The organism is Christensenella timonensis, assembly GCF_900087015.1.
GTDB classification, from domain to species: domain Bacteria; phylum Bacillota; class Clostridia; order Christensenellales; family Christensenellaceae; genus Christensenella; species Christensenella timonensis.
In genome coordinates this window covers 1,953,823-2,011,493 of record NZ_FLKP01000002.1, presented here as the reverse complement: position 1 = coordinate 2,011,493, position 57,671 = coordinate 1,953,823, and the positions used below count along the sequence as shown (strand labels likewise).

The 57,671-nt window shown below is 54.1% G+C and carries 49 protein-coding genes and 1 tRNA gene (2 of these 50 only partly in view); 39 read left to right on the top strand and 11 right to left on the bottom strand.

What is annotated here, in order from left to right; translation table 11 throughout:
• Together uvrA and BN6471_RS10970 are read left to right on the top strand one after the other, a co-directional pair.
• Positions 1–490, top strand: partial view of an excinuclease ABC subunit UvrA gene (uvrA, locus tag BN6471_RS10975; protein ID WP_066648928.1) — the final stretch only. Its footprint begins 2,372 nt before the window's first position; the window shows 490 of its 2,862 coding nt (coding positions 2,373–2,862); the start codon falls outside the window, past its left edge; the stop codon is at positions 488–490.
• Positions 491–500: 10 nt separating this feature from the next.
• Positions 501–1,286, top strand: coding sequence for a nitroreductase family protein (locus BN6471_RS10970; RefSeq protein ID WP_066648926.1), 786 nt, complete (start codon positions 501–503; stop codon positions 1,284–1,286).
• An 8-nt stretch (positions 1,287–1,294) separates the two neighbouring features.
• On the opposite strand, the gene BN6471_RS10965 is transcribed toward BN6471_RS10970, so the two are convergent.
• Both BN6471_RS10965 and BN6471_RS10960 read right to left on the bottom strand, forming a co-directional pair.
• The gene (locus BN6471_RS10965) at positions 1,295–1,609 is read right to left on the bottom strand and encodes a type II toxin-antitoxin system HicB family antitoxin (RefSeq protein ID WP_066648923.1); all 315 of its coding nucleotides are present in this window, start codon (positions 1,607–1,609) and stop codon (positions 1,295–1,297) included.
• Positions 1,609–1,806 (bottom strand): type II toxin-antitoxin system HicA family toxin, encoded by a 198-nt coding sequence (locus tag BN6471_RS10960; RefSeq protein WP_066648920.1) that lies wholly within the window; start codon positions 1,804–1,806, stop codon positions 1,609–1,611. The genes BN6471_RS10965 and BN6471_RS10960 overlap by 1 nt, the downstream gene beginning before the upstream one ends.
• A 182-nt stretch (positions 1,807–1,988) precedes the next feature.
• On the opposite strand from BN6471_RS10960, the gene BN6471_RS10955 reads away from it, so the two are divergent.
• The 3 genes from BN6471_RS10955 to BN6471_RS10945 all read left to right on the top strand — a co-directional run bounded on the left by BN6471_RS10955 (position 1,989) and on the right by BN6471_RS10945 (position 3,832).
• Positions 1,989–2,558: a biotin transporter BioY gene (locus tag BN6471_RS10955; protein WP_066648917.1), complete on the top strand. Its 570-nt coding sequence runs from the start codon at positions 1,989–1,991 to the stop codon at positions 2,556–2,558.
• Positions 2,558–3,526 (top strand): biotin synthase BioB, encoded by a 969-nt coding sequence (gene bioB, locus BN6471_RS10950; protein WP_066648914.1) that lies wholly within the window; start codon positions 2,558–2,560, stop codon positions 3,524–3,526. Before BN6471_RS10955 ends, bioB begins: the two co-directional genes overlap by 1 nt.
• A 102-nt stretch (positions 3,527–3,628) precedes the next feature.
• Positions 3,629–3,832: a hypothetical protein gene (locus BN6471_RS10945; protein WP_066648911.1), complete on the top strand. Its 204-nt coding sequence runs from the start codon at positions 3,629–3,631 to the stop codon at positions 3,830–3,832.
• A gap of 57 nt (positions 3,833–3,889) precedes the next feature.
• Here the strand turns inward: BN6471_RS10945 and BN6471_RS10940 are convergent, their stop codons facing one another.
• The gene (locus tag BN6471_RS10940) at positions 3,890–5,368 is read right to left on the bottom strand and encodes a methyltransferase (RefSeq protein ID WP_066648909.1); all 1,479 of its coding nucleotides are present in this window, start codon (positions 5,366–5,368) and stop codon (positions 3,890–3,892) included.
• A complete protein-coding gene (locus BN6471_RS10935; protein ID WP_066650102.1) occupies positions 5,365–6,435 on the bottom strand; it encodes an undecaprenyldiphospho-muramoylpentapeptide beta-N-acetylglucosaminyltransferase in 1,071 nt (356 codons plus the stop codon). Before BN6471_RS10935 ends, BN6471_RS10940 begins: the two co-directional genes overlap by 4 nt.
• Before the next feature lie 212 nt (positions 6,436–6,647).
• Here BN6471_RS10935 and BN6471_RS10930 point away from each other — a divergent pair, with 212 nt between their 5' ends.
• Positions 6,648–7,760: an MGDG synthase family glycosyltransferase gene (locus BN6471_RS10930; protein ID WP_066648907.1), complete on the top strand. Its 1,113-nt coding sequence runs from the start codon at positions 6,648–6,650 to the stop codon at positions 7,758–7,760.
• A 49-nt stretch (positions 7,761–7,809) separates the two neighbouring features.
• Here the strand turns inward: BN6471_RS10930 and BN6471_RS10925 are convergent, their stop codons facing one another.
• Positions 7,810–9,294, bottom strand: a complete 1,485-nt coding sequence (locus BN6471_RS10925) for a radical SAM/SPASM domain-containing protein (protein WP_066648904.1) — start codon at positions 9,292–9,294, stop codon at positions 7,810–7,812.
• Between the two features lie 355 nt (positions 9,295–9,649).
• On the opposite strand from BN6471_RS10925, the gene BN6471_RS10920 reads away from it, so the two are divergent.
• The 14 genes from BN6471_RS10920 to BN6471_RS10855 all read left to right on the top strand — a co-directional run bounded on the left by BN6471_RS10920 (position 9,650) and on the right by BN6471_RS10855 (position 29,314).
• A complete protein-coding gene (locus tag BN6471_RS10920; RefSeq protein ID WP_066650100.1) occupies positions 9,650–10,402 on the top strand; it encodes a DeoR/GlpR family DNA-binding transcription regulator in 753 nt (250 codons plus the stop codon).
• A gap of 139 nt (positions 10,403–10,541) precedes the next feature.
• Entirely contained in the window at positions 10,542–12,734 is a 2,193-nt protein-coding gene (locus BN6471_RS10915) for a hypothetical protein (protein WP_147554019.1), read from the top strand.
• Between the two features lie 15 nt (positions 12,735–12,749).
• Complete coding sequence (locus BN6471_RS10910; protein ID WP_066648900.1) at positions 12,750–13,463, top strand: hypothetical protein; 714 nt, start codon at positions 12,750–12,752, stop codon at positions 13,461–13,463.
• Between the two features lie 216 nt (positions 13,464–13,679).
• Positions 13,680–14,129, top strand: a complete 450-nt coding sequence (locus BN6471_RS10905) for an NADH-quinone oxidoreductase subunit NuoE family protein (RefSeq protein WP_066650098.1) — start codon at positions 13,680–13,682, stop codon at positions 14,127–14,129.
• Positions 14,130–14,155: 26 nt separating this feature from the next.
• Positions 14,156–16,030, top strand: coding sequence for an NADH-quinone oxidoreductase subunit NuoF (locus tag BN6471_RS10900; RefSeq protein WP_066648899.1), 1,875 nt, complete (start codon positions 14,156–14,158; stop codon positions 16,028–16,030).
• 12 nt (positions 16,031–16,042) lie between these two features.
• The gene (locus BN6471_RS10895; protein ID WP_066648896.1) at positions 16,043–17,764 is read left to right on the top strand and encodes a [FeFe] hydrogenase, group A; all 1,722 of its coding nucleotides are present in this window, start codon (positions 16,043–16,045) and stop codon (positions 17,762–17,764) included.
• Positions 17,761–18,003, top strand: a complete 243-nt coding sequence (locus BN6471_RS10890) for a (2Fe-2S) ferredoxin domain-containing protein (RefSeq protein ID WP_066648893.1) — start codon at positions 17,761–17,763, stop codon at positions 18,001–18,003. The genes BN6471_RS10895 and BN6471_RS10890 overlap by 4 nt, the downstream gene beginning before the upstream one ends.
• 158 nt (positions 18,004–18,161) lie before the next feature.
• Complete coding sequence (locus BN6471_RS10885) at positions 18,162–19,880, top strand: [Fe-Fe] hydrogenase large subunit C-terminal domain-containing protein (protein ID WP_066648890.1); 1,719 nt, start codon at positions 18,162–18,164, stop codon at positions 19,878–19,880.
• Positions 19,864–21,036, top strand: a complete 1,173-nt coding sequence (locus BN6471_RS10880) for a SpoIIE family protein phosphatase (RefSeq protein ID WP_066648887.1) — start codon at positions 19,864–19,866, stop codon at positions 21,034–21,036. Before BN6471_RS10885 ends, BN6471_RS10880 begins: the two co-directional genes overlap by 17 nt.
• The gene (locus BN6471_RS10875) at positions 21,037–22,605 is read left to right on the top strand and encodes a zinc ribbon domain-containing protein (RefSeq protein WP_066648883.1); all 1,569 of its coding nucleotides are present in this window, start codon (positions 21,037–21,039) and stop codon (positions 22,603–22,605) included.
• A gap of 354 nt (positions 22,606–22,959) precedes the next feature.
• Positions 22,960–25,578: a response regulator gene (locus BN6471_RS10870; protein ID WP_066648880.1), complete on the top strand. Its 2,619-nt coding sequence runs from the start codon at positions 22,960–22,962 to the stop codon at positions 25,576–25,578.
• 33 nt (positions 25,579–25,611) lie between these two features.
• The gene (locus BN6471_RS10865; protein WP_066648878.1) at positions 25,612–25,968 is read left to right on the top strand and encodes an Hpt domain-containing protein; all 357 of its coding nucleotides are present in this window, start codon (positions 25,612–25,614) and stop codon (positions 25,966–25,968) included.
• 10 nt (positions 25,969–25,978) lie between these two features.
• Positions 25,979–27,025, top strand: a complete 1,047-nt coding sequence (locus tag BN6471_RS10860; protein WP_066648876.1) for a response regulator — start codon at positions 25,979–25,981, stop codon at positions 27,023–27,025.
• Between the two features lie 183 nt (positions 27,026–27,208).
• A complete protein-coding gene (locus BN6471_RS10855; RefSeq protein WP_242861861.1) occupies positions 27,209–29,314 on the top strand; it encodes a sensor domain-containing diguanylate cyclase in 2,106 nt (701 codons plus the stop codon).
• 71 nt (positions 29,315–29,385) lie between these two features.
• Here the strand turns inward: BN6471_RS10855 and BN6471_RS10850 are convergent, their stop codons facing one another.
• On the bottom strand, positions 29,386–30,798 hold the full coding sequence (locus BN6471_RS10850; protein WP_066648871.1) for an amino acid permease: 1,413 nt from the start codon (positions 30,796–30,798) through the stop codon (positions 29,386–29,388).
• 160 nt (positions 30,799–30,958) lie between these two features.
• Between BN6471_RS10850 and BN6471_RS10845 the strand changes: the two genes are divergently transcribed.
• The 5 genes from BN6471_RS10845 to arcC all read left to right on the top strand — a co-directional run bounded on the left by BN6471_RS10845 (position 30,959) and on the right by arcC (position 36,552).
• Complete coding sequence (locus tag BN6471_RS10845; protein ID WP_066648870.1) at positions 30,959–31,429, top strand: acyl-CoA thioesterase; 471 nt, start codon at positions 30,959–30,961, stop codon at positions 31,427–31,429.
• Between the two features lie 274 nt (positions 31,430–31,703).
• Entirely contained in the window at positions 31,704–32,726 is a 1,023-nt protein-coding gene (gene ptcA / locus BN6471_RS10840; RefSeq protein WP_066648869.1) for a putrescine carbamoyltransferase, read from the top strand.
• Positions 32,727–32,820: 94 nt separating this feature from the next.
• Complete coding sequence (locus tag BN6471_RS10835; protein WP_066650096.1) at positions 32,821–34,215, top strand: APC family permease; 1,395 nt, start codon at positions 32,821–32,823, stop codon at positions 34,213–34,215.
• 54 nt (positions 34,216–34,269) lie between these two features.
• Entirely contained in the window at positions 34,270–35,370 is a 1,101-nt protein-coding gene (gene aguA / locus BN6471_RS10830) for an agmatine deiminase (RefSeq protein ID WP_066648867.1), read from the top strand.
• Positions 35,371–35,616: 246 nt separating this feature from the next.
• Positions 35,617–36,552, top strand: a complete 936-nt coding sequence (gene arcC, locus BN6471_RS10825; RefSeq protein ID WP_066648866.1) for a carbamate kinase — start codon at positions 35,617–35,619, stop codon at positions 36,550–36,552.
• Between the two features lie 82 nt (positions 36,553–36,634).
• Here arcC and BN6471_RS10820 read toward each other — a convergent pair whose 3' ends face one another.
• The gene (locus tag BN6471_RS10820; RefSeq protein WP_066648864.1) at positions 36,635–37,375 is read right to left on the bottom strand and encodes a YdcF family protein; all 741 of its coding nucleotides are present in this window, start codon (positions 37,373–37,375) and stop codon (positions 36,635–36,637) included.
• A gap of 129 nt (positions 37,376–37,504) precedes the next feature.
• On the opposite strand from BN6471_RS10820, the gene BN6471_RS10815 reads away from it, so the two are divergent.
• The 7 genes from BN6471_RS10815 to BN6471_RS10785 all read left to right on the top strand — a co-directional run bounded on the left by BN6471_RS10815 (position 37,505) and on the right by BN6471_RS10785 (position 43,770).
• Entirely contained in the window at positions 37,505–39,406 is a 1,902-nt protein-coding gene (locus tag BN6471_RS10815) for an ABC-F family ATP-binding cassette domain-containing protein (RefSeq protein ID WP_066648863.1), read from the top strand.
• Positions 39,407–39,537: 131 nt separating this feature from the next.
• Positions 39,538–40,089 carry a DUF3793 family protein gene (locus BN6471_RS10810; protein WP_066648860.1) on the top strand — a complete coding sequence of 184 codons (552 nt, stop codon included), beginning with the start codon at positions 39,538–39,540 and terminating at the stop codon, positions 40,087–40,089.
• Between the two features lie 168 nt (positions 40,090–40,257).
• On the top strand, positions 40,258–41,637 hold the full coding sequence (gene cysS, locus BN6471_RS10805; RefSeq protein WP_066650094.1) for a cysteine--tRNA ligase: 1,380 nt from the start codon (positions 40,258–40,260) through the stop codon (positions 41,635–41,637).
• A 15-nt stretch (positions 41,638–41,652) separates the two neighbouring features.
• Complete coding sequence (locus BN6471_RS10800) at positions 41,653–41,994, top strand: hypothetical protein (RefSeq protein ID WP_066648858.1); 342 nt, start codon at positions 41,653–41,655, stop codon at positions 41,992–41,994.
• Between the two features lie 94 nt (positions 41,995–42,088).
• Positions 42,089–42,448, top strand: coding sequence for a DUF1622 domain-containing protein (locus tag BN6471_RS10795; protein ID WP_066648856.1), 360 nt, complete (start codon positions 42,089–42,091; stop codon positions 42,446–42,448).
• 36 nt (positions 42,449–42,484) lie between these two features.
• Positions 42,485–43,333 carry an Mrp/NBP35 family ATP-binding protein gene (locus BN6471_RS10790; RefSeq protein WP_066648853.1) on the top strand — a complete coding sequence of 283 codons (849 nt, stop codon included), beginning with the start codon at positions 42,485–42,487 and terminating at the stop codon, positions 43,331–43,333.
• Entirely contained in the window at positions 43,330–43,770 is a 441-nt protein-coding gene (locus BN6471_RS10785) for a C-GCAxxG-C-C family protein (RefSeq protein ID WP_066648850.1), read from the top strand. Before BN6471_RS10790 ends, BN6471_RS10785 begins: the two co-directional genes overlap by 4 nt.
• Positions 43,771–43,822: 52 nt before the next feature.
• Here the strand turns inward: BN6471_RS10785 and BN6471_RS10780 are convergent, their stop codons facing one another.
• The 3 genes from BN6471_RS10780 to ppk1 form a co-directional block, all read right to left on the bottom strand.
• The gene (locus tag BN6471_RS10780; RefSeq protein ID WP_066648847.1) at positions 43,823–45,217 is read right to left on the bottom strand and encodes an MATE family efflux transporter; all 1,395 of its coding nucleotides are present in this window, start codon (positions 45,215–45,217) and stop codon (positions 43,823–43,825) included.
• A 3-nt stretch (positions 45,218–45,220) separates the two neighbouring features.
• Positions 45,221–45,667 (bottom strand): MarR family winged helix-turn-helix transcriptional regulator, encoded by a 447-nt coding sequence (locus tag BN6471_RS10775; RefSeq protein ID WP_066648843.1) that lies wholly within the window; start codon positions 45,665–45,667, stop codon positions 45,221–45,223.
• A gap of 126 nt (positions 45,668–45,793) precedes the next feature.
• Positions 45,794–47,902 (bottom strand): polyphosphate kinase 1, encoded by a 2,109-nt coding sequence (gene ppk1 / locus BN6471_RS10770; RefSeq protein WP_066650093.1) that lies wholly within the window; start codon positions 47,900–47,902, stop codon positions 45,794–45,796.
• A gap of 179 nt (positions 47,903–48,081) precedes the next feature.
• Between ppk1 and BN6471_RS10765 the strand changes: the two genes are divergently transcribed.
• From BN6471_RS10765 to BN6471_RS10755, 3 genes are read left to right on the top strand one after another with little or no spacing between them, the layout of a single operon-like run.
• Positions 48,082–48,267 (top strand): hypothetical protein, encoded by a 186-nt coding sequence (locus BN6471_RS10765; protein ID WP_162270205.1) that lies wholly within the window; start codon positions 48,082–48,084, stop codon positions 48,265–48,267.
• A 21-nt stretch (positions 48,268–48,288) separates the two neighbouring features.
• Positions 48,289–50,922: a valine--tRNA ligase gene (locus BN6471_RS10760; protein WP_066648840.1), complete on the top strand. Its 2,634-nt coding sequence runs from the start codon at positions 48,289–48,291 to the stop codon at positions 50,920–50,922.
• Positions 50,923–52,038: a bifunctional folylpolyglutamate synthase/dihydrofolate synthase gene (locus BN6471_RS10755; protein WP_066648837.1), complete on the top strand. Its 1,116-nt coding sequence runs from the start codon at positions 50,923–50,925 to the stop codon at positions 52,036–52,038. It begins immediately after the preceding gene.
• Here the strand turns inward: BN6471_RS10755 and BN6471_RS10750 are convergent.
• Entirely contained in the window at positions 52,022–52,546 is a 525-nt protein-coding gene (locus BN6471_RS10750) for a DUF4364 family protein (protein ID WP_066648835.1), read from the bottom strand. The two genes, BN6471_RS10755 and BN6471_RS10750, sit on opposite strands and share 17 nt — an antisense overlap.
• Positions 52,547–52,699: 153 nt before the next feature.
• Here BN6471_RS10750 and BN6471_RS10745 point away from each other — a divergent pair.
• From BN6471_RS10745 to BN6471_RS10725, 4 genes are all read left to right on the top strand, one after another.
• Positions 52,700–52,776 (top strand) — tRNA-Val (locus tag BN6471_RS10745).
• Between the two features lie 249 nt (positions 52,777–53,025).
• Positions 53,026–54,765, top strand: a complete 1,740-nt coding sequence (locus BN6471_RS10735; RefSeq protein ID WP_066648830.1) for a sensor histidine kinase — start codon at positions 53,026–53,028, stop codon at positions 54,763–54,765.
• A gap of 21 nt (positions 54,766–54,786) precedes the next feature.
• A complete protein-coding gene (locus tag BN6471_RS10730) occupies positions 54,787–56,364 on the top strand; it encodes a response regulator transcription factor (protein WP_066648828.1) in 1,578 nt (525 codons plus the stop codon).
• 135 nt (positions 56,365–56,499) lie between these two features.
• Positions 56,500–57,671, top strand: the 5' portion of a protein-coding gene (locus BN6471_RS10725; RefSeq protein WP_066648826.1) for a helix-turn-helix domain-containing protein. Its footprint extends 439 nt past the window's final position; 1,172 of the gene's 1,611 nt are visible here — the first part of the coding sequence; its start codon is at positions 56,500–56,502; its stop codon lies beyond the right edge, outside the window.

The window sequence follows — 57,671 nt, the reverse complement described above, 5'->3', positions numbered from 1 at the left end:
GGAAGAAGCGTACAAGTTCTTTGAGAACATCCCGCGCATCGAAAGCAAGCTCAAGGTGCTGATGGACGTGGGCCTTTCGTATATCAAGCTGGGGCAGCCCTCGACGACGCTGTCGGGCGGCGAGGCGCAGCGCGTCAAGCTGGCGACGCACCTTTCCAAAAAACAGACGGGCAATACGCTGTTCATCCTCGACGAGCCGACGACGGGCCTGCACATGGACGACGTCAAAAAACTGGTCAAGGTCTTAAACCGCCTGGCGGACAAGGGAAACACGGTGGTGGTCATCGAGCATAACCTCGACGTGGTCAAAAGCGCGGACTACATCATCGACATGGGGCCGGACGGGGGAGACAAGGGCGGCACGGTGATCGCCAAGGGCACGCCCAAAGAGGTCGCGGCCAATAAAAAGAGCTATACGGGGCAGTACCTGAAGCGTATTTTCGACAACGCCACACCCGAGCACTATTTGCAGCCGAAAAAGAAGAAATAGGGGAACGGCCATGCGTCAACATACGATTACCATAGATACAGGAAAATGCATCGGGTGCGGGCTGTGCAAACAGGATTGCCCGGCAGATAATATAGAAATAACGAACGCAAAAGCCCTTGTCAGGAAACAGGACTGCCTCATGTGCGGGCACTGCGTCGCGGTTTGTCCCAAAGCCGCAGTATCCATAAGCGGCTTTGACGAACCGCCGGAGGAATTTGCAAAGCAAACGATACTTTCACCAAAAGAGCTCCTGGCAGCGATCAAGACGAGACGGAGCATCCGCCGCTTCAAGCAGGAGGATATCCCGGATGAAGTGATCCGGCAGATCATCGAGGCGGGGCGGTTTACACCCAGCGCAGTCAATGCGCAGGATGTTTCGTACCTTGTGCTCAAAGATGGAAGAGAAAAGGCGGAGAAAATGGCAGTCGGGCTTTTCAGGCGTTTGCTGCCGGTCGCCTCCCTTTTCAGCAAAGAAGCAAGGGACAGGAGGGATATCGCCATAGACGATCATTTTTTCTTTAAAAAAGCGCCGGCAGCCATTGTGATCGTATCAAAAACGAAGGTCAACGGCGCGCTGGCCGCAGCCAATATGGCGCTGATGGCCGAGGCAAACGGCTTGGGCGTGCTCTACAGCGGGCTTTTTACGATAGCGGTAAATGTTTCCGGCAAGCTGCGCAGGACGCTGGGCCTGGGCCGTAAACAAAAGGCCGTGACCACGCTGGTGCTCGGCTATCCGGATATCAACTATCGCCGCACGGCGCAGCGCGAGAGCGCAAACGTCCGCTGCCAGCACTAAATTCTTCTTCATTCATTTCCTCCTTCGTGCGTGTCCCTGCAGCGGCAATACTGCCTTTCATATTCGTCCGTATCCACACAAATGGGGACGATGCGTATGCAAAAACCATCGCAGAGGACATTTTCTATGGGGGTAGGGTCGGGGATCGGCGCGCCTTCCTGTTCCATATCATATAAAATGAGGGACAGCGCGTCCTCCGCCATCTCCAGTGCCTGCGCAAGCGTAGCGCCGCAGGAGACGCAGCTCTCGATGTCGGGAAAACAGACGGCATAAAGACCGTCCGCCTCTTGCTTTAAAACAGCCGGGTATTGATAGGTTGCCATCAGGACACCTCCTGTTTTAGGCCCGCCTGCCTGAGGATCGCCGCGAGGGTTCCTGCGGGCATCTCTTCGGTGCGGTGGCGGGACACGGGAAACGTATTGCGCGTCAGCGGGCTGTAATATAGGTCGTGCCGTCCGCCCTCGCGCTTTAATGTGATACCGTTTTTCAAAAGAAGTTTGGTGAGCTCGCTTACTTTCATGAATCGTTCCCCTGGCCTGCTCCCAGTATACCACGTTTTCAAAAAATGTAAATGTCGACGCGGAGAGGTGGGTTTGCCGGCAAAGGGCATATTGTATACTGCAATAAATATTTTGGTTTACAATTAAATTATACTGTGCTATACTGGGGTTCGTATCCACAAATGACGGGGGAAAACAAGCAATGGAAACAATACCCAAAAAACAGGCGGCGACGAGGGACATCATCCTGTGCGCGCTGTTTGCCGCACTCATCGCCATCGGCGCGTTCATCCGTATTCCCATTCCCTATGTGCCCATTACCTTCCAGGGATTTTTTGTCCTGCTGGCAGGTTTTTTACTGGGGCCGAAATACGGCAGCATCTCCATGCTGGTGTATATCGCGCTCGGCCTGGTGGGGCTGCCCATTTTCACGGAGGGCGGCGGCGTGATGTATGTATTAAAGCCGACGTTTGGCTTTTTGATCGGTTTTGCGGTATGCGCGCTGATCGCGGGCTGGCGCGTACGAAAACTCAAAAAGCTGACGGTAGGGAAACTGTTCCTGACGGGAATGCTCGCCATGGTTCCCGTATACCTGATCGGCGTCGTTTATTTCTATCTCATCATGAACTACGTCATGCAGACACCCATCGGCGTATGGGCCGCGGTCTGGTCGTGCATCATCATGGTGCTGCCCGCGGATGTCCTGCGCTGCCTGCTCGCTTCGTGGCTGGCCAAGCGGCTGCTTCCCGTGCTCAAAAAGGGGGCGGCCTGATGGGCTTTGTGGAAAGCATGGCGCATAAGGCGATCGCAGGACAGGCGGTCACCAAAAAAGAGGCGGTTTTGCTGGCGCGGGAGGATACAAGCAGCCTTTGCGCCGCCGCCAGCCGGATACGCAAGGAACGCTGCGGCGATACCTTTGACCTGTGCTCCATCGTCAACGGGAAAAGTGGGAGGTGCCCGGAGGACTGCAGGTATTGCGCGCAGTCTGCGCATTATGAAACAGCGACGGAATTTTACGGCCTGCTCAGTAGGGAGGAGATCGTCACCGCCGCGCAGAGGAGCCTTGCGGGCGGCGCACAGCGTTTTTCCATCGTGACCTCCGGCAGGAAGCTGACGCGGGAAGAGGTCACGGCGCTGTGCGAAACCTACCGCGCGCTCAAAAGGGCGTGCCCGCAGCTTCGCCTGTGCGCGTCGCACGGCCTGCTGGACGAACAGGAATTCGCGATGTTAAAAGAGGCCGGGGTGGAGCGCTACCACAACAACCTGGAAACGTCGCGCGGCTTTTTTGGGAAAATCTGCACCACCCATTCCTATGACGATAAGCTGGAAACGATACGCCGCGCAAAAAACGCAGGATTGGCTGTTTGCAGCGGCGGGATCATCGGCATGGGCGAGGGTATGGCCGAGCGCATTGACCTCGCGATTGAGCTGCGCGGATTGGAAGTGCGTTCCGTACCGCTCAACATCTTAAACCCGATCAAAGGCACGCCCCTTGGAGGCATGCCGGCATTGCCGCAGGAAGAGCTGCGGCGGAGCGCGGCAATTTTCCGCTTCCTGCTCCCGGATGCGGCGATCCGCCTTGCCGGGGGAAGGAACCGCTTGCGCGCGGGCGGCAGGGAGATGCTGGAGGCGGGCGTGAATGCCGCCATCACGGGCGATATGCTCACCACGTCGGGCGCAGCCTTCCAAAGCGACCGGGAAATGATCGCCGCGTGCGGATTCCGGGCAGGGCTGCTCTAAGATACAAATGTTAAATTTGTATAAAAACTCGAAAAAGCTGGTTGTATCTTAAAATTTGTGGTGATATAATGAACATACTAACATGAAAAAGGCGGCACGGAGATGAAAATACGTCCGAACTTATACCTGATCGTAGGGATTTTAGCGATTGCTATCAATATTATTTTAGGGCAGTTTATCATGATGCAAAACAGTTTTATTGATTTTGCGCAGGGCTTTTTGTGTGCGATCGGTATTTTCTTCTGTGTCATCGGCCTTTTCGACCAGCACAACAAGATGACGAAGGGAAACCCCGAAAACAAATAACATGGGATAATAAAAGGACAGGCAAGTCGCCTGTCCTTTTTTGATGCCTGCTTATTTTTATTTTTTGCGCAGCACGTACACCGCCGGGTAAAGCCCGCCCGCGTCGAACGTAGCGCGCTTCAGCATTTCAAAATTGTTACAGCTTTTGATCAGGCCTTCCGTAAGGTTTTTTTCGTGCGTATATAAAACGGCGATACCCTTTTCCGTCAGTATTTCCGGCAGGATGCGGAAATACGCTTTATACAGACGCTCGTTGTGCGAATGACTGCCCACGCGCAGGCCAAAGGGCATATTGACGAGGATCTCGTCGTATTTCTTGGCGGTGAATTTCAACGCGTCGATGTAGTGGAACTGCGGATGCACATGCGCATAGCGGCTGTTCTCCTTGGCAGCCTCGATGGCCGTCATGTTGATATCCGCCCCCGTCAGGGAATGATGCGGGTAAAAGCCGCGCTCATAAAGCATGGTGCCGCTGCCGCAGAAGTTGTCGAGCACGCGTGCGTCCGGGTTGAAAAACTCGCTGGCATATGCGCATACGCTTGCCGCCACGCCCGGGTTGATGCTTGCGGAGATCGCTTTTTTGCGGTAAGAAAAGCGATTATCCGTGAGGGGATTTAAGAACACCTGCGCGCTGTCCCCATCGATCTCGATCATGATCTCCACCGAATAGGAGGAAGGCGTATTGATAAGCTGCTTCATGGCTGCCACGCACTTTTTGATGATATCGATGCGCACCTCATGCGCTACGCTGCGTACCTCAAGGCGGTAGCCCGTCACGCCCGTGCGCTGCATGACCGCCGCCTCGCGCTGGGAAAGAAACGCGGGCAGCTCGCCCACAGGCGAACAGCCGAGGTAGATATATGCGTCCGTGTAGGCGCGCAATTTATAAATATCATAGAAATCGGCAAGGGAGGTTACGGCAATGTATTTGCCGAACTTGCGGGGGGAAAGGCCCGCTTCCTTGCACTGGGAATAGGTGACGTTTAAGTTGGGTGACGCGAGCACGATCACGTCCGAGGGAAGGACGCGTACGCGTGCCTTGGTGCGCATCACGAAATTTGCCAGCGCCTTGCTCAAAGCCGCGCTTTCTTCGTCGCGGTGTTTTTCCAAATCGCTGCGCAGCTGGTAGGATTCCAAAAACCGTTTGGCGCGGTCGCTTTTGGCCCGCCCGATGGCGAGCAGGTAGGAGGGAAGCGCAAACACGGTCTGTTCGTGCATTACGCCCTCGATGAGCTCGTCAAGGTAATCCGCCGCGCATGTGTTGCCGATGACCTGTGCCGCGAGCATGCGCACCTTTGGGTCGGCGTCCCGCAGCAGCTTCAAAAGCCCGTCGATATTTGCAAGGGCGACATCCTTGGCACGTTCGCCGAGGTCGGCCAAAATACGCAAAGCGGCGCGCGCGTTGCCGCCCTTTGTCTGTGCGTATACACGCTGCAGCCCTCCGCTTTTCAGCAATTCGGCAAGGCCTTCTTTGCGCTCGGCTGCCGGAAGTTCGTTATAGCTTTCTACAAATTCCGTGATTTCTGCTGTTTTCATTGTACTCCCATACTCTCGAAAATAACGTCCAGTACGTTTTTGGTACCGTCCGCTTCCTTACTGTTTTCCATCGACTGGATCATTTCATCTTTGTGCGCGGACAGCTCTTCCAGTGCGCCGAGGAGGGCCTGCGCATCCAGCTTTTCCTGTTCCAGTACGCGTGCATACCCGCGCTTTTCAAAATATCGGGCGTTCAGGATCTGGTCGCCGCGGCTCGCGGAAAGCGGGAGCGGCACAAGCAAAGCAGGCAGCTTCAAAGCCAGAAATTCAAAAATGGCATTGGCGCCGGAACGCGAAAGGGCAAGGTCTGCCGCCGCGAATACGTCGGAAAGGCCGTCTTCCATATATTCATATTGCCTATAGCTGTCTTTGCCTTCAAGCCCGGGATTGAGCTTGCCTTTGCCTCGGAGATGGACGATGTCGTAACGCCCGCAAAGGGGCTCGATCGCCGCATCCACCGCGTCGTTTAACGCCTGGGCCCCCAGAGAGCCTCCCATTATTAATAACACCGGTTTACTGCCGCTAAACCGCAGCTTCAAAAGCCCGCGCGTGCGATCCCCCGCAAGGAGGTCGCATCGGATGGGCGACCCTGTGAGCGTGCTGCCTGAAAAACGCGCCTCCTCCGTATCGAAAGACAGGCAGATCTTCTGCGCTTTTTTGATGCACAGCCTGTTGGCAAGGCCGGGCGTATAGTCGCTTTCATGCAGGATAACGGGAATTTTAAGCTTTGCCGCCGCCCAGACGACGGGTACGGATACAAAGCCTCCTTTGGCAAAAACAAGGTCGGGCCGCAGCTCCTTTAATATTTGTTTGGCTTCCTTTGTTCCCTTGAATATCTTGAAAATATCCGTCACGTTTTTGAGGCTCGCGTAGCGGCGCATCTTTCCCGCGCTGATCGCGTGGAAGGGGATATCGTGTACAAGCGTCTTTTCGATACCGTCTGCGGTACCGACATAATGTACGTCTATACCATGGCTCAGCAGGCCGGGCACAAGCGCTAAGTTGGGCGTGACATGACCCGCGCTGCCGCCGCCTGTGAGTACGATTTTCTTTTGTGTGCTTTCCATAAAAATATACCTCTCCGATTGGCCCGCGGTATCCACAAAAGCGCGTGGACAAAGCAAAAAGGCCAACATCTATCATAGCACAAGAAGAGGCCTCCCGCAATAGCGCGTTGCCCGCCAATCTTAAGAAAGGTTTCATAGTTAGGGCGTTGAATGAAGTGGGTATCTATGATATATTAAATTTGATGAAAAAAGCGATGTAACGGGGTTTTTCTATGAAAATACTGATTTTGAGCATGACGGTCGGGCAGGGACACAATGCGACAAGTAAAGCGCTGCGCGCGTGTATGGAGCAAAGGGGCCATACGTGCGAGATTTTAGATACTTACAAATTCCTCGCAAAGCCCATCGGCCTCGGCTTTGACAAGGGGTATACCGCAATGGGCAGGTTTGTGCCCAAGCTGAACGAGAACATCTACAAGGCCGCGGAAAAGGCCAACGGGCGCTCGGACATGAAAATGTATTTCCCGTGGGCGTTTGCCAACCTGACCAAAAGCAAGATGCAGAAATACATCGAGGAAACAAAGCCGGATGTGATCGTCTGTTCCATCGTCATGACGGCGATCCTCATCACTTCCTTGAAGGAAGCGGGCATGATCGACCCGGACATCAAAAGCATCGGCATCGTGACAGACTATTCGCTGCACCCGTTCTGGGAATATACGGCAATGGACTATTTCGTCGCGGCCAACGAGCTGCTGATCCCGGAGTTTACAGCCCGGGGCATCGCCGAAAACAAGATATTGCCCACAGGCATCCCGATCGCGCCGAAGTTCGCGCGCTGTATCGCGCAAAAAGAAGCGCGGGAAAAGCTGGGGCTGGATCCGGATATGTTCACCGTGCTCATGGCTTCGGGCGGCATGGGGTTTGCGGGCCTCGTGCCCGTGCTGCAGGACATCGATACGGTGGAGGGGACGCAGGTCGTCACCATATGCGGCACGAACACGCGGCTGAAAAACAAGCTGCTGGCCATGGATTTCAACAACCCGGTGCATATTTTGGGGTTTGTGGATAATATGGACGAATACATCGACGCGGCGGACGCGGTCATCACCAAGCCGGGCGGGCTTTCCACATCGGAGGCCATCGCCAAGGAAAAGCCGATGATCCTCACTAAGCCCATGCCGGGCGTGGAAAACATGAACATTGCTTTCCTGCTCAACAATTCGCTGGCGGTGCACGCGAACGAATACCAGCCCTTGAGCATGGTCTTAAAGCAGATGCGGCTCAATGATGTAAAGTTGAGCGAAATGAAGCGCGCACAAAAGAAATGGGGCAAAAAAAACAGTGCGGGTATGCTGGCAAAGTTTATCGAAAAGCTGGTGTAACGAATCAAAAAAAGGCATCCGGTATGGATGCCTTTTTTATATGCTTTGATCAGTCGAGCCCAGCGGGTTTTTCTGTCGCACGGTCGCACGGAACGTGTCCGCAGTTGCCGCAGGCAGCAGCACCCTGGCCGTTTGTCGTGTCGACCCTCTTGTCCATTGCGTGGTTGATCACGCCGTTGAAGGGGAAGTGGCCGCAAGCCCAGATTTCGTCCGCTTTGACTTTCCAGTTTTCAGCGATCTTGTCCGTCTTTGCCGTCAATACGTCAACGCCCTCAAGATCCAAGTCCTGTGTCGGATGCGCGCCGGATTCGTTGACAGCTTTACGCAGTCCTTCCGGATTGTCAAGCAGCGGGCACGGACGCAGCAGGTTGTCGGAGAACGGCTGGCCTTCCTGGTATTTACGGAAGAGCGGGCTGCCGAGAGCCTCTTCCAGCGTACATTCGTTGATGTTGTGCGTCGCATAATGGATGAACGCGCACGGTTCGCAGTCGCCGTTGGAGTTGATGTGGAAGTAACGGCGCCCGCCAGCGATACATCCGCCGACATATTCGCCGTCGTTCCAGAAATCGAGGATGAAAAGCGGCTTATATTCACGCATCTCGCGAACACGCTTGTACATATAAGCACGCTGCTCAGGCGTTACGCACAGATCCATAACAGCATCCTTGCCGATGGGCATGTAGGTGAACAGCCAACCGAACAGGCAGCCTGCTTCGATCATCGTATCGTTCCATTCGTCGCTGGCGATCGTCTTGTAGTTCTGGCTGTGGTAGCATGCGGAATAGCCGAAGGGGATACCAGCGTCTTTCAAGAGCTTCATCGCCTTCATGACCTTGTCGTACGTTCCCTGGCCGCGGCGTGCATCCGTTTCTTCGGGCGTACCTTCCACAGAGATCATGAACGTGAAGTTACCCACGCGCAGCAAGTCCTGCACGAAGTCTTCGTCGATCAGCGTAGCGTTCGTGAATGCGCCGAAAGCGCAATCGGAATGTTTTTCCGCAAGACGGATCAGGTCTTTTTTACGAACGAGCGGCTCGCCGCCGGAGAACAGGTATACATAGATACCGAGTTCCTTGCCCTGCTCGATGATCTCGTCCATCTTTTCGTAAGTCAGGTTGTAGTGCTTGCCGTATTCGGCAGCCCAGCAGCCGATACATTTCAGGTTGCAAGCAGACGTCGGGTCCATGAGGATCGCCCACGGAACCTGAACGCCCATTTCCTTACCCTTTGCCTGCGCGATGGGCATGCCCTTGACGCCGGAATTGAGGAAGAAGTTCAGAATAAAACGCTTCAAATAGTTTACGTTGACGTCGGTCAGCACGCGCTTCATGAGCACGCCCTGCCATGTCTGCTGATCCCACCAATCCTGGAAATTTTTCACGGATTTGTTCCACTGGTTGCCCTTTGTAAAGTTGTCCGCCCATTTCAGGAGCTTGGGAAGATTCTTCACCGGGTCTTTTTCCAGATACTTAAAGGCTGCCGAAAAAGCAACGTTTGCGCCTGCGCCTTTAATTGCGTCTTTTACACTTGCCATAATAATAAAACCTCCAAATAAATCCTGTGTGCCTGTTGCGACATATCTCTGAAAAACCTTATATGAACGCAGTTCATTTAATGTACATAATACGTTCTGAAAATGAAAAAGTCAAGGCGGAAAAGGCTTTTTAATGGGCTTTTGAGGGCAAAAGGGCACTCCTGTGAACGTGCGTTCATTTAAAAAATGCGATATCTTCGCATTTGGGGAAATAATTCGGAAAATGTTCAAATATAAATTTTTTAAAAATTTTTTTTGGAAAGGGCGCTAATTTGTCATGAAAAGTTACATTAAGGTGATGGAGATGGTATAATATTGTAAGAAATCGACTGGAAAAGGGATGGGGCAATCTATCATGAAGAGGCGCGAAGAGATCAAGGAACTGTTAAAGGAACGCGGGGAGATCACCTTAAGGGAGCTGGAAGCAGCGTTTCCCGATTGCTCGGGGGTCACGCTGCGGCGGGACTTGAAGTTTTTGGAGGAGCAGGGCGCGCTCAAGCGTACGCACGGCGGCGCCGTCGCCCTGCACAAGCTTTCCCTGGAAGCGGAGAATGTCTTTTCGCAGCGCGCGACGGAGTGTGTGGGGGAAAAGTGCCAGATCGCGAAAAAGGCGGTAAAGTTCATAGAACCCGGCCGCTCCATTTATATCGACGCAGGCTCCACGATGATGCAGTTTGTAAAAGAGATGCCCGACGAATACCTCTCCGTGCTGACCTCCGGGGTAAATATTGCCCTGGAGCTCATCAAAAAGCAGAAGCTGAGCGTTACGCTGATCGGCGGGCAGGTAAACCGCAATACGGTCGCCGTATCAGGGACGAACTGCACGCGTTTCATACAGGAAGTGAATATTGACACCGCCTTTTTGGCGGCCAGCGGTTTTTCGATTGAAAACGGTTTTACGACAGGAACGTATACGGAAGCGGAGATCAAGAAGGAAGTGCTTGGGCGGGCGCGCCGGGTCATTATATTGATGGACAGCAACAAGATGGGCAAGGTGCTGCCGTTCACGTTTGCAAACATGGAAGACATTGAAGTCCTCGTCTCCGACGACGGGCTGGACAAGAACGGGCTGCGCGTTGCGAACAGTACGGGCGTGGAGATCGTATAAACGCTGCGCGCTGAATGTCCGAAAAAGTCCGGCAGATGTCCGCCAAAGTCCGGGGCGGGCGTGGTATGATGGGATCGTAAAAAAATATGGGAAGGAGCACAGGGATGTGCTTCTTTTTTTATGGAAAGGAAAAGGAAAAATGGGAAAAGAACAGCACAGCGAGCGGGATGCACGGATACGCAGGCAGGAAGAGGAGCGGGCGCGGCAGAAGCGCGAGGCGGAGCGGCGCAGGAAAGAAGAGGAACGTAAACGGCAGGAAGAAGAGGAACGTAAGCGCAGGCAGCAAGAAGCGGAGGAGCGGGCAAAGCAGGCGGCGCTGGAGGCAGCGCAATCCGGGTGGCAGCCGCCGCAGGGGGAGGACAAAAAGACCTCGACGCAGGCGGCACAGTTCGGGTGGCAGCCGCCGCGGGGGAACGACAAAAAGGCGTCGCTGGAGGCAGCGCAATCCGGGTGGCAGCCGCCGCAGGGGGAGGACAAAAAGGCGTCGACGCAGGCTGCGCAGTTCGGATGGCAGCCGCCGCAGGGGGACGACAAAAAGGCGTCGACGCAGGCAGCGCAGTTTGGATGGCAGCCGCCGCAGGGGAACGACAAAAAGGCGTCGACGCAGGCGGCACAGTTTGGGTGGCAGCCGCCGCAGATGCAAAAGCAGGCAGGGGAGAAGGAAGGCGCGCCACAGGCGCAGGGCAAGCCATACGCGCGGACGCTGATGGACAATGTGCTGGCGCACGAGGGAGATACGGGCGACCCGTTTTTGATGGAACTGAACCGTGACAGCTGGGAGCAGGAATACAGGGAAGGCAGGATAAAGGCGTTCAAGGAGGCTGTGGGGCAGTTGGCGGGGCAGCTGATGTCGGGCGAGGTAAAACCGGCGGAAGGGACAGACAAGCAGGGAAACTGGACGGATGGAGACCTGTCGGATCCGTTTTTGCAGGGGCTGTTTGGGGAGGAAGAACTGAAAAACGAGTTTGTGCAAGGGCAGATGGAACAGTTTATGCCCGCGCTGGAGAGGCGGATCGCGCAGCTGCGGGACAAGGTGAATCCGAGCTCGGCGAGGAGAGAAAGTCCCCTGGGGGACAAGGTGAATCCGAGCTCGGCGACGAGACAAGGTGAATCGCCGCAAGGCGAGAGAGGGCGCGCTGGCGCGGAAGGCCCCCTGGGGGGCAAGGTGAGCGGGCAGACGGAGGAGCCGCAGCAAAAAGATACGGCATATGGAACGAATATGGTGTATACTATGGATAAAGACGACAAAAAGGCGTCGACGGAGGCCGCGCAATCCGGGTGGCAGCCGCCGCAGGGGAACGACAAAAAGGCATCGACGGAGGCGGCGCAGTTTGGGTGGCAGCCGCCGCAAGAGCCGTTGCCTGCGACACTGGAGGGAATGCGGGACTATTTGAAAGCACATCCGAATGAAACGATCCACGGTGTGAACGCGGCGATGCTGGATGATTTCGAGCAGCAGATGGATGAGGCACAAAACAGCGGGCCGCAATGGACGACCTCTGGTGCTGCAGAATGGAATAAAGCATGTTGCAGCACTGTCCCTGGGGCGACTCTTTCCGAGAATGGAGAAGCTTTGATTGTCGATGGACGAACCTATCCAATTAACCCCAGCCGGCCTGAGAGTAACAGCGAGCAGATTATCGAGGCGCCATGGGAAACCGTTGGTAGCTATACACAAACCAATGTTTCCTTTGATCCTGCAAAAGGTTTTGCAAAGATGAGCCTGGAGGGGATGGATGGCGATTCCGGCACGGATTTAGGGAATGGAAATGTGTACGAACCTAAGGGAAGCAAGGCGTCGGCAGGTGCCGAGATAGTATTAAATGCTTTGGGATTTGTACTGGATTCCGTAAGCAGCGTAGATTATACGGTGACCCTGTTAGAAAAGAACAAGGGGACAACGGATGAAAAAACACAGGCGATTGTTGAAATCGCTACGTCGGAGGATCGGCAGAAGAAAGCTAATCTTAAGCCTGGCAGGGAATATAGCCTGATTAATGATATTGCAGGAATACCCGGATACAAAACAGCTGATGCAGAAAATGCTGCGAAAAGTAGCTATGAGTTATATACAGGTAATACACCAGACCCAAATAAACAGTATGATGTCGTATGTACATACAGTAAGGAATACCTGGATAATCCAACTATTGGGCGATTGGAGCAAGACAAGGACGGAAATGTTGTTTGCAAACCATATCTTACCGGGGTCAAGATCGAGATCGTTGAATATGGCGGAGGAAAAATAACGAAGCGTATTCCGCTGACAGACGGTACTGGTCATGTGTTTTTTGGACAGCGAGATAGTATATCGATTGACAAAATTTCATAGGAGAGGAGAACAGCGATGATAACATGGGTAAAGAAAAACCGGATGCTGCTTTTAAAAATCGCAGCGGTGGCGGCGTACTTCATTTTTGCGGCATATGGTATGATTAGTTACAGCGTTTTGCCGGACTTTGAATCGCGGTGGGGCGTGGAAGAATTTACACGAGGAACCGTGATGATCAGCCTCCTGCTGTACCTATTCACATGGCTTTACAAGTGGGCAATCAGGGGAAAGGTGCGGGGGTGGCATGTGCAAAGCGTTCTGATCGTAGTATGCGGCCTGGGCATACGGCTGCTGTTGGACGCTGCATATGTGTTCCATTACCCGATGGGGTCGGATGCCTTTGGGACAATGCTGCTATATCATGGCTATATAAGCTGGATCGCGTTACTGGCAATCATGTTGCTGGCGTTTTTTGTACTGGATAGGCGCAGGGCCGTCTTGGGTAAAACGTCCGTACAAAAGGGGATCAGCATTGCGCTGGTTGTACTGCTCATATCCTTTGCCATCCTTATTATTGTGACGATACAGGGCAATACGCCGATGGAGCCGGTGAAGCTGGACAACGTCATTGCTTTGCTTGGTGCGTTTACGAGAGGCGTGTCCCAATGGGACTTAAGCACAGCTGTAGAAAAATGCGTTGTGGTTTGGAATTTGATGTTCTTCTTCCTGCTTTGGATCAACACAAAACCGGCAGCCGATAAAACTTTGTTACAAGAGACCTTGAACTAAAAGAGATTGGACGTGTAAACGAAGGGAGCCCTCCGCGCTATGCGGAGGGCGTTTTTTATTTCCCTGAAAACCGTTTCCATAAAATTTTCAAAAAAAACCATATCTTATATTGCCTAATAGTATGAAATCAGATACAATGGGATAGTATGTTAATTATTTAACAATATATCGCATGAATTGCGGAAAAACGGAGGAGCCTAAAACGTGGATCTTGAAATGAAGAAGAAACTCGACTCGATTTTGAGCGAGCACAGCAAACAGTCAGAAATCATTCCCATCCTGCAGGACATCCAGAAGGATTACCGTTACTTGCCAAAAGAGGCGCTCTCATATGTGGCCGGAAAGCTTAACGTGGGGGAAGCGAAGGTGTATTCCATTGCCACCTTCTACGAGAATTTTTCATTGGAGCCCAAGGGCAAATACGTGATCAAGATCTGCGACGGGACGGCGTGCCATGTGCGCAAGTCCATACCGATCTTAGACGCGCTCCGCAAAAAACTGCATTTGACGGATAAAAAAAAGACGACGGAAGATATGCTGTATACGGTGGAAACGGTCTCCTGCCTGGGGGCATGCGGCCTTGCGCCTGTGCTGACGGTCAATGACAAGGTCTACCCGGCCATGACGCCCGAATCGGCGTGCGAGTTGCTGGATACGCTGAAATAAACCGCTTTAGGGGAGAATATAACGGTATGATACAAAATGTGGCAGAACTGAATCAAACGAAAGAGCAATATAAAAAATCGCTCGACGCGCAGTATAAGAAGGTGCTGGTATGCGCGGGCACGGGCTGCGTGGCGGGGGGATCGCTGGAGATCTATGAACGTTTAAAGGAATTGGCAGAGCGAAAGGGCCTCCCTGTGTCGGTGGAACTGAAAGCGGAGCCGCACGAGGAGATCGCCTTTAAAAAGAGCGGCTGCCACGGCTTTTGCGAAATGGGGCCGCTGCTGCGCATCGAGCCGCACGGCTGGCTGTATGTCAAAGTGAAGCCGGAGGACTGTGAAGAAATCCTCGAAAAAAGCCTTGTGGGCAGCGAACCGGTGCAGCGCCTGCTGTTCACGCAGGACGGCAAAGCGTACGCGGCGCAGGAGGACATCCCGTTTTACAGCAAGCAGACGCGGATGGTGCTTTCCAACTGCGGGCACACGGATACGGAATCATTGATGGAATATATCGCGCGCGGCGGCTACCAGGCGGTTGCGAAGGCGCTTTTCGATATGCAGCCGGAAGGCATTGTGCAGGAAATCCTTGACTGCGGCCTGCGCGGGCGCGGCGGCGGCGGGTTCCCTACGGGACGCAAGCTGCAGCAGGTCGCGCGGCAGGCGGAACCTGTGAAATATGTGGTGTGCAACGGCGATGAGGGAGACCCGGGCGCGTTCATGGACAGGAGCATCATGGAAGGCGATTCACACCGCATGATCGAAGGGATGATGATCGCGGGCATCGCGGCAGGCGCCCACGAAGGGTATATCTACGTGCGGTCGGAATATCCGTTGGCAGTCAAGCGCTTGCAAACGGCTATCGCTGCTGCGCGTAAAGAGGGGCTTTTGGGAGAGGATATCCTCGGCAGCGGCTTTGCCTTTGACCTTAAAATCAACCAGGGCGCGGGCGCGTTCGTATGCGGCGAGGGCAGCGCGCTGACAGCTTCCATCGAGGGAAACCGAGGCATGCCGCGCGTCAAGCCGCCGCGCACGGTGGAGCAGGGGTTGTTCGGCAAGCCGACGGTGCTTTCCAATGTAGAGACATACGCCAACATCCCCATGATCATTTTGGAAGGAGCCGATTGGTATAGGAAGATGGGCACGGAATCAAGCCCGGGAACCAAGGCGTTCGCCTTAACGGGCAACGTCAACAACACCGGCCTCATCGAAGTACCGATGGGAACGACGCTGCGGGAGATCATCTTTGATATCGGCGGCGGCGTGAAAAACGGCAAGGAATTCAAAGCGGTACAGATCGGCGGGCCTTCGGGCGGCTGCCTTACCAAGGAACACCTCGACCTGCCGCTTGATTTTGATTCGCTCAAAAAGGTGGGCGCGATGATCGGCTCGGGCGGCCTTGTGGTCATGGACGAGGATACCTGCATGGTCGAAGTGGCGCGTTTCTTCATGAACTTCACGCAAAACGAATCGTGCGGCAAATGCGTGCCGTGCCGCGAGGGTACGATGCGTATGCTGGAGATTTTGGAACGTATCGTTGCGGGCAAGGGAGAAAAGGAAGACCTCGATATGCTGCGCGAGCTGGCGGATACCATCTCCAAGACCGCGCTGTGCGGCCTCGGAAAGACGGCGCCGTCGCCGGTGATCAGTACGCTCAAATATTTTGAAGACGAATACTTAAAGCACGTCGTGGATAAAAAGTGCCCGGCGAAAAACTGCCAGGCGATGAAGCGGTACGTGATTGTAAGCGAGCAGTGCAAGGGATGCAGCAAGTGCGCGCGGCAGTGCCCGGTCGGGGCGATCACGGGTGAGGTCAAGCACCCGTACACGATCGGCCAGGACAAGTGCATCAAGTGCGGCGCGTGCGTCGATGCCTGCAACTTTAACGCTGTCATCGAGCAGTTTTAACGGAGGATTATGATGACTGATAAAAAGCATATGATTATAGACGGACAGATCGTGAATTACGATGACGAGCAGAATATTTTGGCGGTTATCCGCAAAGCGGGTATCGAGCTGCCCACGTTCTGTTACTATTCCGACCTGTCCATTTACGGCGCGTGCCGTATGTGCGTGGTGGAGGACGAATGGGGCGGCGTTATTGCCTCGTGTTCCACGCCGCCGCGCGATAAAATGAAGATCAAGACGAATACGCCGCAGCTATTTCGCCACCGCAAGATGATTTTGGAGCTGCTGCTGGCGAGCCATTGCCGCGACTGCACGACGTGCCCCAAAAATGGGAAATGCCGCCTGCAGGAGCTGGCGCTTCGCTTCGGCATCGACAGCGTGCGCTTTGAAAACACGAAGAAGGAAGCAAAGGTCGACGAGTCGGCGCTGTCCATCATCCGCGACGAATCCAAGTGTATCCTGTGCGGCGACTGTGTGCGCATGTGCTCGGAGATACAGAATGTGGGAGCGATCGACTTTGCGCACCGCGGTTCCAATATGACGGTCTCCACAGCGTGGGGCAAGCCGCTTGCCGAAACAAATTGTGTCAACTGCGGACAGTGCGCGTCGGTGTGCCCGACGGGCGCGATCGTGATCCGCAACTGCACCCAGAAGTTCTGGGACGCGCTTTATGACGATACCAAGCGCGTAGTCGTGCAGTATGCGCCGGCCGTCCGCGTGGCGCTGGGCGACGAGTTCGGGCTGGAACCGGGCGTAAACGTCGCCGGAAAAATTGTAGGCGCGCTCAGGAAGATGGGCGTGGACGAGGTATACGATACGACGATGGGCGCAGACCTCACGGTCATGGAAGAATCCAAGGAGTTTTTGAAAAAGTATAAGGAGGGCGGCAAGCTGCCGTTGTTTACGTCCTGCTGCCCGGCGTGGGTCAAATATGCGGAAAATACGCATCCGGAGCTGATGGGGCAGGTTTCCACCTGCAAATCGCCCATGCAGATATTCTCGGCCGTGATCAAGGAGCACTTCAAGCAGGTACAGGAGGTGGACGGCAAGGAGACAGTTGTGTTCGCCATCATGCCGTGCACGGCCAAAAAGGACGAGCAGGTACGTCCCGAATTTATCCATGGGGATGGCGGCAGGGATACGGACGGCGTAATCACCACGCAGGAGTTTGCCAGCATCTTAAAGCAGGCGGGCATCGTGTTCGAGGACATCGACCCGGAGGCTGCCGATATGCCCTTTGGTATCACATCGGGCGCGGGTGTCATCTTCGGCGTGACGGGCGGCGTAGCAGAGGCGGTCATCCGCCGCGTGGTGGACGACAAAAGCAACAACATGCTGCATAATATCGCTTATACGGGCGTGCGCGGCCTTGAGGGTACAAAAGAGGCGAACATCCCGCTGGGCGGGGATAAACGCATAAAGATCGCGGTCGTAAATGGCCTGGCAAATGCCGAAAAGCTGATCCGGAAAATCAAAAACGGCGAAGCAAGCTACGACTTTGTGGAAGTCATGGCATGCCCGGGCGGCTGTATCGCGGGCGCGGGGCAGCCCTTTGCCCGCCGGGAAGGAAAACAGGAACGCTCAAGGGGACTGTATGACGCGGACAAGCTATGCCAGGTCAAGCGTTCGGAAGAAAATCCGGTTATGATGTCACTGTATAGTGGGATTTTAAAAAATAAGGTGCACGAGCTGCTGCACGTTAATTACACAAAAGGGGAGGGAATAAAATCATGATGACAATCAGCGTATGTATCGGGAGCGCATGCCACCTGAAAGGGTCTTACAACGTGGTGAGCGAGCTGCAGGAGATGATCGAGGAAAAGGGGTTGGGCGACGAGGTGGAGCTTACGGGCGTATTTTGCCTCGGGCACTGCACGGACGCGGTGTCCGTACAGATCGGCGAGGAAGTATTCTCCGTCAATTCTGATAACGTCGGCGACTTTTTCAAGGAGCAGGTGCTTGCCAAAATGTGACGCGCGGCGCGGGCGTGATTGATCCGGCGGAGCGACGCCGGCGCTTGCAAGAGCGAGTTTTTGCGAAGCAAAACCTGAGCGGTTTGCATGTCGACCGGAACGACTGACGGAAACAAACGCCCTGACGAAGCTTGCGCCGAACCAAAAAGAGGTAGAATATGAGTATCATCCAGTTCAAAGAAGCGAATTGTAAAAACTGTTATAAATGTATCCGGAGCTGCCAGGTGAAATCCATCGCCTTCAAAAACGAGCAGGCGGAGATCACCGAAAGGGAGTGTATTTTGTGCGGGCATTGCTTCCTTGCTTGCCCCCAGAATGCAAAATCCATCAATTCCAGCCTGGAAACGGTAAAGGGATATCTCAAAAACGGCGAAAAGGTATACGTGTCCGTAGCGCCGTCCTTTGCGAGCTGTTATAAGGACGCGACGTTCCCGAAGATTTCCGCCGCCCTCAAAAAGCTGGGCTTTACAGGCGTGGAGGAAACGTCCATCGGCGCCGCGCAGGTGTCCCGCAGCTTTGAAGGGCTGATGAAAGAGCATAAGATGGGCAATATCATCACCACCTGCTGTCCGACGCTCGTGCTGCTGGTGGAAAAATATTACCCGGAGCTGGTCAAGTATTTAGCGCCCGTAGCCGCCCCTATGACGGCGCACGGCAAGATGATGAAGGAAGTGTATGGCAGCCGCATCAAAACGGTTTTCATCGGCCCGTGCATTTCCAAAATCCACGAGGCGCAGGAAGAAAAAGGCGGCGGCGCGATCGACGCGGTGCTGCTCTTTGACGAGGTGATGAACTGGCTGAAGGACGAGGGCGTCGATTTGGAGCAGGAGGACGGCGACGTCCGCGAGATGAAGGCGACGGTCAACCGCCTGTATCCCATTCCCGGCGGCATCATCCAGACGATAGACAAGCAGGCGCGCGCAAACTATCAATGCGTGGCGATCGACGGGATCGACCGCTGCGTGGAAATATTGGATTCCTTAAAAGGCGGGGAGATCACGAATTATTTCCTGGAGATGAACGCCTGCCCCGGCAGCTGCCTCGGCGGCCCCGGCCTTAAGGAATGCAGTCCGGCGTATTTGCTCTCCAAAGACAATACGCTCAAATACGTCAAGAACCGCAAGGCTGCACAGGCGCCCGTTTCAGAAGATACGCGGCTCGATTTTTCGTGGCAGTACGAAAGCCGTGTGCCCAAACGCCACGAGCCGACGGAAGAGGAAATACAGCAGGTGTTTTTGCGCATGGGCAAGACGAGCGACGACAAAATACTCAATTGCGGCGGCTGCGGTTATTCGACGTGCCGCGACAAGGCGATCGCCGTATTGCAGGGCAAGGCGGATATGCGCATGTGCCTGCCGTTCATGCGGGAAAAGGCGGAAAGCATCTCTAACGTGGTGATGGACAACACGCCCAACGCCATCGTGATTTTGGACGGCGATTTCAACCTCATGGAATACAACAGCGCGGCGGCGGAGCTTTTCCGCTTAAACGAGAAAAACTATGTCGGGCGTCCGATCTCCATGATCATCGACTGCGACGACATCGACGAGGTCAGGGAGACGGGGGAAAATATTTTCGACCGCAAGGTATATTATAAGGACCTTGATATCACAGTGGAGCAGTCCACCATCTTTATCCGTGAGAATTCCATCTACCTGCTGCTGATCAAGGACATCACGGAGGACGAGCACCAGCAGCATAAGATGAACGAAATGCGCGCGGAGACCGTCGAGGTCACGCAGAAGGTCATCGACAAGCAAATGCGCGTGGCACAGGAGATCGCAAGCCTGCTGGGGGAAACGACGGCGGAAACGAAGATCGCGCTCACCAACCTCAAGAAATATATCCAGGAGTCCGAAGATGAGCGTATTTATTGAGACAAGCCCGGGCAGCCTTTTCAAATATGGGGAAGAGCTGTGCGGCGATAAGGTAGAGATCGTGCGCAAGGGCGACGTGGTGACGATCGTGCTCGCGGACGGCCTCGGGAGCGGGGTCAAGGCGAATATCCTCTCTACGCTCACCTCCAAGATCGCGGCGACGATGCTCGCGGACGGCGCGGATATCTACGAAACGGTGGAAACGGTCGCCTCCACACTGCCGGTGTGCAGCGTGCGCGGGCTTGCGTACTGTACGTTCACGATCCTGCGCGTAAACAAACAGGGACAGGCGCACCTCGTGGAATTCGATAACCCGCAGGTGATCCTCGTGAGGGGCGGAAAAGAAGTCGTAATCGATAAGGAAGAGATCGAGATCGGCGACAAGAAAATACTGGAAAGCCGCTTCGAGATGAAGGAAGGCGACATGTGCATCGCCTTTTCGGACGGCGCGATCCATGCGGGCGTAGGCCAGCTTTTGAATTTCGGCTGGCAGCGCGACAACATCGTGGAATATGCGTGCCGCGCGTACGGGAAGGATATGCCCGCGCGCGCCATGACCAAGCTGCTGTTGTCGGCGTGCGATTCGCTCTACGACGAAAAGCCGGGCGACGATACGACGTTCGTGACTACGAAAATACGCAAATCGCGTCCCGCGCACATCATGGTGGGGCCGCCGGTAGACGGTTCGCGCGATGAAGAGATCGTCAGGCGCCTGCTTAGCGTGGACGGGTTCAAGGTCGTGTGCGGCGGGACGACGTCGCAGATTGTGAGCCGCGTTTCGGGCAGGGAGCTTTCCGTCAAGATCGACTACAAAGACCCGGACGTACCGCCGGTGGGGCTGATCGACGGGATCGACCTGGTGACGGAGGGCGTGGTCACGCTGGCAAAGACGCAGGAGATCATGCAAAAATATATGTCGTCCGCAAGCGCCATGGACGATATCTTCAACCTGTACAAAAACGACGGCGCGTCCCGGCTGGCGAAGATACTGCTGGAGGATTGCACGCGCGCGCACTTTATCGTGGGCAGGGCTTTAAATCCTGCCCACCAGAACCCCGACCTGCCCATTAATTTGAGCCTGAAGCTGCGTTTGGTGAAGGATATCGCGCAGACCATGCGCGCCATGGGCAAGGAAGTGGAGATCGAGTACTGCTGAATGGTCATCAAAACAATCGCCTTACAAATACATAAGCCCACCGCGGAAAAAAGGAAGGTCATGGATCGCGCGATCGGGCAGTATAACGACGCGATGGGCTACCTGCTCGAGCATACCAAGGGCTATATCCCTGATATCGTGGACGAGATGCACAGTGGCGCGAGCTTCCTTTCGCGCCGCATCACCGCACTGCTCTCAAAGGAGCTGATGGATTCGCTGAATGATTTCGGCGTGCAGCCCTTCAAGGATTCCTTAAAGCTCGATTACGCCATGACGATGATCGCGTGGATCGCGCTCAGGAGGTCGCAAAAGAACGCACGCTATCCGCGCCTGGTGCGCGAAGGGCGGATAGCAGACCGCGCGATCCACGAGCTGCTTTGCAGCTATGACGGGGGCGGCATCGGCAGGCGGGCGCTGGAGGCGCAGCTGAAAAAGCTTTATGACGGGCTGCATATGAAAAAGCCGATCCTCTTCGGGCGATACGCCAAAAACCGCGATTATTGCCTGTTGTACGACGAACAAAAGGACAGGTTTTACGCAAAGCTGTACCTGATGAACGTGCGGGACGAAGGACGGCGCGGGGGGATTATGCGCGGCAATAGCTGCCTGCGCTACGTCGCCGGCGATGGCGGGCTCCTGGAAAAAGACAACAAGCGAGAACGTTACCTGGTGCTGCCGCTTTCCTTTGGCAAGGAGCAGCAAAAGGTGCTCCGGCAGGGGCTCAGCGACCCATCGATCTTCAAGACCGCACGGCTCAAGGAAAAGAACGGAAAATATTACCTGCTGGTGAATACAGCGGCGGCCCCGGCAAAAAGCCTGCCGGAAAAAACCTTCCTCGGCGTGACGCGCAGCCTTGTGGCGGCGGCGCGCTATGCGGTGGTGGATCAGGAGGGCAGGCTTGTCGCGGAGCGGACGGTCAGGATGCCGGAGGCGCCCTCGAAAAATGATTTCCATACCGCTGCCAAACAGATCGTTTTGGCGGCGCAGGAACACAAGAGCAAGATCGTCAGCTACCACCTCGGCCACATGGGCGACCAGCTCTCGCGGGAAGGGCGCCTTGCCTGCCTGACGGCGGGGCAGTTCAATAAACTGATGTCCATGGTTTCTTACAAGGCGGAGCTCAAGGGGCTGGCAAGGCCGGTCACCGTCAGTCCGCGCGGGCTTTTTTACACCTGTCCGCGGTGCGGCGCCAATACGCTCAAAAACCGGTTCATGCAGGATAAATTCCTGTGCGTCAAGTGCGGCTTTGCGGGGGAGACCGAAAGCGTGGGCGCGGCAAATGCGGCGCGCAGGCTGCAAAAGTACGGCGGCAGCCTGCTGCCCTTTGAAGCGAGCGTCGCACACGGACGGATCACGCTTTCCAACAAGATCCTCGATATCCGGTACGAAACGGATTACACGCGCGAAGCGATCGATGGCTTTTACGACTACATCGGCGAGCTGGTGGAAAAATGGAAGGCGAACGGAAACGCGCCCATCCGCGCCGGTGCGAAGAAGATCAGCTATTATAAAAAGTTTATTGGCATCACGAACCCGCGCGAAGAGATCGCGATCGTCGATGTAAAATAAAACCATATACGGCGCATTTTGCTGCCGCGCCGTCACACTGGGGGATTGCCTGCGGACGTTTCCCGGGTGGATATCCGCCGAGCGGAGCGCATATGCGTAAAAGCGCAGCTATCTGAGAAAAAGGCACGGGCCGCTTGCGGCTGCGTGCCTTTTGATGTTACAGGGGTGGCAAACAGGGTTATATAATATAAATATGACTGAGCGAGGAATACATATAAACAGCTTAACAAAGGCTTTTTTGCAAAATGCGACAGGAAAAACAGGGAACCGTATCGAATAGTCACAATAGAGAGGTTTTCTTTTCTTCGGAATATTTTTTTGCGACCGGGCATATAAATAAAGTAGGGGCAGGTTATGGGGAAGAGGAAAAGATGGAAACTGAAGAACGTCAATACGCTCCTTATATTGACTGTCTTTGTTATTTCCATCGGCGTGACCGCTTTTGCGGGTATGACGATCGTAAATACCGATCGCCTTGCACGGTACACAAATGAAATATATCAGGAACCTTACGCGGTGAACGAAGCGGCCTGGAAAATGCGGCTGCAGATTTTGTATGCGCGCAATACGATGCTCAGTATGCTGACAGACGATGAAAATTTCGATAACCAGCGGGAAAACCTGGAGCGGATGTATGAGAACCGCAAAGAGCAGCCCGCCATCCGGCGCGTGCTGCAGGAGCAATACCAGGGGGATCCCCAGCTGGTCGCGACGCTGTTTGAGGATTTCGATACCCTGCGCACGCAGCACGACCGGTGTATCGAGCTCATCTACCAGGGCAAACTCGACGAGGCAAAAGCGATCTTGTATACTGAGGCCTATCCGGTCTATCAGGAAGCGGATCAGCTCATTGCCCGGGTCATCAGCGATTCGCAGCAGCACATCGCGCATTACGTGGAGAGTACGACCGCTCTTAACGACCGTACGAACATGATGGCGCTCATATGGGGCGGCGCCTTGATCGGTATTACTTTGCTGCTGTCTATCATGAGCGCGCACACTATTACCAAGCGGAATGCGGACATCTACCACAACGATATGCTCTTTAAGATCATATCGGAAAACGTGGACGATGTGTTCATGATATACGATTGTGTCGGCGAAAAGGTGGAATACATCAGCGACAACGCCGGGCGCATCCTGGGGCTGCCTGTGGAAGACTACAAGCACAACATGTGGATCGCGCGTTCCTATTTCAGCGACGATGAGTTTGCGAGGGTGCGCAAGACGGTGGAACTTGCGAAGACGCGGGAGATCATAGAATTTGATTTCATGATACACGACCCCAAGACAGGAACGGAAAAAGAGCTGCACAGCAAGCTGTATCCCATCCTGGAAAACGGCAGGGTCGTCAAACACGTGTTTGTGACGAGCGACCTGACGGCGGAAAAAGTATCGAAGAAAATGCTGGAATCCGCACTGGACGACGCGCGCAGCGCAAACAAGGCCAAGCGGGAGTTCCTATCGCGCATGAGCCACGAGATCCGCACGCCCTTAAATACGATCATCGGGCTTGTCGAAGTCATGAAGAATTCCCTGGAGGCCGAAAAGAAGCCGAACAACGACTTGAAGAAGGTCCATATAGCGGCGCAGCATTTGTTGGAGCTGATCAACGACCTGCTCGATATGTCCAAGATCGAAAGCGGCAAGATGGAATTCGAGCAAAAGGAGTTCAGCTTGAACGTGATGCTTTCGGAGATATCCATGATCATGGAGCCGAAGATCGCGGAAAAAGAACAGATATTCGACGTCATGCTCCGGGACGTGGTAAACGACCGCTTTGTGGGCGCGGAGCTGCGTATCCGGCAGGTGCTTTTGAACTTCCTTTCCAACGCGGTGAAATTCACGCCGGAGGGCGGGAAGATCAAGCTGGCGATCCGCCAGGTGGCGCAGCGCGGCAACGCGGCGTGCCTGAATTTCTCGGTGACGGATAATGGCATCGGCATGAGTGAAGAATTCATGAGCCGGATATTCCTGCCATTTGAGCAGGAAAGCACGGACATTTCGCGCAAGTTTGGCGGCACAGGCCTCGGTATGGCGCTTTCCAAAACCTTTGTGGAAACGATGGGCGGCACTATCGACGTACACAGCGTAGAAGGCAAGGGCAGTAAATTCTCGTTCGACCTGTGGCTGCAGTTTGCGGATGCGCCGGTAAACGACGGCAAGCTGCCGGAAAAATGGAAAGACCTGCGCGTACTGCTGGTGGATGACGACGACGAAATGCGCGGGCACCTAAAGGTCATCTGCGAACAGTTGGGTATCCGGGCAGAGGAGGCCGGTTCGGGTGCGGAGGCCGTGCATATCATCAAGAAGTCGGCGGAGCCATTTGATTTTGCGTTTATCGACCTTTACATGCCGGACGTGGACGGGATCCGTACGACGGAATGGATCAGGAACGAGGCCAAAAACGATATCCTCGTCGTGCTGATGTCGGCGTATGACTATAAACGTGTCGAGCAGGAAGCGCGTGAGGCGGGCGTGAAGGGATTCCTGACAAAACCTGTGCTCCGGGAAGCGGTGTACCAGGTGATCGGGGAGCTTGAGGGCGAGGCCGTGGAAGAAGCGGAGGAAACGGAGGAGCTGCCCGATTTTACAGGCAAACGCATGCTTTTGGTGGACGACAGCGAGCTGAACCGCGAGATCGGGCAGGCCCTGAGCGAACAAGTCGGGTTCATGGTAGAGACCGCAAACGACGGGCAGCAGGCGCTTGAAAAGTTCGTTGCTTCCCCGCCGGGATATTACGACGCGATCATGATGGACGTGCAAATGCCCGTGATGGACGGGTACGAAGCGACGCAGGCGATCCGTGCAAGCGGACATGCCGACGCGAAGGATATTGTGATCTTGGCCATGACTGCCAACGGTTTCCGGGAGGACGTTGCGGAATCGATCAAAAACGGCATGAATGCGCACGTATCAAAACCAATCGATGCAAAAGTGGTCTTTGCCATACTGAAAGACTATTTGCTATAATAAAAGGGAGCTGTTTGGCGGAAAGGACAGAATATGACATTTCAGGAGGCTGCGGAAAAATACAGCGGACAGGGAATCGATTTGAAGGACGTACTCAAACGGATGGGCGGCAATGAAAGCCTGTGTGTGAAGTTTTTGCACAAGTTTCTGGAAGACCAGACCTACGGGGAATTTTGCACGGCCTATGGCAAGGATGATATGCGGCAGGCGATGGTACATGCGCATACGCTCAAGGGGCTGGGCGGAAACCTGGGGCTTCGCGGGGTATATGAACAAAGCGCGTGCATCGTGGATAAGCTTAGAAGCGGGGAAACGGATATTGCGCGGGAGGCGCAGGCGCTCAAAGAAGCATACGAAGCGGCAGTCGATACCATCAAGCGGATAGGCTAGGGGAGGGGACATGGCAAACAGTATATTGGTTGTGGACGACATCGAGATCAACCGCAACATGCTCAAAAACCTGCTGGTGAGCGAATATGATGTCCTCGTGGCAGACGGAGGGCGGCAGGCGATCGAGCTGCTCGATGGACACAGGAAAGAGATATCGATGGTACTGCTCGACGTGATCATGCCTGAGGTAAGCGGTTATGATGTGCTGGAATACATGGGCTTCCATGATATGCTGCGCGACATCCCCGTTATGCTGATCACGGCGGCGGGGTCTGACGAAATGGAAGAAAAAGGCCTTTCGCTGGGAGCGGTGGACTATATCCGCAAACCCTTTGCGCCGGATATCGTCAAACGGCGCGCGCGTACGCTCATCGAACTTTACAAATACCAGAACCATCTGGAAGAGGCCATAGAGGAAAAGACGGAGGCGCTTTCCGATATCAACGAAATGATCGTCGCGGTCTTAACTTCCGTCATGGAAACCAAGACGATGGAGACAAAGGAGCATATCCAGCGCATCCGGCTTTATACGAAGGAGATCCTGAAGTATATCTACGAATATTATGACGACAACTACGGGCTCACGCCGCAGAAGATCGAAATGATGGGCATGGCTTCCATCCTGCACGACGTAGGCGAGCTGATGCTGCCGGAGTCGATCGTCAACAACAGGGAATCGCTGTCGCCCGAAGAAGAAAAGATATTCATGACGCATACGACAAAGGGATGCAAGCTCATCGATCCGCTGAAAAACCTCGAAAACGAGTTTTATGCGAATTATTGCTACAACATATGCCGTTACCACCATGAACGCTGGGACGGCAGCGGATATCCGGATAAGCTTTCCGGCAATAACATACCGATTTGCGCGCAGGCCGTAGCGCTTGCGCACCATTATGACGAGCTGATGTGCAAATACGGCGGCTGCCACGACAAGGCGCTGCAGACGCTGATGGCGGGGGACGCCCAGCAATTTTCGCCGGTCATGACGGAAACGCTCAAGCTGGTGGGCGATCATTGCCGGAGCATTTACGAAAACAACAAGGAAAAATCATAAGCAGGATCACATGGGCAGGCTGCGGGCTTTTCGGAGCCTGTTTTTTTGCATACCGGTTCCGGATTAAAAAAATATTTTTCTACTTCCCATTTGCTGAAAAGTGGTATATGATAGGATCAATAGGTACAAAATCGCTATGCTTATCGTTTCTTTATAGTTTATGGCAAAATCGGAGGGATTTTTTTGCAAAACCTGTTGCTTGACCTGCTGGATCAGATGCTCGAACTGGTATATGTGTCCGATGTGGAGACTTACGAGCTTTTATACCTCAATTCAGCGGGCCGGGAAACATTCGGCATCACGGATATTGAAGGAAAAAAATGTTATGAAGTATTGCAGGGACGCGACGCGCCCTGTCCTTTTTGTACCAACGATAAATTGAGTATGGAAAGAGTATATACGTGGGAATTTTCCAACGAAATGGTGGGCGGACATTACATTTTAAAGGATAAGCTCGTAGACTGGGGCGGACGGACGGCCCGTATGGAGATCGCAACGGATATTACGGAAAACGAGCGGGAAAAGGTTGCGCTGAAAAACGCGCTGGAAGCACAAATGGTGCTTCAGGAATGCGTACACCACCTGTATGAGACGAAAGACCTGGAAGAGGCGGTCAATTTTGTGCTGGGCAAGATCGGGAGTTTCCTCCTGGCAAGCCGGGCCTATGTATTCGAGATCCGCGGCGACAGGATATACAACACATATGAATGGTGTGCGGAGGGGGTCATGCCGGAGATCGAATTGCTGCAAGACCTGGATATTACGCTCATCGACCGTTGGAGGTCAAGCTTTGACCGGCACGAATGTGTCGTAATTGAAGACATAGAGGCCGTCAAGGACGAGAAGCCGGACGAATACGACCTCCTTTCCGTGCAGGATATCACAAGCCTGGTGGCCGCGCCGCTCGAGCAGGATGGCGAATTGGTCGGTTGTTTCGGCGTGGATAACCCGCCTGCGGAAAAACTGCGCAATATCGTACCGCTGTTCCACACGCTGCGCTATTTTTTGATGTCCACCATCCGCAGGGTAGAGGACGAAAGAATGTTGACGCGCTTAAGCTTTGAGGATATGCTCACGGGTTTTTATAACCGCAACCGTTATATGCAAGACCTGGCGGAATGTGACGGGGAAGAGAAGGTAGGGATCGTTTACGTCGATGTGAACGGGCTTAAAAACTTAAACGACGAGCTTGGACATTCCTATGGCGACCGGGCGCTGGTCGACTGTGCGCAGACCATACGGAAGGTATTCGTGGAGGGGGACTTTTACCGGATCGGCGGGGATGAGTTCATTGTGATCTGCAAGGGGATTGCCAAGGAGCATTTTTTCCAGGATGTGCGCGAGCTGAAAAACCAGTTTGCCGCAAGCGACAGGTGCCAGGCTGCCATCGGTTACCAGTGGGCGGAAAAGGTGGAAAATATGCAGCGCCTCATCTATACGGCGGACGCCATGATGTACGAGGACAAAAAGCAGTATTACCGCAAGACGCTCTCAAGCGACCGCTACCGCCATTACAATGACGACGTGCTGGGCCTTACCAAGCCGGGCGTATTGCAGGGGATGATCGACCAAGGGCGCTTCAAGGTTTATTTACAGCCCAAGGTCTCCTTTGTTGACCGTTCGCTGATCGGCGCGGAAGCACTGGTGCGTTACCAGGTCGAGGAGGGCGTGGTTTTGGCGCCCGGGCAGTTCCTGCCGGTGCTGGAGGACGCCAGGGCCATCAGTACGCTGGACTTTTTTGTTTTCGACTATACCTGTTCCAAGATCGCGGAATGGCTGCGGCAGGGAAAAAAGGTCGTGCCCATTTCCGTCAATTTTTCGCGCTATACGCTGGTGGAAAAAGACTTTTTAAGTAAATTGGAAACTATATATGACAAGTATGGTTTTGATAAAAAACTGGTGGAGATCGAGATCACCGAGAGCGTCAAAGGGACGGAAGGGATCGACATGATCCGGTTGATCGACAAGATCAAGGAAGAAGGGTTCGTCATTACCATCGACGATTTCGGCGTGAATTACGCGAACCTCTCGCTCTTTACTTCCATCGATTTCGACGTGCTGAAGATCGACAAAAGCCTGGCGGAAAACATACAGCATAACCGCAAGGCGCAGATGGTCATCGAGTCCATCGCGGGCATCTGCCGCAAAATGGATATCCGCATGGTGGTCGAGGGGGTAGAGACGGAAGACCAGTTCAACATCTTGAGCACTATCGGCTGCGAGCAGGCGCAGGGCTACCTTTTCAGCCGGCCCATGCCCATCGAGGAATATGAAGGAAAATACATTTGAACCGCGTTTTCCAGCCAAAGGAATGAAAACGGGCAGCCCTTATGGGCTGTCCGTTTTTTGTTGCTGTATTTTTACAATTGTTCCCGCTCCGCTTTGGCGGGGTCGCGCCATTCCTTTTTGCGGAATTTATAGATCAGGAGCGGCACCGCCGTCAAGACGACGGATCCGATAAGGATAAAGAGGATGTAGCCGCTGGCCGAGGAAGCGTCTGCGCGCAGCGAGGCGGGCGGGATAAAGCTGGTAAAGATCACGAAGGCGATGCCGATGAAACCGACGATGGAAAAGATCCACATGCCGGGCATACCGCCGGGGATTTTGAAAGCGTGCGAGTCGCGCGGATGCCTCCGGCGGAAGATAATACCGGATAAAAGGATCATGATATAGACGATACAGTATAGCACGACCGCCATTGTGAGGATGGTATTGAATACGCCGTTCGTCCCGGGGATGAACACGAAGATCAGGGCCACGCCGGTAACGATGACCGCCTGCAGGATCATGATCGGTACGGGGATATCGTGCTTGTTGACCTTCTGGAACACCGGCGGCAGGTTGCCCGCGTTCGCGCACCGGAGCATACTGCGCGAAGGGCCGGAAGTCCAGGCGGAAATTTCCGTGACGCACGAAAGCGCGATCATCACGGCGATGATGGTGGTGATCCAGCCGAGGCCCCATTGGTCGAACATGACGGAAAAGGCCTGCGCCGGGTCGGCCAGCGCCACGCCCGACTGTTTTACGATGGCGTCCGTAACGATGCCGGCGTAGGTAAAGAGCACGGCGACAAAGCCCGTCGCCAAAATGATGGCGCGCGGATAATTCTTGCGCGGGTTGTCAATGCGGTTTGCAAAGCTGGAGGCCTGCTCCATCCCCGCGAAGAGGAAAATGATGCCCGAAAGGCGCGATAAGGTGTCGAAGTCCGAAGCGTTGGGGATGATCTGCGAGACGGGCGGCGGCGTAAAGGCGGCTGCGTCGTTCGTGGCGGCAAATACCGTGCCGCAGATGAGCAGGACGGCAAGGGGGACGAAAAGCCCGAAAATCGTGCCGTACGTGCTGATGGCCGTAATGGGGACGCCCTTGATGATCAGCAGCGTGATCAGCCAGAAAACAGCGATCACTACGACGCCGATAAAGATATTGTTGCTCAAAAGATCCTTGGCGCCCAGCATGGTGGCCAGCATGTCCGCAAAGGCGGCGCCGACGGTGACCATGCCGAAGCACATCTGTATCCATACCAGCCAGGCCGCGGTAAAGCCCCAGCGCGGGGAAAGCGCCTTGCTGATCCATACGGGAAGCCCGCCGTCGACGGGCATTGCCGTGGCAAGCTCCGCCGAAACAAAGGATACGGGGATCACGAACATGATGATCGCAAAGATCATAAAGGAAATGGATTCCCATCCCGCGTATGCGATATTGGGGACACGCCGGATCGATGCGAAAAACGCCATTGTCAAAAACATCAATTGTAAAAAACCGATTTTCTTCATACCAGTTTCCTTTGCGGTTTATTTTTGTGATAGTCGTGCGACGTCTTATTGATAAACAAAAACCCGGAGGATATGCAAAAAAGAATCGCCTTTTTTTGCATAAAACAAAAAAAGCGGGGTATAAGTAGGATATCAAAAAGCTTCGCCGGGGGGTAGAAAAATGGAATACAGCGGAAAAGGTTACGCGGAAACGACGCACATCGTGATGTCAGGCGACATCAACCAGCTGGGCAACCTGCACGGCGGGACGCTCATGCAGTGGGTGGACATCATCGGCGCGGTCGCGGCGACGCGGCACTGCCGCAGTATTGTCACGACGGCAGTGCTCGACAGTATGGATTTCAAGCATCCCGTGCCGCTCGGCGGGATCGTGACACTGCAGGCGTGCGTGACATGGACTGGGCGAACGTCGCTTGAGGTGCGCGTGGACGTGTACAGCGAAAAGTGCAATACGGATGAAAAGACCCGTACCAATACGGCTTACCTCGTGTTCGTGGCCCTGGGCTACGACGGCAAGCCCCGGGAGGTTCCCCCTTTTGTTCCAAACACGGAAAACGAGAGAAGGGAATACGGGCGTGCGCAAAAACGCAGGGAAGAGCGTTTGCGCAAAAAAGCTGCCAACGAAGCGTAAACGCGCGGTGCCCCGGGAAAAAGGCGCCTGTCGAATTTCGTGAAAAAAAGTGTTCGTGGTATTTTGTTCACAAATGCGTAACGCGATTTCATATGCGTTTCGTTTATTCCAAAACATGGATTATATATGGACTTGAGGCTTTTTTGGCACTATCATGAAAGCATCCGAAGGACAATTTCATGATGGGCGGCCCCGGGGACGTAACAGACGTTGAACCACCGAAAAGCGTTTCGGTTCTATAAACAATTCACTTTATTCAAGGAGGATGCTGATTATGGCTCGTATCAAAGATTTTATCGACACAACCGATTTCACCAAAAAGGAACTGGTGGAGATCATCGACTTGGGAATCGCCATCAAAAAATGTATCAAGCTGGGTTACTATCCGCAGCTGATGAAAAATAAAGTCCTGGGGATGATTTTTGAGCAGTCCTCCACGCGTACGCGCGTTTCGTTTGAAACGGCGATGGCGCAGATGGGCGGACACGCACAATATTTAGCCCCCGGGCAGATCCAGATGGGCAAGCACGAATCCGTAGGCGATACGGTGCGCGTACTGTCCCGTTTGGTCGATATCCTGATGGCGCGCGTAGAACGCCACCAGACGATCGTTGAAATGGCGCAGGGCGCTTCCATCCCCGTCATCAACGGCATGAGCGATTACAACCATCCGACGCAGGAGATGGGCGACGCGATCACTATGAAAGAACACCTGCCGGACGGCAAAAAGATGGAAGACTGCAAGGTCGTATTCGTAGGCGACGCCACGCAGGTGTGCGCCTCCCTTGCCATGCTCACGACAAAGCTGGGCATGAAATTCGTACAATTCGGGCCGAAAGGCTTCCAGTTAAAAGAGAATTTCCAGAAGATTTGCGAAGAAAACTGCAAGGTTTCGGGCGGCTCTTTCCTGCTTACGGAGGATGAGGACGAGGCGGTATCCGGCGCGGACTTCATTTATACGGACGTCTGGTACGGCCTGTACGAGGCGGAGCTTTCCAAGGAAGACCGCATGCGCATCTTCTATCCCAAATACCAGGTAGACGCCGAAATGATCGGCAAAGCGGCGCCGACGGTGAAGTTCATGCACTGCCTGCCCGCAACGCGCGGCGAAGAAGTGACGGACGAAGTCATCGACGCGCCATACTCCATTGTGATCGACGAGGCGGAAAACCGCCTTTCCGCAATGCGCAGCTTGCTCGTATACTTCATGTACCCGGAAAAGCCGGTGGACATCGTGGCAAAGGATGCTTCCAAGGCAGGCCTCGAAGCGTATATGAAGGAGATCAAGCTGGTTTGAAACATCCGTTCCTGAAAAAACAAACGCCGGAACCGGGAGCGCCTCCTGCGGGCGTATCCCGGCGGGCGTCACTAAGAAGGAGGTATGGTATATGATGGCTACAAAGAAGAAATTCAAACTTTTTGACGCAGTGCTGGCTGCGGTATGCATCGTCCTTGTCGTGGAGGCGGTAGCGCCTGCGGCGGCGATCGGCCCATGGCAGTACATTTGGTGGGCGATCATGCTCATTGCGTTCTTCCTGCCGTACGGCATGATTTCAGCAGAGCTCGGTACGACGTACGACGACGAAGGCGGCCTTTACGACTGGGTCAAGCGCGCGTTCGGGCGGCGCAACGGCTCGCGCGTCGCATGGTATTACTGGGTAAACTTCCCGCTGTGGATGGCGTCCCTCGCGGTGCTTTTCACAGATATCCTGATGGCGGCGGCCGGAATCGAGATCAACTGGATCTTGACGCTCGTGATACAGCTCGTCTTTATCTGGGTGGTCATCCTCATCAGCAATTACCGTGTCAGCCAGAGCAAATGGCTGATCAACATCGGCACCATCGTCAAGGTCATACTGATCGTTGCGATGGGCGGGCTGGGGATTTACGGCGCGGTTGTGAACGGTTTCGCGAACTCCGGTTCCTTGGCGGATATCTCGCCGCTGATGGGCATCTCGTTTATTTCGATCATCCTCTTTAATTTCATGGGCTTTGAGGTCGTTACTACCTTTGCGGGCGATATGCAGAACCCCAAAAAGGAAATTCCGAAGGCGATCGTTGTCGGCGGCATCCTGATCGCGGTATTTTACCTGTTCGGCGCGTTCGGCGTCAGCGCCGCGATCCCGTATAATGAGCTTTCCGTGGACAGCGGCTTTATGGACGCGGCAGGGATCCTGCTGGCAGGAGCGCCGGGTATCATCCTCACGATTATCGGCATCCTCTTCATGTTCTCGCTGATCGCCAACCTCTCCTCGTGGTCGTTCGGCGTAAACTATGTCGCGATGTACGCGGCGCGCGACCATGCGATGCCCAAAGTATTCGGGAAAGAAAACAAGGACGAGGTTCCTTCGAGCGCAAACATCATCAACGGGGTGGTGGCGACCGTGATCGTGGTGGTCGCGGCCATTTTAGGGCAGGTCAACCCGGACGCGGTGGACTCCTTCTGGACTTTGTTTGCCTTAAACGTGGTAACGCTGCTCGCTTCGTATATCTTCATGTTCCCGGCTTTCCAAAAGCTGCGCAAAAAAGATCCCGACAGGGAACGCCCGTACAAGGTACCGGGCAAAAAGGGCATGATCGGGATCATGACATGGGTGCCGTTCGCGCTGCTCATCCTGGCGATCTTCTTCCTGCTGTTCCCGTATGACGCGGAGACGGGCATGCTGACGCCGGACGTGGTACTGATCATCGGCGTGGTGATCTCTGTGGTACTGGGCGAAATTATCGCCGCGGTATGCGCGGGGAAAAAGAATAAGCAGGAAGCGCTGGAACAGAAAAAACAGTAAAGCGATACGGACTTATATGCTAAGTTAAAATACAAAGAAAGGCGATGTATTATCATGATTAATTACGATTCAAAACCAAAGGCTGACGGCTTTCGGATGCCCGGAGAGTTTGAACATCACGACGGCTGCTGGATCCTGTGGCCGCAGCGCCCGGACAACTGGAGGTTGGGCGGCAAGCCCGCGCAGAAGGTGTTCGTGGAAGTCGCAAAAGCGATCAATCAATTCGAGCCTGTCACAGTGGGCGTGAACGAGGACCAGTACGAAAACGCGCGCGGCATGCTCCCGGAGGAGATCCGCGTAGTGGAAATGTCCAACAACGACTCGTGGATCCGCGACTGCGGCGCAACGTTTGTCGTAAACGACGCGGGCGAGGTGCGCGGCGTGGACTGGACGTTCAACTCGTGGGGCGGCCTGGTGGACGGGCTTTACTTCCCGTGGGACAAGGACGACGAGGTAGCGCGCAAGATGTGCGATATCGAACGCAAGGGGCGTTACCGCCTGGACGATTTCGTACTCGAAGGCGGCAGCATCCATTCGGACGGCGACGGAACCGTGATGGTGACGGAGGAATGTTTGCTTTCCGAAGGCCGGAACCCCGACCTCACAAAAGAGGAGATCACGCAGGTGCTGTGCGATTACCTCGGCGCGGACAAGGTGATTTGGCTGAAAAAGGGGATCTACCTCGACGAAACGAACGGGCATGTGGACAACATCTGCTGCTTTGTAAGGCCGGGTAAGGTATTGCTCGCATGGACGGACGATGAAAACGACCCGCAGTACGCGATCAGCAAGGAAAACCTCGATATCCTCGAATCGGAAACGGACGCAAAGGGCAGGAAGCTTGAGGTCGTCAAACTGTATGTGCCCGCGCCGATTACGATCACCAAAGAAGAGGAAGAGGGCGTAGACGCGGTGGACGGCACATTGCCGAGGCTGGAAGGCGACCGCCTGGCCGCTTCGTATGTGAACTTCTATATCGCGAACGGCGGTATCGTGGTGCCGGGCTTTGGCGATCCGAACGACGAAAAAGCAGTGGCCACGCTCAGGGAATGTTTCCCAGGCCGCGAGATCGTACAGATCCCCGCAAGGGAGATCCTCCTCGGAGGCGGGAACGTCCACTGTATTACGCAGCAGCAGCCTTCCGGTAAAAAATAGAAACGCCCAGCGCGGCGATCGGACACGCTGCATCACTTCTATGGGCATACATGGACTCACATTTGCACGGGGTGGCCTCCGTGTGAAGGACCTTATAACGAACTGCGTGGGAAGGGCGGAGCGCTCCGCTCCGCCTCTCCGGCGCAAAATCCATTGGGGAAATTGTATTGGCACGAAAGGGAAACGGGTCGTTGATCCGCTTTTGGTTTCGTCATCCTAAAATACCGGAAAAGGCGGTAAGCAATTATGTGCAGAATGGTAATCGCGCTCGGGGGCAACGCGCTCGGCAACACGCCCGAAGAGCAGATGGAAAAAGTAAAATTTGCGGCAAAGTCGATCGTGCCGCTCATTCTTGCGGGCAACGATATCATCGTATGCCACGGGAACGGGCCGCAGGTGGGGATGATCAACTTAGCGTTTGAAAAAGGATTCGAGGGCGGCTATACGCCTATGATGCCGCTCGCGGAATGTACGGCGATGAGCCAGGGCTACATCGGCTATCATTTGCAGCAGGCCATAGATGCGGAGCTCGTCCGCAACGGAAGCGGCGATACGCCCGTGATCACGATGCTCACGCAGGTCATCGTCGACGAAAACGATCCCGCGTTCAAAAACCCGGCCAAGCCGATCGGGGCTTTCTACGACGAGGAAACGGCGAAGAAACTGATGGCGGAAACGGGGTGCAAATATGTGGAGGACGCAGGGCGCGGCTGGCGGCGGGTGGTCGCTTCGCCGAGGCCTGTGAGCATCTACGAATATATGACGCTTGACACGCTGATCAGCGCGCGCGAGGTCATCATCGCCGGCGGCGGCGGGGGCATCCCCGTCATCCATACCAAGGACGGTTACAAGGGCGTAGCGGCGGTCGTGGACAAGGATTTTGCCGCGGAAAAACTGGCCGAGCTGGTACATGCGGAATACCTGTTTATCCTGACGGCGGTGGATCGCGTCTGCATCAATTTCGGCAAAGCAAATCAAAAGGAGATCATTCATATGACGCCGAAAGAGGCGCAGGCATATATGGACGAAAACCAGTTCGCGCCGGGCAGTATGCTGCCCAAGGTACAGGCCGCATGCGAATTTGCAAGCAGCAGGGAAGGCAGGAAAGCGATCATCGGTTCGCTGGAAAAAGCGCCCCTGGCCCTGGAAGGGAAAAGCGGTACGCTGATCGAGGCGAAATAAAATAGCCACCTGTACATATCTCCCTAAAAAAGCCGGACATACGCTGGTATGCCCGGCTTTTGCTTTTGGACGCAATCGCGGCCTATTCCCCGTACGCGCGGCAGATACGCGCGTAGCTTTGCTCAACTTCGGAAGGAATATCGACATGCTCCATGAATCCGGCGCCCTTAGGCCCGTAGCCGTTTTCGTCGTCGCGCAGGCGCGGGATCTCGCGCAGCAGGAATTCGCGGAAACGCTCTTTTGACCATAAACCATTTTCGCTGCCGCAGGGCATCCCCGCATAGGGGATGAAAGGTGCATAGCTTAGGAGAGGCACGCCGGGGCGCAGGTATTTGAGCAGTGTAAAATGGCTGCGCAGCTGCATGAACGGATCCTGCATGAGCATCGCGCTTTTTAGGGAGATCCCGCGTTCTTTCAAAAGCGCGAGCGAAAAGCGGGCGTTTTCGCCCGAATTGGTGGATTTCCCTTCGCATAAGGCGATCGACGGATCCATGCCGTAATGCCGGATGGCGATACGCGCCATGATATCGGCCTCCGGAAGGCCGCCGCATTCCTCGCCGAACAGCTCGCGCGCCGTATGGACGAGGTTTTGCGTGGAATGGCCGATGCCGCCGCTGAACACGACGGTATTGCACAGCCCCTGCGATGCGGCTTGGGCCGCGCATTCGATAACAGGGATCACCTCGCAGCCGAATACGAACAATACATCCACACGGGAAAACCCGGCGCCCGCGAGGGCGGCAGGGGACAGGCCGCACAAGTCGCGCCGCGCCAAAAAGCGGGACAGCGTATCGATATCGTGTTTGAGGGTGTTTTCGTCCATAAGGAAAGACCTCCGCCGTTTTTTTCCATTATACCGCCTTTGCCGCGTATAGCACAAGCAGACAAAGGTTTGAAGGGCGGCGCGCATTGTGATATACTCGGTTAGGAATCTAACGAAGAGGATATCAAAATGCTGGCATCATTTGCAGACGTGACCGTCGCATACGGCGACGCAACCATATTAAAGAATATTACGGCGAACCTGAACGCCGGGGACAAGATCGGCCTGATCGGCGCGAACGGCGCAGGAAAGACCACGCTTCTCAATACCCTTGTGAAGCGTATCCTGCCGGAAGAAGGCAGCGTGATCCACAAATCCGGGCTTTCGATCGGCTATCTGGAACAAAACAGCGGCCTGAACAAGCAAAATACGATCATCGCGGAAATGCGCGCGGTGTTCCATGAGGCGCTTGCCGCCAAAGAGGACATGCGGCGTTTGGAGCAGAAGATGCACGAGAGCCCGGACGACAAGGCGCTCCAGCGGGATTACGCACATGCGCAGGCGGTGTTCGAGGCCGGGGACGGTTACCAGATCGGGGTCAATATCAAAAAGATACTGAATGGCATGGGCTTTTCAGATAAGGCATACGATACGGACATCTCGACGCTCTCCGGCGGGGAAAAGACGCGCCTGGCGATCGCCAAGCTGCTGCTGCAGGATCCGGATCTGCTGATTTTGGACGAACCGACCAACCATCTCGATTTCAAAACGCTGATGTGGCTGGAGGAATATTTGCGCGGCTACAAGGGCGCGGTGCTCATCGTATCGCACGACAGGTATTTCCTGGACAAGCTCGCGGAAAAGATATGGGAGGTCGAGGACGGGGAGCTCACCGAATACACGGGAAATTATACGCAGTACAAACAACTGAAAGCGGAATATCTCGCTTTCCGGCTCAAGGAATACGAAAAGCAGTCGCGGCAGATCGCGCATATGGAAGATTATGTGGCGCGTAACTTAGCGCGCGCTTCCACGGCAAAAAGCGCGCAAAGCCGCGTCAAGAAATTAAGCAGCCTGGAGCGCATTACAAAGCCGCGTACCCATGTGAGCGCGCCGTCGTTTTCGTTTGCGGCAACCGTGCGCCCGGCAAACGATGTGCTGACCGTCAGTGATTTAACGCTGACTGTGGGCAGGGAAGAAAAAGTGCTCGCGCGCGGTGTCAATATGGATATCAAGCGCGGACAAAAGGCGGCGGTCATCGGCGACAACGGCACGGGGAAGTCCACGCTCATCAAGCTTTTGATGGAGCATGCGGACAAACCGCCGGACGGGCACATCGCCTTTGGAAAAAATACGTCGGTTGGCTATTACGACCAGGAAAACAAGAATATGACGTCGTCCAAGACGGTACTGAGCGAGGTATGGGACGCCTTTCCCGCGCTGCTCGAATACGGTGCGCGCTCCATGCTCGGGCGCGTGCTCATCACGGGGGAGAACGTATTCAAACGCGTGGGGGACTTATCGGGCGGCGAACGCGCCAAGGTGGGCCTGGCGCTGCTCATGTGCGGGGACTACAACGTGCTGTTTTTGGACGAACCGACCAACCACCTCGACCTGCCCGCGCGCGAAGCGCTGGAGCAGGCGCTCAAAGATTATAAGGGAACGCTGCTCTTCGTGTCGCACGACAGGTACTTCATCAATGCGCTGGCGGGCAAGGTGTACGAGATCGCGGACGGCGGTGTAAGCGCCTTTGAAGGAACGTTCGACGAATACCAGGGCGCCAAAGAGGGGATGGCGGCAGCAAAGAGCGCCGTTAAGGCGCAAACGCGCCCAAACCCCAAGGAAGAAACGGCCATGAACCCCAAGCAGCGCCGCGCGCAGGAGGCAAAGCGCAGGCAGGAGCTTTCCGCCGTGGAACAGGAACTTAAGAGGCTGGAGGCGGAAGAGGAACGCCTGAAAAGGGAAATAGGCGAAAACCCGACGGATTACGCGCTGCTCAACCAAAATTGCGCACAGCTGGAAGAGGTCAAGGCCCAATATGAGGCGCAGCTTGAAAAGTGGATGGAGCTCGATGAAAAAAATGAAAATTAGTCTTGACAGCTTTTTAAAATTTGTGTATCATGTAGCTAGTTAGCAAAAGCTAACCAACGGGAGAAAGGTTCCTCCCTTTCTTTTTTAAAAACGAGTTAGCGAAAGCTAATTAAATAAACGGGGACAAGAGGATGGGTACGCACAGAGACTTTGAAAAGATATTGGCACGGCACTGCGCGCCGACGATCGCAGGAAAAAAGCCTGCAAGCCTTGTGTCGCTGAAAAAGAATAAGGTAGACGCGGAAAAATGGCTCTATTGGTACACGCGGGGCATGCGCAAGCGGGGCGTATATTTCTATGGATTATGTGACTGTGAAGACCGCAAACTGGTGCTTATCTATCATGAAAAGCTCTTACGGAAGATACTGCGCAAGCCCAATGTACGCGCTTACCTCTTTGGCTGTGGCTATAAGGAAACTTCCTTTCATGCGATGCTGGAGCGCCTTGCGCAGCGCGTGCGGGAATGTGGGGATTTCCCTCATGAAATTGGCCTGTTCCTAGGTTATCCGCTAAGCGATGTGCTCGGCTTTATCCGGCATGGCGGCAAAAATTACAAGCTTGCCGGGCCGTGGAAAGTGTACGCCGGCGAAAAAAAGGCGCGAAGGCTTTTTGAGCGCTACCGTGCCTTGAGCGACGCATTTGACGCGCTGATCAAAGAGGGTAAGACGATCATGTGCTATTAACTTAAGCTACCTCCCCTATTTTGGGATGTTCATAACAACCCGCACAAAACCCCGGCCGCATACCTCCGGGGTTTTTGCATGCGATGAAATTTGCTTTATTCTGTTGATACTTGCGGGCGGATATATTATAATGGAATGGATCGTAAAAAGGAAAAAGGTGAAACCAGCTTGAAAATCTTCAACTCAATGACAGGCAAGAAAGAAGAGTTAAATCCGCTTTTGCCGGGGCAGTTTAACATTTATGCGTGCGGGCCGACCGTATATAACTATTTCCATATCGGCAATGCGCGCCCTTTTATTATATTCGATACCCTGCGCCGCTACCTCGAATACCGCGGCTACAAGGTGAACTTTGTACAGAACTTTACGGACGTGGACGACAAGATGATCCGCGTGGCGGCGGAAGAGGGCATCACGGTCGGTGAGCTCGGCGAGCGCTTCATCAAAGAATATTTCAAGGACGCAAAGGCGCTCAATATCCGCCCTGCGACCGTACACCCCAAAGCGACGGAGCACATCGGCGATATCATCGCGCTGGTAAAAAAGCTGATTGACGCCGGCCACGCCTATGAGCTTTGCGGCGACGTCTATTTTGATACGCAGAGCTTTCCCGGTTACGGCAAGCTTTCCGGGCAGGATTTATCGGAGCTGGAGCTCGGCGCTCGTATCGACATCAACGAAAATAAGAAAAACCCGATGGATTTTGCGCTGTGGAAGGCGCAAAAGGAAGGCGAAATCGCCTGGGACAGCCCGTGGGGCAAGGGGCGTCCGGGCTGGCACATCGAGTGTTCCGCCATGAGCATGAAATATCTGGGCGAGACCCTCGACATCCACGGCGGCGGACAGGACCTCAAATTCCCGCACCACGAAAACGAGATCGCACAGAGCGAAGCGGCGACGGGAAAACCGTTCGCCAACTACTGGATGCACAACGGCTACATCAATATCGACAACAAGAAAATGTCCAAATCGGCGGGCAATTTCTTTACGGTGCGCGATATCTTAAAGGAATTCCGCGGCAATGCGGTACGGCTTTTTATGCTGAGCGCACACTATGCAAACCCGATCAATTTCTCGCGCGAACTGTTAAAGCAGGCGGAGGCCGCTTACGACCGCATTTTAAACTGCCGCGCAAACCTCGCCTTCATCATCGCCAATCCCAAAGATATTGCGGTGGACGTGAAACAGGCGGTCGATACCGTAACGGAAAAATTCAATGCGGCGATGGACGACGACCTCAATACGGCGGACGCGATCGGCGATATCTTTGAATACGTCAGGCAGCTGAATATGCTCTTTGGAAACGGCGGGCGCGCAGAGGACGCACAGGCGGCGCTCAAGGCGCTGGATACGCTGCTTAACGTGCTCGGCATCGAGCCGGAAACACAGGAAGAGATCCCGCGGGAGATCGCGGAACTGGCGGAAAAACGCCAGGCGGCGCGCGCGCAGAAAAACTGGGCGGAGGCAGACCGCCTGCGCGACGAGCTAACGGCTCTTGGCTATGAATTAAAGGATACGCCTGACGGCGTAAAAATAAACAAGATTTAGGGGGAACGGTTGTAAATGGAAGGCGCTTTTAGTTTTATGATATTGTTCAATATCTTTATCGCGGTGTATCTGCTTTATTATGCGATCAAAGGTAGCGGTAAGGTATATGAGAACGACTATCCCGCAGAAATGAAAGAGCCGCACGCCAAACTGCTGCGCAAGTTCTGTTGGGTCACGGGCGTGCCGCTGTTGGTACTGTCGGTGCTCGAATATACGGCAAACCAGGGGATTTCGTCCATCTGGGGCATCATCAGCATCATATATGTCCTTGCCTGCGTGGTCGGGTATTTCATCATTTTCAAGGTGCGCTTCAAAGAATATCTGCGCGACCCGCGCAAGAACGTGCCGCGGAAATAGGGAAACTGCAAAAAATGACGCAGCGTTTTCAGTTGCGTTTTTTTGTTTATAGGCATGCGGGGGAGTAAAATCAAACGTAAGGAGAAAAACGGCTATGGCAGCGCTTTCACCGGTACTCGACGTCGTAACGACATGCTTGAACCTCATATCCATCATCATATTGGTATGGGGTGTGATCTTAAGCGTGAAGGATTTTTTGCTTGCACACGTACGCAGCAGGGACAGGGCCGAGCGCCTCGGAAAGCTGCAGGACACAAAAAACAGCCTGGGCGGCTACATCCTTTTGAGCCTTGAGATATTGATCGTTGCCGATATCATCGACACGATCGTAAAGCCGACGCTGGAAGATATCGTTCGACTGGCGGCAATCGTGGCGATCCGTACGGTGATCTCTTACTTCCTGAACAAGGAGATCCGCGAATCGGATCTGATCAAAACGCACAAAGGCCAGTAATGGTTCAGATATTTTAAAGAAAGAAGAAGATGCAAAATGAGTGAAAATTGTACGCATGACTGTGGTAGCTGTGGGGAAAGCTGCTCTTCGAGGCAAGCGGATCCCAAGGATTTCATCGAACGGCCGCATGAGCTGAGCACGGTCAAAAAGGTGATCGGCGTCGTGAGCGGCAAGGGGGGCGTCGGCAAGTCGCTGGTCACATCCATGATGGCGGTCAAGCTGCGCCGCAAAGGGCTTGTAACGGCGATTTTAGACGCGGATATCACAGGGCCGTCCATCCCCAAGATGTTCGGCGTAACGGAAAAGGCGACAGGCGCGGGAGAGACGATCTTTCCGGTCTATACCAAGGAGGGCATACAGATCATGTCCGTTAACCTGCTGCTGCCGGACGAAAGCACGCCCGTTGTATGGCGCGGCCCGGTCATCGGCGCAACGGTCAAGCAGTTCTGGACGGATACGGTATGGACTGACGTTGACTGCCTATTTGTGGATATGCCGCCGGGAACGGGAGACGTACCGCTTACGGTGTTCCAGTCGCTGCCGGTGGACGGTATCCTCGTGGTGACCTCGCCGCAGGAGCTGGTGTCCATGATCGTGGGCAAGGCGGTACAGATGGCGAACATGATGAATATCCCGATCGTCGGGCTGGTTGAGAATATGAGTTACCTTGCGTGCCCTGACTGCGGCAAGCGGATTTCGGTGTTCGGCGAAAGCCACATCGACGAAACGGCAAAGAAATACGGCATTCCCGTACTGGGACGGATCCCCATCGACCCGCGCATCGCACAGGCGGCGGACGCAGGGACGATCGGCGGGATCGAGGGAGAATGGCTTGACGAGGCGGCGGATGTGGTGGCCGCTTATCAGAAGGGGGAAGAAAAGTGAGCGAAAAATCAAAACAGGCGCAGGCACATTTCAAGGAAGGGTACAATTGCTGCCAGGCGGTCGTACTCGCGTATGCGGACGAGGTAGGGCTCGATAAAGAAACCGCGCTCAAGATCGCGGCGTCGTTTGGCGGCGGCATGGGACAGCTGCGCGAGGTATGCGGCGCTGTCACCGGCATGTTCATCGTTGCGGGCATGAAAAACGGTTACACCTCGCCTACGGATAAGGAAGCGAAAAAAGCGCATTACCAGCGCATCCGCGATTTGGCGGAACAATTCAAGGCGGAAAACGGCTCCATCGTATGCAAGGAACTTCTGGGGCTTACGGAAGCGCCGAAGGAAGTAAATCCCGCGGAACGTACGGCGGAATACTATAAGAAGCGCCCATGCGCGGAGCTCGTGGAGTGTGCGGCGGCGATCGTGGAAAAACAACTGTAACAATATCAAAAAGCCTCTCCCGTAACAGGAGGGGCTTTTTCGTATGCGTCATTTAGGATGGGGCGGGGAGCGCTTCACGTTCCATCCGTTTTAAGATTTTCATTTCGCGGCGGACGAGGAGAACCGCCACCAGCGCCGCCATGCCGTCCGCGACAGGCCCCGCGTACATCACGCCGTCGATGCCGAGGATCGCCGGCAGGATCAAAACCAGCGGCAGCAGGAAAATGATCTGCCGTGTGAGCGAGAGCCAGATGCCGCGCGTCGCCTTGCCGATCGACGAAAAGAAGTTGGAGGTGACGGGCTGCAAGCCGTTTAGGAAGGTGAGCATCAAGAAAATACGGAAACACCGCTCCGCAAAGTGGAAATATGCCTCGCTGCCCGGGCCGAAGATACTGATGATCTCGCGCGGAAACAGCTGAAAGGCCAGGAAGGCGACCACGGAAATGATGGTTGCTACGGTGATGGCCTTCCTGTATGTCTCGCGCACGCGCCCATAGTTTTTAGCGCCGTAATTAAAGCTCGATATGGGCTGCAGGCCCTGCGCGATGCCGATGATAATGGACATATAGATCATGTTGACCTTCATGATGATCCCCACGACGGCTAAGGGAATCTCGCTGCCGTAGGCGGAAAGCGCGCCGTAGTAGGTGAGCACGTTGTTGAAAACGATCTGTACGACCATCATGGCGAGCTGGTTAAAGCATGCGGCTGCGCCCAGCCCCATGATCATCCGCGTCCGCTTTGCCTTGACGCGCAGGATGGAGCGGCCAAGCTTGACCGTTTTGAAGCGAAAGGCCAGGTAATAGGCCGCCAGGCTGGCCGAGGCGATCTGGCCGAGGATGGTCGCGAGCGCCGCGCCCGCCATGCCCATGTTGAATCCGAAAATAAAGAGGGGGTCGAGGATCGTGTTAATGACCGCGCCGACGAGCACGCAGATCATGGAAAATTTGGGGCTGCCGTCTGCGCGGATCAGGTTGCTCGCGCCTGTGGCAAAGATCAGGAACGGGAAACCGATCGACGTGATCCCCGTATAGACCATGGCATGCTCCAGCACGTCCGGCGTAGAACCGAACGAGACCATCATAGGCTCGAGGAAGAGGCGCACCACGACCATGAGCACGACTCCGCACAGCACGAGCATCAAAATTGCGTTGCCTACAAAGGCAGTCGCTTCCTTTTCCTTTTTGGCGCCCATCGAAAGGTTGAAGTTGGCCGCGCCGCCGATGCCGAACAGAAGGGCGATCGCGGTGCAGATGGTGGTGAGCGGGAAAGCCACGTTTGTCGCGGCGTTGCCCAGCATGCCCACGCTCTGGCCGATAAAGATCTGGTCTACGATGTTATAAAGCGCGCTCACCAGCATGGCGATAATACTGGGAACGGCAAATTTCACAAGCAATTTGCTGATCTTTTCCCTGCCCAGCGGATTGCTTTTTAGCGTTTGCTCCATGTTTTAAAGTTCCTCCCCATTCGCGGCGCACGCGTTGTCCGTCATTTTTTCAAGCTGTGTGCGCAGCGTGATAAGCGAAGCGGTGTCAAAGCCCTGTGTGAGGACGCTGTCCAGTGCGTTGAACGTTTCCAGCAGTGCGGGGATCAGCTCTTCGCCGCGCGCCGTGAGGTACAGGCAAAAGGAACGCAGATCCTCCGGATCCCTCTCGCGCCGCACAAAACCGTTTTCTTCCAGCTTCTTGAGGACGCGCGTCACAACCGCCTCGTCGATGGACAAAAGGCGTGCGAGGCGGCGCTGGTTCAGGCCGGGGTTTTTGGCGATATAGATCAGGAAGGCGTGGTCGGAATATTTGAGGCCGTAAGGCTGCATCCGCCTGTTGATGAATTTTTGTGTCTGCCGGTACAGGGTCGAGACCTGCCGCCCGATTTTTTCCACCTGTTGGTTACGCATAAAAAAAGCCCCCATCCAAAATGATTGCCAAGTCAAGTAATAAGATAAACAAAAACGCTTGATTTGTCAAGCGTTTGCTGGTATCCCGTCCGGCCTGCCAAAACCGCCCCGGATGGCGGCCTGTCCTTAGTCAAAACGCGCCTGCCGCCCCTTAAGCCATGCGGGCAGGGGAGAACCGGCTTGCTGGTATGCCCGCCTGAAAAGTTCGACCTGGCTGTCGATGCGCGGCGCACAGGGGTCGGGCACGGGCTTTCGGTAAACGCCCTTGCCGACCTGCCGGCGCGCTTTTACGTTGTCCTTAAGCTGCAATGCCATGGTTTCCTCGATCTCCTGCCTGCACGCGGCGTCGAGGATGGGAACAGCCACTTCCACGCGCCGCTGTGTGTTGCGCGTCATGAAATCCGCGGAAGAAATATAGATCCTGCGCCGCTCCTGCGTACCGAACATATAGATGCGCGAATGCTCTAAAAAGCGCCCGACGATACTCGTGACCTGTATGTTGCGGGTGCGTCCCGTTTCCTCCACGTTCAGGCAACAGATGCCGCGGATCAGCAGGCGTATCTTCACGCCCGCGTCCGAAGCCTCGACCAGCTTGCGGATGATGTCGAGGTCGTTTAGGGAGTTGAGTTTGAAAATGAGCTGGGCCTCCGCCCCGGATTTTGCCAGCGCGATCTCCCGGTCGATCCCGCGCAGCACCGCCGGTTTTAAGGTCAGCGGGGACACCATCAGCAGGTCGGAATTTTCCACCAGGCTGCCCATGCAGAGGTTTTTAAAAACATCCTGCGCGCCCATGGCGATCTCCTCGTTGGCGGTAAACAGGGAAAGGTCGGTGTACAGCTTTGCGGTGGATTCGTTATAATTGCCCGTGCCGACCTGCGTGAAGAAGGACAGGCCCTTCTTTTCCTTGCGGGTGATGAGCAGGAGCTTGGAATGCACCTTATAATCTTCGATGCCGTAAATGAGGGACACGCCCGCATCCTGCAGCCTGCGCGACCAGTCGATGTTGTTTTCCTCGTCGAAACGCGCGCGCAGCTCCACCACGGCGATGACCTCCTTGCCGTTTTCCGCCGCGCGGATGAGCGCATCCACCACCTTGGAATGGCGCGCTACACGGTACAGCGTGATCTTGATGGAAATGACCTTAGGGTCGGCGGCCGCCTCGTCTAAAAGGCGCACGAAGGTTTTCATATCCTGGTAGGGATAGGAGAGCAGCACGTCCTTTTTTTTGACCTGCGCCATCAGCGGCAGCGAAGGATCGAGCAGCGCGGAAGGCTGCGGCGTGAGCGGCGGGTAAAAAAGCGGGGCGAATTTTTCGTCAGTGAGCTGGTCTTTGAGGTCGGAGACAAAGGAAAGGATGGTGGGCGTCTCGTTGAAAAAGACCTCGTCGTCCGACAGCTTCAGGTTTTTGGTGAGCAGCCTTGTGATCTCGTCATTCTGGCTGCGGGAGATATCGAGGCGCACGGGTTCCAGCCTTTTGCGTTTTTTGACGATGATCTCCATGATGTCGCGGTAAGACATGTCATAATCGAAAAACGCTTCGTCCGCGTCGATGTCCGCATTGCGCGTAATGGTAAAGATACTCCTGGCGACGATCTTGTGTTTGGGGAAGACCCTGGCCGCAAAGTGGAAGATCAGGTCTTCGATCAGCGTAAATTTGATATATTTGCTGGGCATGAGGAGCAGGCGTTCAAAGTAGCCGCTCGCCGGGATGATGCCAAGCTGCGTCCCTTCCTTCGATTTTAAGAGCACGGCAATGTGTACCGTATTGTTCTGCAAAAAGGGGAACGGGTGGTGTTTGTCGATGATATGCGGGGACAGGAGCGGCAGGACGTTGCGCTCGAAATAGCGCTGCAAAAAGCGTTCCTCGTATTTGGTCAGGTGCTTGCCCGTCTTATAGAAGATACCGTAATTTTCCAGCTCGTTTAAAATCTGGATCAGCGCGCGGTTCTTACGCGGGGACAGGCGGCGTATCTCCTTGTGGATCGCGCGCAGCTGTTCGCCCGTCGTCATGCCGGACATCTCGTCGATGGAATCCTTCTTCAAAAGAAGGCGGTCGTGCAGGCCGCCCACGCGTACCATCAAAAATTCCGACAGGTTGCTCTGGTAGATGGAAACAAAATTGAGCCGCTCGAAAAGGGGATTGCCCTTGTCCTCCGCCTCCTCCAAAACGCGCTCGTTGAATTTCAGCCAGCTTAAATCCCTGTTGACCAGATGCTTGTACTTATTTTCACCCATATGATAACCTCGCGGATATGCCTTTTTTTTATTATAACCTAAATTTGTCCCGAAAACATCGTTACACAAAAATTTTACAGAAAATGGGCGGGCGGCCCCTGGCGGAAAACCATTCATTTTATATTGCATTTATGCTATAATATACCGGCAACGAATTTTTGAATGAAACGGTAGAACAAATGAACTTTTTTATGAACATTACGTCCCTGCAGGTCTTTGCGCTGGTACTGCTGGCTGTCGGCGCGGTGATCACCTTTGCCGCGGGGCGGATCGCCGGAGCGTTTTCGTATGAGCATGCGGACGTGGTATGGAAATTTATCGGGCTGGGATGCGCGATCGCCGGATTCCTGCTTGTTTTCATCTAATCATTTTTTGGAGGAAAGACGATGCAAAAAGAATTGAGCACGACGTACGACCCAAAACAAACGGAAACGAAATTATACGAGAGGTGGATGGAAAAAGGGTATTTCCACGCGGCCGTCGACCCGGAAAAAAAGCCCTTTGCCATCGTGATCCCGCCGCCCAACATCACGGGGCAGCTGCATATGGGCCACGCGCTCGATAATATGATACAGGACGCGATCATCCGTACCAAGCGGATGCAGGGCTATTCCGCGCTGTGGATGCCGGGGACGGACCACGCGAGCATCGCGACGGAGGTCAAGATCGTGGACGCGCTGCGCGCAGAGGGGCTTGCAAAGGAAGACCTTGGGCGCGAGGGGTTCTTGGAACGCGCGTGGGAATGGAAAGCAAAATACGGCGGGCGTATCGTAGAGCAACTGAAAAAACTCGGTTCGTCGCTCGACTGGGAGCGCGAACGCTTTACGATGGACGAAGGATGCAGCCGCGCTGTGCGCGAGGTGTTCGTGCGCCTGTACGAAAAAGGGCTGATTTACCAGGGCAGCCGCATCATCAACTGGTGCCCGGACTGCATGACCGCGCTTTCCGATGCGGAGGTGGAATACGAGGAGCAGGCTTCGCACCTCTGGTATATGCGTTACCGCGCGCAGGATGGCGGCGAGGGTATCGTGGTCGCGACCACGCGGCCGGAAACGATGCTCGGCGATACGGCGGTGGCCGTAAACCCGGAGGATGCGCGTTATAAGCACCTGATCGGCCAAAATGTGATCCTGCCGCTGCTCGATAAACCCATTCCTGTGGTGGCGGACGAATATGTGGATATGGAATTTGGTACGGGGGCGGTGAAGATCACGCCTGCGCACGACCCGAACGACTACGAGGTAGGCGTGCGCCACGGCTTGCCCATCGTGCGTGTGATGAACGACGACGGCACGATGGCGGATAACGCGGGCAAATATGCGGGGCTGGGCCGCGACGAAGCGCGCAAACAGATCGTCGCGGATCTGCAGGATATCGGTGCGATGGAAAAGATCGAGGATTATACGCACAACGTCGGGCACTGCTACCGCTGCCACACGGTGATCGAACCGATCATCTCCAAGCAATGGTTCGTCAAAATGAAGGGGCTGGCGCAGCCCGCCATCAAAGCGGTGGAGGACGGGCGCATCAAATTCGTGCCCGAGCGCTTCTCCAAGATCTATTTCAACTGGCTTTACAACATCCGCGACTGGTGTATTTCGCGCCAGCTGTGGTGGGGGCACAGGATACCCGCCTATACCTGCGGCGCGTGCGGCAAGCTGGTCGTAGCGACAGATATGCCTGCCGCCTGCCCGGATTGCGGCAATACGGTGTTCACGCAGGAAGAGGACGTGCTCGATACATGGTTCTCGTCCGGGCTGTGGCCTTTTTCCACGCTCGGCTGGCCGGACGAAACGCCGGAGCTCAAATATTTTTATCCGACGGACGTGCTTGTAACGGGCTACGACATCATCTTTTTCTGGGTGGCCCGCATGATCATGTTCGGGCTGGAGGTCATGGGCGATATCCCGTTTTCGACGGTGGATATCCACGGCATCGTGCGCGACAGCGAAGGGCGCAAGATGTCCAAATCCCTAAACAACGGCATCGACCCGCTCGAGGTGATCGACAAATACGGTGCGGACGCGCTGCGCTTTTCGCTTGCGATGGGCGTAAGCCCGGGCAACGACATGCGTTTTTACTGGGAAAAGGTGGAGGCGGCGCGCAACTTCGCAAACAAGGTATGGAACGCGTCGCGTTTTGTGATGATGAACCTGGAGGGCGGGGTTTCGCCCATCGACGAAGCCAAGCTCGATATCGCCGACCAGTGGATATTGGGCAAGCTGAACGGCGCGATCCGCGAATGTACGGACAGCATGGATAAATATGACCTCGGCCTGGCGGCGCAGAAGATATACGATTTTGCCTGGAACGAGCTGTGCGATTGGTATATCGAAATGGCAAAACCACGGCTTTACGGCGAGGACGAGGACGTGAAAGCGGCAACGGTGAGCGTGCTTGTGTATGTGCTCAAAAATACGCTCAAGCTGCTGCATCCGTTCATGCCGTTTATCACGGAGGAAATATACACGAGCCTGCCGGGCGCGGACGAAACGATCATGCTCAGCGCATGGCCGGCGGTGGAATACGAAGGAGGCAAGGCCCAGGCAGAGATGATGGACGGCGTGATGGATATGATCCGCTCCATCCGCAACGTCCGTGCGGAAATGAACGTGCCGCCGAGCGTGCATGTGAAGCTGACCATCGTTTCCAAACACGCCGGCGCGATCGAGGCGTGCAGGGAATACCTGAAAAAGCTGGCTTACGCGAGCGAAGTGGAGGTGGTGGGCGACAAGGCCCGGATCCCGCAAAACAGCGTGTCGGCGGTGTGCGCGGTGGGCGAGGCATTCATGCCTTTGTCGGAGCTGATCGACGTGCAAAAGGAGATCGAGCGCCTCAAAAAGGAAGCGGACAAAAACGAAGGCGAGATCAAGCGCGCGCAGGGAAAGCTCAACAACAAGGGCTTTACGGAAAAAGCGCCCGCGCATGTAGTGGAAGAAGAACGCGACAAGCTTAATACTTACCTTGAGATGCGCTCCAAGCTGGGCGAACGGCTTGCGTTCCTCGAGGGGATGAAGTAAATGCAATATGTGCACCTTGCGGGGACGAACGCCAAGGGTTCCACAGCGCAGTATATTGCCGGGATATTGTCGCAAGGGCATACGTGCGGGCTGTTCACATCGCCGCATATCATCTCGCCGTGCGAGCGCATGCGCATCGGCGGACAGGACATCCCAAAACAGCAATATGAAGAATATATGGAAAAGGCAAGAGGTGAAAAGGATGCTCACCTCTTTTCCGTTTGGACGAACGCAGCCCTTTTGTGGTTTAGGGACAACCATGTCGAATATGCCGTGATCGAAACGGGGCTGGGCGGACGGCTCGACCCGACCAATATCGTCCCGTCGAAGATGCAGGTATTAACACCCATCAGCTACGACCATATGGCCTTGCTGGGAGACACGCTCACAAAGATCGCGCGGGAAAAATGCGGCATCATCAAGCCGGATTCCGTCGTGGTCTCCCATCCGCAGGAAGAGGAGGCCATGCGTGTCATCCGTGCGGCGTGCGCGCGGCAAAACGCACGGCTCATCGTGCTCGATGCAGGCGGGATACACGTACACCAAAGCGGGGTAGGGGGACAGGCGTTTGATTTTACCTATGAGGGCAAGCGTTACCGCGACCTCTTTATCCATGCCGCGTCGCCCATGCAGGTGCAAAACGCTTGTGTGGCGCTGATTGCGGCGGTAGAGCTCGGCATCCCGGAAGGCGAGATCAGGGAAGGGCTCAAAGAAACGCTCATAGCGGCGCGCGCGCAGGTGTGCGGGGACATCGTGATCGACGGGGCGCATAACCCGGCGGCCCTGCGCGAGCTGTCGCGTACGCTGCACAGGTATTTTGCAGGCAGGGACACCACCGTTTTGGCCGCGGTCATGCGCGACAAGGACATCATGGCAATCACGCGCGAAATTGCAACCTTTGCCGACCGCGTCGTCTGTACCTGCGCGGACAAAAAAAGAGGGCTGCCCGCCCATGAGCTGCAGCCGTATTTTCCGTGCGCACAGGCCGTCGAAGACCCGCGGGCCGCTTTTTTGGGGGCGCGTGCCCTTGCAAAACAAAAAGGAGGCATACTTGTGGTATGCGGCTCCTTTTACCTTGCATCCTGTGTATTGGCGTTGCTCAGCCAAGACGCGTAATGACTTCCTTATAGAGCGAGACCGCGTTTGCGCGCCAGTTTTGGATCATGCGCTGCGCTTCTTCCTTAGAGTAAACGATGCAGCTCAGCTCAAATATGGTGCGGCCGTCCTCCAACACCTTTAAGATCACGCGGTATTCCCCGTCCGACAGCTTGATGAGCTCGCCCACAAGCTGGGATTCCATCTTGAGCTCGGTAGCGTGTTCCTTTAAATAATCGTCGATAGAGGTACGGAAGGACTGGCGCAGGTCGCCCTGGAGCACGTCAAGCATGTTCGCGCCCTTTTCGGTAATGCCGTAAAGCACGCTTTGCGGCGTAGCTTTGGAATAGATGTGGGCGCTCTCGGAAAGCTCGAAGAGGCATTCCTTCAAATCAAAATAAGTCATGAACGAAAGCTCGCCCATGATGCGCACAATTTGCAGCTCCGAAAGAGCAATATCACTTTTCCCCAAAAGGTATAACAGCAGCAGCTTGTTGTTCGCCACCGTCTGTTTTGGCTTTACCTGCATGATTCCACCTCTTGTTTATTATAACATATCCCTAAAAGTTTCTAAAGAAAGTATTGTCTTTTTTAAGAAAATCAGTATAATAGAAAGAGCTTGGGGTTAAGGCGCGGCCGTTTGGAACCGTATGTTTTTCCGCCGTCAATTCAATAAAGATGTGGGACTATAGCTCAGATGGTTAGAGTACCTCGTTGACATCGAGGGGGTCACTGGTTCGAGTCCAGCTAGTCCCACCAGTAATAAACCGTGGTATTCACGGTTTATTTTTTTATCAACAAGTACGATTTCATCATCAAGGCATAGACATTATGCAGCTTTCGCGTTATAATAGCAACTAATCCCGTCATTTTTTTACAAAACAACACGACGATTTCCCCGTAATCCGGCCCGAAAACAGCCATAAAAGTCAGTCGACACTTCCATTTTATAAAATCAATACAGCGAACAGCAAATTTTGCTGCAAGGAAAACAGTTAGGTTGTTCATATGAAAAAAAGTATTTCCTTCATGATGGCTATCGGATTGACGCTTTTGCTTTTTATTACGGTTTTTGGCACGTTTTCCCTGTATAAAGGCATCGAAGGCTATTCCGTACAGAGAACGGCCAATTCGTCGGTCAACACCATCAACAAAACGATACAGAATGTCGACATCTCGCTGCAGGATATTGAGCGGATGATTTCCAGTATCATGATGGACTCTTACATTACGTCTTATTTCAGCCAGCCGATCGAGGAAGGGACGTTTGAATGGGTGCAGCGGGAAAACGATATCAGGGGACGGCTGCTGAATTATTACGTGAAATCCAGATCGGAGATACTGGACATCGCGCTTGTAAACCTGGATGGGGCAGTCATCTCCAGCAACAGTAAATTGACGCGGGAAAATATTTGGCAAAATGAAGGGTATGAGACCGCGATCGAGCAGGAGGATCCTTTTGTCATTACGACCCCGCGGGCTTATCCATTTTTACAGGACGATGAAAACAGCGGACTCCAATACATCTCGATGATAAAGGAATACAGCTTATACGGGGGGAGCGGAAACAGCATAGGCTATATCGTGGTGAATATCGACTATTCGTTTATACAGGATAAGCTGAATAATTTCATATTATCCGAAGATGAAGAATTATTGATGATGGATGAAACGGGGAACCTGCTTTATACCACGAACAGCGGTGCTGGCGCGGGGACCGAATATACAGGGTATGACGGCAAAGAGAAAGCCGGTTATGAGATCGTGCACCAGGACAATTTGATCAATATTGTTGCATTCAGTACATCCGGCTACACCAACTGGACGATCCTGTCCAAAACGCCCATACACGACTCCCTGATCGTGGGGGGCTATATCGTCTTTTTTGTGATTATTTATGTAGCGGCGATCGCCATTTTCAGTTACCTTATGATGGTAAAGGTTTTGCGCCCCATCATATCTGTTAAAAACGCAATGCTGAAGGTAGAACAAGGGAACCTGGAAGTAAGCGTGCGGGAAAACGAATGGGCGGAGCTTGGAGTCTTGTCAAAGGGCTTTAATTCCATGGTAAACGAGATCACCAACCTGATCGGCAAAATTATCCGGGAAGAGGATGAGAAAAAGGACATACAGCTAAAGGTATTGCAGTCGCAGATCAATCCCCATTTCCTGTACAATACGCTGAATACGATACGGATCATGGCGAGCTCCTACGGGGCGGAGGACATTATGGAAGCGGTTACGTCGCTGATCGACCTTTTGAGGATCACCATCAGCAACCCGAACGAGTTTATCACGGTAAACGAAGAGATCGAGCATGTGAAAAGCTATATGAAAATACAAAAGTTGCGCTATGGAGACAATATCAACCTGGATATTTCGATCAGTGACGAAGTGGGGGACTACCTGACGCCCAAACTGATATTGCAGCCGATCGTGGAAAACGCCCTGTTTCACGGATTGGAGCCGAAATCCTATACAGGCACAGTGTCGGTGGGAGGCGAAGTGCGCGGGGATAATATCGTTATCACGATCGCGGACGATGGCGTCGGCATGGGCGCGGCACAGTTGGATGCGCTGCGTAAGATGATCGGCTCCGGAGAAGATAGGGGCAGCTCGGGCAGCATTGGGATCAGCAACATAGACAAGAGGATCAAACTGCATTTTGGTGAGAAATATGGCGTGCGCCTGAACGCGGAGCCGGGGAAAGGAATGTGTGTGGAGCTCATTTTCCCGCGGATGAAATAAAAGAATGGGAGGAGATAAAAGGTGCCGATTAAAGTATTGATCATTGAAGATGAGCTGATCATAAGGGAACATTTGTATCAACTACTGGATTGGAAGGAAGAAGGCTTCGTGGTCGTGGGGGAGGCTACGAATGGCGCAAACGGCTTGCAGATGGTAGGAAAGTACCAGCCCGACATCGTGCTGCTGGATATCAAGATGCCGCATATGGACGGGATTGAGTTTATGATGCGCTTAAAAGAAATGCAGACGGACGTCAAGATCATTATTTTGAGCAGTTACGACGATTTTACCTATGCCAGCCATGCTATAGATTACGGCGTAGTGGATTATATATTGAAGCACCAACTGACCAAAGAAAAGCTGTGCAGCTCCCTGAAAAAGGCCGTAGGTATGATCTCCGCCGAACGGCAGCGGGAAATGGAGCTGAAAAACCTGAAAACAAATTTGGAGAACGTGGTGGATATCAGGAAAGAGCTGTTGCTGCGTGAGATCATCTGCGGCGTGACGGAAGAGCGCTACCGGCAAATACAGGAGGTCGCCCCGCTCAATTTGGTCTCAAACGATATTTTTGTGGTGGTGATCGAGCGGTACCAAAAGGATACGGGGATGCATAAGCAAAATCCGTATGAGGCGATCTGGATGTCCTTATTTGAAAAGATAAGCATACTCTTAAAGAAATATAACGGCGGAGAGGTGTGTTCAATTTCCGCAAACCTGGCGTGCGTTATGATCAATGATATCAAAAGCAACAGCATGATGCACAAAAAGAATATGCTGCACAAGCTGCTGAAAAGCATGCGGCAGGCGATAGGGGAATTGGTACACGATCGCTTTGGTATCTATGTTGCGCAGCCGGTAAAGGGCGTATTGGGGATCCATGGAGCGGTGGAGCGGATCAGCGCGATGATCCCGTACCGTGTGTTTTATGAAGGAGACCCGCTGATCTACCAGCACGAACTGGAAAAGCTGGAGCCGGTCGATCCTGAAAAGCTGGAAGTCGCTTTTTTACTGCTGACCGATGCTGTACAGATATCTGAAAAGGAATTTTTCTTTGAAACACTGGATACGCTGTTCCAGCTGATTGCAGAAAAAATGGACCTGGAAGCGTATAAACGTTACTCTAATAAACTGCTTTCCTTTGCGAAAGCCTTAGAGATCGACTATAACCTCACCTTAAAAGGGGTAGACGAAACCTTTGCGCCGCAAAGTATACGGGATGCCAAAGAAAACTTCCGGGCCGTATTCACTGAATTTTTCAACGCTATGTCAGAAAAGGAGAGCTATTCCAACCAAGTCGTTTTAAATACGATAAAATTTATCCGGGATAACTACAAAGAAGCATTGGATCTCAATATCATTGCCAATGACGTGAATGTGAGCCGTACCTACCTGAGCGCGCTGTTCAAGCAAAAAACAGGGACAAACCTGACGGAATACCTGACCAGCTTCAGGATCGAAAAAGCAAAAGAACTGATCCATTCTTCGGACGCGCGGGTGTATGAAATCGCGGCGGCGGTGGGGATCCCCGATACGAAATATTTCTGTAAACTTTTCAAAAAATATACGGGGTTTACGCCAACAAAATATAAAACCATCTGATACCGGGCCAAAAGGCACATCATAATAAATTACACCAAATAGTAATAATGTAGATTTCATATCCGGATACTATTTCCTATAGTAGAGGTAACATCGTGATCGGCATCGCCATCCCTACTTTCGCAGGAGGTAGTCATGTCCAGGAAAATCCTTGTTGTGTCCAATACCATAAATGAAATCAGGTTTCTTGCCGATGCTGTCAGACAGCTTCCCAAAGGGCTGTTTGAGGTCGTTGACGAAGTCGGGTGCGTAGTTGCTGCGTTTGAAAAGACGGCGGCCCTGCGGCCGGATATTCTCATACTCAATAAAAGGTTGCGCCATTTTGACGAAAAAGAATTTATGCGGCGGTTGGACGAGCGCGGGGCCTACCCGGAGATCATTTTTGTCGATTTTGCATGGGGTACAGCAGCCTGTGTAAAAGAGGGCTGCGTCTTGATCAGCGGCGAAAAAGATGTGAAAAAAGTAAAAGAGACGCTTTTGGAACGGGATGCCAAGATGCGTATGGAAGGGAATAAGCGCGAAAGGATCAACGGTATGCGTACCGCGTGCGTTTCCAAAGCGGAATATCTGGAAATGCTTTGCCAAAAGGAGAAGAAAAACCGACTGGTGGATGCGGACAGAATCCCGCGGCTGTATTTGAACAATGGCAAGATGCATATCGTATCCATCGAGATATCGCCGGAGGCTGCCGGTAAAAAAGGGCTGGAAGAACATTTATGCGCCCGTACGCTTCTGGAAATCTGCAAAGAGGTCGGGGATTTCGTATCAGGGGAACAGTGCGGGGAAGCGTTCCAGCGTGACGAAAAAAGCGTGCATATCATATTGAACGACTTCAAACAGAATAGTGTGCAGTGGGAAAAGGAACGGTTTGCGGCACTGCACAGGATCGCCAAGACCGTGGCCCGCAAAGAGATCACGGCACTGGAAGACCATGAGATCATCTATTACATCAGCAGCCCGGTAGAGGGCAACCAGAACATCCATCTGGGGATCGGACAGATTGAAGAATTGCACCGCTACGCCTTTTTTATGAAAGGAATGAACATCCTTGACTGGAGCTATATGGAACGGTGTATCCATCTGGTGGACAAAGCAACCATCGAACAGCTTCTGAATATGCTCAAGTCTGGACTGGAGCAGCGGGATTTGCAAGCGGTGAACAGCGCTTTAGAAGGGCTGTTCTATGGTACGATCAAGTATTCCATGGATTTTGACGGTTACTATTATGCCTGCGGCAGGGTCAACGCGATCTTCAATGAAGCGCTGCTGCACAGCGGCGTACACAGCGACGAGGTATTCTTATTCTA

Coding starts and splice junctions, on each gene's coding strand:
- BN6471_RS10970 (WP_066648926.1), top strand. CDS start 501: ATGCGTCAACATACGATTACCATAGATACAGGAAAATGCATCGGGTGC.
- BN6471_RS10965 (WP_066648923.1), bottom strand. CDS start 1,609: ATGGCAACCTATCAATACCCGGCTGTTTTAAAGCAAGAGGCGGACGGT.
- BN6471_RS10960 (WP_066648920.1), bottom strand. CDS start 1,806: ATGAAAGTAAGCGAGCTCACCAAACTTCTTTTGAAAAACGGTATCACA.
- BN6471_RS10955 (WP_066648917.1), top strand. CDS start 1,989: ATGGAAACAATACCCAAAAAACAGGCGGCGACGAGGGACATCATCCTG.
- bioB (WP_066648914.1), top strand. CDS start 2,558: ATGGGCTTTGTGGAAAGCATGGCGCATAAGGCGATCGCAGGACAGGCG.
- BN6471_RS10945 (WP_066648911.1), top strand. CDS start 3,629: ATGAAAATACGTCCGAACTTATACCTGATCGTAGGGATTTTAGCGATT.
- BN6471_RS10940 (WP_066648909.1), bottom strand. CDS start 5,368: ATGAAAACAGCAGAAATCACGGAATTTGTAGAAAGCTATAACGAACTT.
- BN6471_RS10935 (WP_066650102.1), bottom strand. CDS start 6,435: ATGGAAAGCACACAAAAGAAAATCGTACTCACAGGCGGCGGCAGCGCG.
- BN6471_RS10930 (WP_066648907.1), top strand. CDS start 6,648: ATGAAAATACTGATTTTGAGCATGACGGTCGGGCAGGGACACAATGCG.
- BN6471_RS10925 (WP_066648904.1), bottom strand. CDS start 9,294: ATGGCAAGTGTAAAAGACGCAATTAAAGGCGCAGGCGCAAACGTTGCT.
- BN6471_RS10920 (WP_066650100.1), top strand. CDS start 9,650: ATGAAGAGGCGCGAAGAGATCAAGGAACTGTTAAAGGAACGCGGGGAG.
- BN6471_RS10915 (WP_147554019.1), top strand. CDS start 10,542: ATGGGAAAAGAACAGCACAGCGAGCGGGATGCACGGATACGCAGGCAG.
- BN6471_RS10910 (WP_066648900.1), top strand. CDS start 12,750: ATGATAACATGGGTAAAGAAAAACCGGATGCTGCTTTTAAAAATCGCA.
- BN6471_RS10905 (WP_066650098.1), top strand. CDS start 13,680: ATGAAGAAGAAACTCGACTCGATTTTGAGCGAGCACAGCAAACAGTCA.
- BN6471_RS10900 (WP_066648899.1), top strand. CDS start 14,156: ATGATACAAAATGTGGCAGAACTGAATCAAACGAAAGAGCAATATAAA.
- BN6471_RS10895 (WP_066648896.1), top strand. CDS start 16,043: ATGACTGATAAAAAGCATATGATTATAGACGGACAGATCGTGAATTAC.
- BN6471_RS10890 (WP_066648893.1), top strand. CDS start 17,761: ATGATGACAATCAGCGTATGTATCGGGAGCGCATGCCACCTGAAAGGG.
- BN6471_RS10885 (WP_066648890.1), top strand. CDS start 18,162: ATGAGTATCATCCAGTTCAAAGAAGCGAATTGTAAAAACTGTTATAAA.
- BN6471_RS10880 (WP_066648887.1), top strand. CDS start 19,864: ATGAGCGTATTTATTGAGACAAGCCCGGGCAGCCTTTTCAAATATGGG.
- BN6471_RS10875 (WP_066648883.1), top strand. CDS start 21,037: ATGGTCATCAAAACAATCGCCTTACAAATACATAAGCCCACCGCGGAA.
- BN6471_RS10870 (WP_066648880.1), top strand. CDS start 22,960: ATGGGGAAGAGGAAAAGATGGAAACTGAAGAACGTCAATACGCTCCTT.
- BN6471_RS10865 (WP_066648878.1), top strand. CDS start 25,612: ATGACATTTCAGGAGGCTGCGGAAAAATACAGCGGACAGGGAATCGAT.
- BN6471_RS10860 (WP_066648876.1), top strand. CDS start 25,979: ATGGCAAACAGTATATTGGTTGTGGACGACATCGAGATCAACCGCAAC.
- BN6471_RS10850 (WP_066648871.1), bottom strand. CDS start 30,798: ATGAAGAAAATCGGTTTTTTACAATTGATGTTTTTGACAATGGCGTTT.
- BN6471_RS10845 (WP_066648870.1), top strand. CDS start 30,959: ATGGAATACAGCGGAAAAGGTTACGCGGAAACGACGCACATCGTGATG.
- ptcA (WP_066648869.1), top strand. CDS start 31,704: ATGGCTCGTATCAAAGATTTTATCGACACAACCGATTTCACCAAAAAG.
- BN6471_RS10835 (WP_066650096.1), top strand. CDS start 32,821: ATGGCTACAAAGAAGAAATTCAAACTTTTTGACGCAGTGCTGGCTGCG.
- aguA (WP_066648867.1), top strand. CDS start 34,270: ATGATTAATTACGATTCAAAACCAAAGGCTGACGGCTTTCGGATGCCC.
- arcC (WP_066648866.1), top strand. CDS start 35,617: ATGTGCAGAATGGTAATCGCGCTCGGGGGCAACGCGCTCGGCAACACG.
- BN6471_RS10820 (WP_066648864.1), bottom strand. CDS start 37,375: ATGGACGAAAACACCCTCAAACACGATATCGATACGCTGTCCCGCTTT.
- BN6471_RS10815 (WP_066648863.1), top strand. CDS start 37,505: ATGCTGGCATCATTTGCAGACGTGACCGTCGCATACGGCGACGCAACC.
- BN6471_RS10810 (WP_066648860.1), top strand. CDS start 39,538: ATGGGTACGCACAGAGACTTTGAAAAGATATTGGCACGGCACTGCGCG.
- BN6471_RS10800 (WP_066648858.1), top strand. CDS start 41,653: ATGGAAGGCGCTTTTAGTTTTATGATATTGTTCAATATCTTTATCGCG.
- BN6471_RS10795 (WP_066648856.1), top strand. CDS start 42,089: ATGGCAGCGCTTTCACCGGTACTCGACGTCGTAACGACATGCTTGAAC.
- BN6471_RS10790 (WP_066648853.1), top strand. CDS start 42,485: ATGAGTGAAAATTGTACGCATGACTGTGGTAGCTGTGGGGAAAGCTGC.
- BN6471_RS10780 (WP_066648847.1), bottom strand. CDS start 45,217: ATGGAGCAAACGCTAAAAAGCAATCCGCTGGGCAGGGAAAAGATCAGC.
- BN6471_RS10775 (WP_066648843.1), bottom strand. CDS start 45,667: ATGCGTAACCAACAGGTGGAAAAAATCGGGCGGCAGGTCTCGACCCTG.
- ppk1 (WP_066650093.1), bottom strand. CDS start 47,902: ATGGGTGAAAATAAGTACAAGCATCTGGTCAACAGGGATTTAAGCTGG.
- BN6471_RS10765 (WP_162270205.1), top strand. CDS start 48,082: ATGAACTTTTTTATGAACATTACGTCCCTGCAGGTCTTTGCGCTGGTA.
- BN6471_RS10760 (WP_066648840.1), top strand. CDS start 48,289: ATGCAAAAAGAATTGAGCACGACGTACGACCCAAAACAAACGGAAACG.
- BN6471_RS10755 (WP_066648837.1), top strand. CDS start 50,923: ATGCAATATGTGCACCTTGCGGGGACGAACGCCAAGGGTTCCACAGCG.
- BN6471_RS10750 (WP_066648835.1), bottom strand. CDS start 52,546: ATGCAGGTAAAGCCAAAACAGACGGTGGCGAACAACAAGCTGCTGCTG.
- BN6471_RS10735 (WP_066648830.1), top strand. CDS start 53,026: ATGAAAAAAAGTATTTCCTTCATGATGGCTATCGGATTGACGCTTTTG.